General features: G+C 62.9%; 53 protein-coding genes (2 of these 53 only partly in view). 26 read left to right on the forward strand and 27 right to left on the reverse strand.

All coding sequences use genetic code 11. The features are described from left to right. From AC3RCG_RS12825 to AC3RCG_RS12855, 7 genes are all read left to right on the forward strand, one after another. Positions 1 to 266, forward strand: the 3' end of a protein-coding gene (locus AC3RCG_RS12825; protein WP_180279164.1) for a FliM/FliN family flagellar motor switch protein. The gene continues 613 nt to the left of window position 1, outside the view; only the last 266 of its 879 coding nucleotides appear in the window; the start codon falls outside the window, past its left edge; the stop codon is at positions 264 to 266. A gap of 1 nt (position 267) precedes the next feature. Next, the gene (locus AC3RCG_RS12830; protein ID WP_070220030.1) at positions 268 to 633 is read left to right on the forward strand and encodes a FliM/FliN family flagellar motor switch protein; all 366 of its coding nucleotides are present in this window, start codon (positions 268 to 270) and stop codon (positions 631 to 633) included. Then, positions 630 to 1400, forward strand: coding sequence for a flagellar type III secretion system pore protein FliP (gene fliP, locus AC3RCG_RS12835; RefSeq protein WP_070289077.1), 771 nt, complete (start codon positions 630 to 632; stop codon positions 1398 to 1400). Before AC3RCG_RS12830 ends, fliP begins: the two co-directional genes overlap by 4 nt. 3 nt (positions 1401 to 1403) lie before the next feature. Then, positions 1404 to 1676 carry a flagellar biosynthetic protein FliQ gene (locus tag AC3RCG_RS12840; protein ID WP_034757874.1) on the forward strand — a complete coding sequence of 91 codons (273 nt, stop codon included), beginning with the start codon at positions 1404 to 1406 and terminating at the stop codon, positions 1674 to 1676. An 11-nt stretch (positions 1677 to 1687) separates the two neighbouring features. Further along, positions 1688 to 2485, forward strand: a complete 798-nt coding sequence (locus AC3RCG_RS12845; protein WP_086137689.1) for a flagellar biosynthetic protein FliR — start codon at positions 1688 to 1690, stop codon at positions 2483 to 2485. A 137-nt stretch (positions 2486 to 2622) separates the two neighbouring features. Continuing rightward, positions 2623 to 3762, forward strand: coding sequence for an EscU/YscU/HrcU family type III secretion system export apparatus switch protein (locus tag AC3RCG_RS12850; protein ID WP_070289078.1), 1140 nt, complete (start codon positions 2623 to 2625; stop codon positions 3760 to 3762). Next, the gene (locus AC3RCG_RS12855; RefSeq protein ID WP_070220038.1) at positions 3759 to 5846 is read left to right on the forward strand and encodes a flagellar biosynthesis protein FlhA; all 2088 of its coding nucleotides are present in this window, start codon (positions 3759 to 3761) and stop codon (positions 5844 to 5846) included. The genes AC3RCG_RS12850 and AC3RCG_RS12855 overlap by 4 nt, the downstream gene beginning before the upstream one ends. Positions 5847 to 5913: 67 nt before the next feature. Here the strand turns inward: AC3RCG_RS12855 and AC3RCG_RS12860 are convergent, their stop codons facing one another. The 12 genes from AC3RCG_RS12860 to AC3RCG_RS12915 form a co-directional block, all read right to left on the reverse strand. Next, positions 5914 to 7020 carry a hypothetical protein gene (locus tag AC3RCG_RS12860; protein ID WP_070310089.1) on the reverse strand — a complete coding sequence of 369 codons (1107 nt, stop codon included), beginning with the start codon at positions 7018 to 7020 and terminating at the stop codon, positions 5914 to 5916. 40 nt (positions 7021 to 7060) lie between these two features. Continuing rightward, positions 7061 to 7915: a flagellin N-terminal helical domain-containing protein gene (locus AC3RCG_RS12865; RefSeq protein ID WP_070310087.1), complete on the reverse strand. Its 855-nt coding sequence runs from the start codon at positions 7913 to 7915 to the stop codon at positions 7061 to 7063. A 191-nt stretch (positions 7916 to 8106) separates the two neighbouring features. Beyond that, on the reverse strand, positions 8107 to 8958 hold the full coding sequence (locus AC3RCG_RS12870) for a flagellin N-terminal helical domain-containing protein (RefSeq protein ID WP_070220045.1): 852 nt from the start codon (positions 8956 to 8958) through the stop codon (positions 8107 to 8109). A gap of 164 nt (positions 8959 to 9122) precedes the next feature. Beyond that, positions 9123 to 10142: an aromatic ring-hydroxylating oxygenase subunit alpha gene (locus AC3RCG_RS12875; RefSeq protein WP_070289081.1), complete on the reverse strand. Its 1020-nt coding sequence runs from the start codon at positions 10140 to 10142 to the stop codon at positions 9123 to 9125. Further along, the gene (locus tag AC3RCG_RS12880; protein WP_492404791.1) at positions 10139 to 10771 is read right to left on the reverse strand and encodes a NeuD/PglB/VioB family sugar acetyltransferase; all 633 of its coding nucleotides are present in this window, start codon (positions 10769 to 10771) and stop codon (positions 10139 to 10141) included. Before AC3RCG_RS12880 ends, AC3RCG_RS12875 begins: the two co-directional genes overlap by 4 nt. Before the next feature lie 8 nt (positions 10772 to 10779). After that, positions 10780 to 11535, reverse strand: a complete 756-nt coding sequence (locus AC3RCG_RS12885) for an SDR family NAD(P)-dependent oxidoreductase (protein ID WP_492404841.1) — start codon at positions 11533 to 11535, stop codon at positions 10780 to 10782. Positions 11536 to 11541: 6 nt separating this feature from the next. Beyond that, on the reverse strand, positions 11542 to 12597 hold the full coding sequence (locus tag AC3RCG_RS12890; RefSeq protein ID WP_492404793.1) for a ketoacyl-ACP synthase III: 1056 nt from the start codon (positions 12595 to 12597) through the stop codon (positions 11542 to 11544). 2 nt (positions 12598 to 12599) lie between these two features. Beyond that, positions 12600 to 12818, reverse strand: coding sequence for a phosphopantetheine-binding protein (locus AC3RCG_RS12895; RefSeq protein WP_070221569.1), 219 nt, complete (start codon positions 12816 to 12818; stop codon positions 12600 to 12602). A 44-nt stretch (positions 12819 to 12862) separates the two neighbouring features. Then, positions 12863 to 13879, reverse strand: coding sequence for a ketoacyl-ACP synthase III (locus AC3RCG_RS12900; protein ID WP_121669197.1), 1017 nt, complete (start codon positions 13877 to 13879; stop codon positions 12863 to 12865). A 43-nt stretch (positions 13880 to 13922) separates the two neighbouring features. After that, a complete protein-coding gene (locus tag AC3RCG_RS12905) occupies positions 13923 to 15038 on the reverse strand; it encodes a DegT/DnrJ/EryC1/StrS family aminotransferase (protein ID WP_070289085.1) in 1116 nt (371 codons plus the stop codon). Continuing rightward, on the reverse strand, positions 15035 to 18247 hold the full coding sequence (locus AC3RCG_RS12910) for a tetratricopeptide repeat protein (RefSeq protein ID WP_409026551.1): 3213 nt from the start codon (positions 18245 to 18247) through the stop codon (positions 15035 to 15037). Before AC3RCG_RS12910 ends, AC3RCG_RS12905 begins: the two co-directional genes overlap by 4 nt. A 306-nt stretch (positions 18248 to 18553) precedes the next feature. Continuing rightward, positions 18554 to 20230 (reverse strand): electron transfer flavoprotein-ubiquinone oxidoreductase, encoded by a 1677-nt coding sequence (locus AC3RCG_RS12915; protein ID WP_409026550.1) that lies wholly within the window; start codon positions 20228 to 20230, stop codon positions 18554 to 18556. Positions 20231 to 20494: 264 nt separating this feature from the next. On the opposite strand from AC3RCG_RS12915, the gene AC3RCG_RS12920 reads away from it, so the two are divergent. The 3 genes from AC3RCG_RS12920 (at position 20495) to AC3RCG_RS12930 (ending at position 22777) form a co-directional block, all read left to right on the forward strand. Beyond that, positions 20495 to 21271, forward strand: coding sequence for an SDR family oxidoreductase (locus AC3RCG_RS12920; RefSeq protein WP_070221564.1), 777 nt, complete (start codon positions 20495 to 20497; stop codon positions 21269 to 21271). A 157-nt stretch (positions 21272 to 21428) separates the two neighbouring features. Beyond that, positions 21429 to 21953 carry a class I SAM-dependent methyltransferase gene (locus tag AC3RCG_RS12925; protein WP_240453602.1) on the forward strand — a complete coding sequence of 175 codons (525 nt, stop codon included), beginning with the start codon at positions 21429 to 21431 and terminating at the stop codon, positions 21951 to 21953. Between the two features lie 8 nt (positions 21954 to 21961). Then, on the forward strand, positions 21962 to 22777 hold the full coding sequence (locus AC3RCG_RS12930; protein ID WP_070221562.1) for a phytanoyl-CoA dioxygenase family protein: 816 nt from the start codon (positions 21962 to 21964) through the stop codon (positions 22775 to 22777). A 9-nt stretch (positions 22778 to 22786) separates the two neighbouring features. Here AC3RCG_RS12930 and AC3RCG_RS12935 read toward each other — a convergent pair whose 3' ends face one another. After that, positions 22787 to 23353 (reverse strand): LuxR C-terminal-related transcriptional regulator, encoded by a 567-nt coding sequence (locus tag AC3RCG_RS12935; protein WP_070221561.1) that lies wholly within the window; start codon positions 23351 to 23353, stop codon positions 22787 to 22789. Positions 23354 to 23500: 147 nt separating this feature from the next. Here AC3RCG_RS12935 and AC3RCG_RS12940 point away from each other — a divergent pair, with 147 nt between their 5' ends. The 3 genes from AC3RCG_RS12940 to AC3RCG_RS12950 all read left to right on the forward strand — a co-directional run bounded on the left by AC3RCG_RS12940 (position 23501) and on the right by AC3RCG_RS12950 (position 26236). Continuing rightward, complete coding sequence (locus AC3RCG_RS12940) at positions 23501 to 24199, forward strand: CoA transferase subunit A (RefSeq protein WP_034752348.1); 699 nt, start codon at positions 23501 to 23503, stop codon at positions 24197 to 24199. A gap of 21 nt (positions 24200 to 24220) precedes the next feature. After that, positions 24221 to 24871, forward strand: coding sequence for a CoA transferase subunit B (locus AC3RCG_RS12945; RefSeq protein WP_070221586.1), 651 nt, complete (start codon positions 24221 to 24223; stop codon positions 24869 to 24871). A 153-nt stretch (positions 24872 to 25024) separates the two neighbouring features. Beyond that, the gene (locus AC3RCG_RS12950) at positions 25025 to 26236 is read left to right on the forward strand and encodes a phospholipase effector Tle1 domain-containing protein (RefSeq protein ID WP_162995627.1); all 1212 of its coding nucleotides are present in this window, start codon (positions 25025 to 25027) and stop codon (positions 26234 to 26236) included. A 9-nt stretch (positions 26237 to 26245) separates the two neighbouring features. On the opposite strand, the gene AC3RCG_RS12955 is transcribed toward AC3RCG_RS12950, so the two are convergent. Next, complete coding sequence (locus AC3RCG_RS12955) at positions 26246 to 26659, reverse strand: DoxX family protein (protein WP_070221585.1); 414 nt, start codon at positions 26657 to 26659, stop codon at positions 26246 to 26248. A gap of 249 nt (positions 26660 to 26908) precedes the next feature. Beyond that, positions 26909 to 28210 (reverse strand): dicarboxylate/amino acid:cation symporter, encoded by a 1302-nt coding sequence (locus tag AC3RCG_RS12960; protein WP_070221559.1) that lies wholly within the window; start codon positions 28208 to 28210, stop codon positions 26909 to 26911. A gap of 263 nt (positions 28211 to 28473) precedes the next feature. Here AC3RCG_RS12960 and AC3RCG_RS12965 point away from each other — a divergent pair, with 263 nt between their 5' ends. Genes AC3RCG_RS12965 through AC3RCG_RS12975 form a run of 3 tightly spaced genes read left to right on the forward strand, consistent with a single transcriptional unit; the run spans position 28474 to position 32045 of the window. Further along, positions 28474 to 29355 carry an alpha/beta fold hydrolase gene (locus AC3RCG_RS12965; protein WP_070221558.1) on the forward strand — a complete coding sequence of 294 codons (882 nt, stop codon included), beginning with the start codon at positions 28474 to 28476 and terminating at the stop codon, positions 29353 to 29355. A 54-nt stretch (positions 29356 to 29409) separates the two neighbouring features. Further along, entirely contained in the window at positions 29410 to 29760 is a 351-nt protein-coding gene (locus AC3RCG_RS12970) for a RidA family protein (RefSeq protein ID WP_070221557.1), read from the forward strand. A gap of 32 nt (positions 29761 to 29792) precedes the next feature. Further along, entirely contained in the window at positions 29793 to 32045 is a 2253-nt protein-coding gene (locus AC3RCG_RS12975; RefSeq protein WP_492404800.1) for a RelA/SpoT family protein, read from the forward strand. A 74-nt stretch (positions 32046 to 32119) separates the two neighbouring features. Here the strand turns inward: AC3RCG_RS12975 and AC3RCG_RS12980 are convergent, their stop codons facing one another. The 3 genes from AC3RCG_RS12980 to AC3RCG_RS12990 form a co-directional block, all read right to left on the reverse strand. Then, positions 32120 to 33070, reverse strand: coding sequence for a cation diffusion facilitator family transporter (locus AC3RCG_RS12980; RefSeq protein ID WP_070221555.1), 951 nt, complete (start codon positions 33068 to 33070; stop codon positions 32120 to 32122). 116 nt (positions 33071 to 33186) lie between these two features. Next, complete coding sequence (locus tag AC3RCG_RS12985) at positions 33187 to 34062, reverse strand: pirin family protein (protein ID WP_409026547.1); 876 nt, start codon at positions 34060 to 34062, stop codon at positions 33187 to 33189. Between the two features lie 57 nt (positions 34063 to 34119). Beyond that, positions 34120 to 34719, reverse strand: coding sequence for an FMN-dependent NADH-azoreductase (locus AC3RCG_RS12990; protein WP_070287943.1), 600 nt, complete (start codon positions 34717 to 34719; stop codon positions 34120 to 34122). 112 nt (positions 34720 to 34831) lie between these two features. On the opposite strand from AC3RCG_RS12990, the gene AC3RCG_RS12995 reads away from it, so the two are divergent. Beyond that, on the forward strand, positions 34832 to 35737 hold the full coding sequence (locus AC3RCG_RS12995; RefSeq protein WP_070311834.1) for a LysR family transcriptional regulator: 906 nt from the start codon (positions 34832 to 34834) through the stop codon (positions 35735 to 35737). Positions 35738 to 35754: 17 nt separating this feature from the next. Here AC3RCG_RS12995 and asd read toward each other — a convergent pair whose 3' ends face one another. Then, positions 35755 to 36603 (reverse strand): archaetidylserine decarboxylase, encoded by an 849-nt coding sequence (asd, locus tag AC3RCG_RS13000; protein ID WP_492404803.1) that lies wholly within the window; start codon positions 36601 to 36603, stop codon positions 35755 to 35757. A gap of 381 nt (positions 36604 to 36984) precedes the next feature. On the opposite strand from asd, the gene AC3RCG_RS13005 reads away from it, so the two are divergent. From AC3RCG_RS13005 to AC3RCG_RS13030, 6 genes are all read left to right on the forward strand, one after another. Beyond that, positions 36985 to 39057: a TonB-dependent receptor plug domain-containing protein gene (locus AC3RCG_RS13005; RefSeq protein WP_492404805.1), complete on the forward strand. Its 2073-nt coding sequence runs from the start codon at positions 36985 to 36987 to the stop codon at positions 39055 to 39057. A gap of 119 nt (positions 39058 to 39176) precedes the next feature. After that, a complete protein-coding gene (locus AC3RCG_RS13010; RefSeq protein WP_492404807.1) occupies positions 39177 to 40415 on the forward strand; it encodes a DEAD/DEAH box helicase in 1239 nt (412 codons plus the stop codon). A 51-nt stretch (positions 40416 to 40466) separates the two neighbouring features. Then, positions 40467 to 41084 carry an LON peptidase substrate-binding domain-containing protein gene (locus tag AC3RCG_RS13015; RefSeq protein WP_070287945.1) on the forward strand — a complete coding sequence of 206 codons (618 nt, stop codon included), beginning with the start codon at positions 40467 to 40469 and terminating at the stop codon, positions 41082 to 41084. 142 nt (positions 41085 to 41226) lie between these two features. Further along, positions 41227 to 41970 (forward strand): DNA-binding protein, encoded by a 744-nt coding sequence (locus AC3RCG_RS13020; protein ID WP_046684938.1) that lies wholly within the window; start codon positions 41227 to 41229, stop codon positions 41968 to 41970. 221 nt (positions 41971 to 42191) lie between these two features. Next, entirely contained in the window at positions 42192 to 43139 is a 948-nt protein-coding gene (locus AC3RCG_RS13025; RefSeq protein ID WP_492404810.1) for a cupin-like domain-containing protein, read from the forward strand. Between the two features lie 100 nt (positions 43140 to 43239). Then, positions 43240 to 44166 carry an ADP-ribosylglycohydrolase family protein gene (locus AC3RCG_RS13030; protein WP_492404812.1) on the forward strand — a complete coding sequence of 309 codons (927 nt, stop codon included), beginning with the start codon at positions 43240 to 43242 and terminating at the stop codon, positions 44164 to 44166. Here the strand turns inward: AC3RCG_RS13030 and AC3RCG_RS13035 are convergent. The 4 genes from AC3RCG_RS13035 to trpS all read right to left on the reverse strand — a co-directional run bounded on the left by AC3RCG_RS13035 (position 44163) and on the right by trpS (position 48966). Next, positions 44163 to 44894, reverse strand: coding sequence for a class I SAM-dependent methyltransferase (locus AC3RCG_RS13035; RefSeq protein ID WP_492404814.1), 732 nt, complete (start codon positions 44892 to 44894; stop codon positions 44163 to 44165). The genes AC3RCG_RS13030 and AC3RCG_RS13035 overlap by 4 nt on opposite strands. Continuing rightward, positions 44891 to 46132 (reverse strand): voltage-gated chloride channel family protein, encoded by a 1242-nt coding sequence (locus AC3RCG_RS13040; protein ID WP_492404816.1) that lies wholly within the window; start codon positions 46130 to 46132, stop codon positions 44891 to 44893. The genes AC3RCG_RS13035 and AC3RCG_RS13040 overlap by 4 nt, the downstream gene beginning before the upstream one ends. A gap of 35 nt (positions 46133 to 46167) precedes the next feature. Then, positions 46168 to 47757: a pyridoxal-dependent decarboxylase gene (locus AC3RCG_RS13045; protein WP_492404818.1), complete on the reverse strand. Its 1590-nt coding sequence runs from the start codon at positions 47755 to 47757 to the stop codon at positions 46168 to 46170. A 132-nt stretch (positions 47758 to 47889) separates the two neighbouring features. After that, positions 47890 to 48966, reverse strand: a complete 1077-nt coding sequence (trpS, locus tag AC3RCG_RS13050) for a tryptophan--tRNA ligase (protein WP_230505584.1) — start codon at positions 48964 to 48966, stop codon at positions 47890 to 47892. A gap of 316 nt (positions 48967 to 49282) precedes the next feature. Between trpS and AC3RCG_RS13055 the strand changes: the two genes are divergently transcribed. Beyond that, positions 49283 to 51226 (forward strand): CocE/NonD family hydrolase, encoded by a 1944-nt coding sequence (locus AC3RCG_RS13055; protein ID WP_492404820.1) that lies wholly within the window; start codon positions 49283 to 49285, stop codon positions 51224 to 51226. On the opposite strand, the gene AC3RCG_RS13060 is transcribed toward AC3RCG_RS13055, so the two are convergent. The 4 genes from AC3RCG_RS13060 to AC3RCG_RS13075 all read right to left on the reverse strand — a co-directional run bounded on the left by AC3RCG_RS13060 (position 51223) and on the right by AC3RCG_RS13075 (position 55063). After that, positions 51223 to 52080 carry an EamA family transporter gene (locus AC3RCG_RS13060; RefSeq protein WP_492404822.1) on the reverse strand — a complete coding sequence of 286 codons (858 nt, stop codon included), beginning with the start codon at positions 52078 to 52080 and terminating at the stop codon, positions 51223 to 51225. The genes AC3RCG_RS13055 and AC3RCG_RS13060 overlap by 4 nt on opposite strands. 7 nt (positions 52081 to 52087) lie before the next feature. After that, positions 52088 to 52909: a substrate-binding periplasmic protein gene (locus AC3RCG_RS13065; protein ID WP_492404824.1), complete on the reverse strand. Its 822-nt coding sequence runs from the start codon at positions 52907 to 52909 to the stop codon at positions 52088 to 52090. Between the two features lie 100 nt (positions 52910 to 53009). Further along, positions 53010 to 54293 carry a TCR/Tet family MFS transporter gene (locus tag AC3RCG_RS13070; protein ID WP_070311825.1) on the reverse strand — a complete coding sequence of 428 codons (1284 nt, stop codon included), beginning with the start codon at positions 54291 to 54293 and terminating at the stop codon, positions 53010 to 53012. 119 nt (positions 54294 to 54412) lie between these two features. Then, positions 54413 to 55063 carry an HD domain-containing protein gene (locus AC3RCG_RS13075; RefSeq protein WP_230505588.1) on the reverse strand — a complete coding sequence of 217 codons (651 nt, stop codon included), beginning with the start codon at positions 55061 to 55063 and terminating at the stop codon, positions 54413 to 54415. 327 nt (positions 55064 to 55390) lie between these two features. Here AC3RCG_RS13075 and AC3RCG_RS13080 point away from each other — a divergent pair, with 327 nt between their 5' ends. Beyond that, positions 55391 to 55882, forward strand: coding sequence for a chemotaxis protein CheW (locus AC3RCG_RS13080; RefSeq protein WP_034752308.1), 492 nt, complete (start codon positions 55391 to 55393; stop codon positions 55880 to 55882). A gap of 281 nt (positions 55883 to 56163) precedes the next feature. Further along, a protein-coding gene (locus AC3RCG_RS13085) for a methyl-accepting chemotaxis protein (protein ID WP_492404827.1) crosses the window boundary here: on the forward strand, positions 56164 to 56532 show its start. It continues 1266 nt past the right edge of the window; the window shows 369 of its 1635 coding nt (coding positions 1-369); its start codon is at positions 56164 to 56166; the stop codon falls past the right edge of the window.

Below are 56532 nucleotides of genomic sequence, written 5' to 3' on the forward strand. Positions count from 1 at the left end.
GCCTGCTGCCCGAACGCGCGCAAGCGAAGAAAGCCTTGCGCGGCAGCGTGCGCCCGCTCGCGTCGCGCCTGCAAGTGACCCTGGAAGGCCGGCTCGTCAGCAAGCAGATGCAGCTGGGCGCCTTGTTCGACCTGCGCGTGGGCGACGTGATTCCCGTCAGTCTGAGCCGTACTGACGTCATGCTGGACGACTCCCGTTTATTTACAGCGGCTGTTTCCGAACACAAGGGCAAGCTCTGTTTAACCTCATTTGAAGATGTCGAATAATATGAATATGACCGATACCAACCAGAGCGAAACCCTGCTGGAAGACCTGGGCGATGACATGATCATCGACCAGGGCGACGTTGCCGACGTGGCCAGCACCCGCGCGCGCCGCGACATTCCGCAGATGATGCGCAAGATTCCCGTCACCCTGACCCTGGAAGTGGGCTCGGCCCGCATTTCACTGGAAGAGTTGATGGCCATCGGCCCGGAAAGCGTGATCGAACTCGACATGCTGGCCGGCGAACCGCTGGTGATCAAGGTCAATGGCACGCCGATCGGCCGTGCCGAAGTGGTGGTGGCCGGCGAGAACTATGGCCTGAAAGTCATCGACCTCGACGGCCTCAATCTCGACCTGATGACAGCATGAAGCTGGCGGTACCCGGCTTGAGCCGGCGCCGCGGCGCGCTGGCTGCCGCGCTGGCTGTCCCTGTTCTGATGCTGTGCTGCAGCGCCGCCGGCGCGCAGGACCTGCTCGCCGGCGTGGTGCCGGGCGCGAAGACCGACTTGTCGGTGAAGATGCAGATCCTCGTCGTCATGACCCTGCTCGGGCTGCTGCCCGTGATGGTCATGATGATGACCAGCTTTACCCGCTTCGTCATCGTGCTGTCCCTGCTGCGCCAGGCCCTGGGCCTGCAGCAGGGCTTGCCCAACCGTATCGTCACCGGCATCGCCCTGATTCTCACCTTGCTGGTCATGCGTCCCATCGGCGACCAGATATGGAAGGACGCGTTCGTGCCTTACGACCGCGACCAGATCGGCATGCAGGAAGCCCTGAAGATCGCCGAAGTGCCGATTTCGCGCTTCATGCTGGCGCAGACGAGCAAGGCCGCGCTGGCGCAGATTGCGCACCTGGCCGGCGAACCGTCGACCATGCGCCCGCAAGACCACAGTTTCACGGTCAAGCTGGCCGCGTTCGTGTTGTCCGAACTCAAGACAGCGTTCCAGATCGGCTGCATGCTGTTCATCCCCTTCCTCATCATCGACCTGGTGGTGGCGTCCGTGCTGATGGCCATGGGCATGATGATGCTCTCGCCGCTCGTCATCTCGCTGCCGTTCAAGCTGCTGCTGTTCGTGCTGGTCGACGGCTGGACGCTGACCGTCAACACCTTAGTTACCAGCATACAGGGCTATTGACCGATGTTTACCCCTGAAGTCGCCGTCGACCTGATCATCGAAGCGCTGCATGTCGTCATGCTGCTGGTGGTGATTCTGGTCGTGCCGGGTTTGCTCATGGGCTTGCTGGTCGCGCTGGTGCAGGCGGCCACCTCGATCAATGAACAGACCATGAGTTTCCTGCCGCGCCTGCTGGTCACCCTGCTGGCCCTGATCCTGGCCGGACGCTGGATGGCCGGTTACCTGATGGATTATTGCGTGTCCATTTTTCAGCGCGCCGCCACCCTGGTCGGATAGCGCCGCGCGCCATGGATCAGATTTTCAATCAGGTGCTGCCGTTTCTGCTGGCCGTGTGGTGGCCGTTCTGCCGCATCCTGGCCATGCTCAGCGCTTCGCCCGTCATCGGCGACGCCATGGTGCCCGTCCCCGTGCGGGTGCTGCTGTCGCTGGTGCTGGCGATCCTGATGCTGCCCGTGATGCAGGCCTCGGGCGTGTCGCAGGACTTGCTGAAGATCGATCCGTTTTCCCTGCACGCCCTCGTCGCCACCCTGGAGCAGGCCGTCATCGGCTTCGTCCTGGGCCTGGCCTTCCACTTCGCCATGTCCGTCATGTCGGTGCTCGGTTACCTCGTGTCGAGCCAGGTGGGTTTTTCCATGGCCGTCATGAACGATCCGCTCAACGGCACCTCGTCGGACGTGATCACGGGGATGCTCACCATCATGTGCATGATCGTGTTTTTCGCCATCGACGGCCACCTCGTGCTGACGGGCGTGATCGGCGCCAGTTTCAAGGCCTGGCCCGTGGGGCAGGGCTACGGGCCGCTGCTGCTGCAGACGGTGGCGTATAACGTGGCGTGGATTTTCGCCGCCGCCATGCTGCTGGCCTTGCCCATCGTCTTTTCCACCATGGTGGTGCAACTGGGCTTTGGCTTCCTGAACCGCGTGGCGCCGTCGCTGAACCTGTTTTCGCTGGGCTTTTCCATGATCACCATGTTCGGCCTGCTGATGCTGGGACAGATCGTGCGCTTTATCCCGGAGCACTACATCGCCATGACGAACCGCGTGCTCGACATGATCGCCGAACAGATGCGGGTGGCCCATGGATAGCGCACGTGCCAACAAGCTGCTGCGCAGTCCACTTCCGGGCATCCGTTGCTCGCTGTACCTCCGTACAGCTGCGCTACTCAACCCGGCATTGAACTTGCTCGCTACGCTTGTAGGGCACGTGCGGAAAGGTGTGACGCATGGCGGATAGCAGCACGGGCGACAAGACAGAAAAGGCGTCAGCACAGAAGCTGAAGAAATCGCGCCAGGAAGGGCAGGTGGTGCGTTCGCGCGACCTGTCGACGGCGCTGGGCATTCTGATCAGCATGAAGGTCTTCATTTACCTGCTGCCCGGCTATCTGGTGAGCTTTCGCGAGCTGTTCGCCATGGCCTTCATGCCGCTCGACAGCAAGGGCGCGCTGGACAATGCCATGTCGATGGCGTTTACCACGTCCGTGGGCTTGCTGATCAAGATGATCGTGCCGCTGTTCTGCGTGCCCTTGTTTGTTGTGCTCGGCTCATTGGTCCCTGGCGGCTGGGTCATCAGCACGAAGAACTGGATGCCGAAGATGGAGCGCCTGAGCCCGGCCAAGAACCTGGGCCGCCTGGTGTCGCCCAAGCATGGCTTTGAATTCGGCTTGTCGATCGCCAAGGCCGCCGTGCTGGGCATGGTGCTCGTGCACGTGAGCCGCTCCAGCCTGACGCAGTACGTGGACTTGCAACACCGGCCCCTGCAGCAAGCCATGCTCGACGGCTCAGCGCTGATGCTCGACGGCCTGATGGCGCTCATTTCCGTCTTCGTCCTGTTTGCCATCATCGACGTGCCGGCGCAGGCGTTTTTCTTTGCCCGCAACCAGCGCATGAGCAAGCAGGACGTCAAGGAAGAACATAAAAGCAGCGAAGGGCGGCCCGAAGTGCGCCAGCGCATCCGCCAGCTGCAGCAGCAGATCGGCCGGCGCAGCGTGCGCAAGACCGTGCCCGACGCCGACGTGGTGATCGTCAATCCCGAGCATTACGCCGTCGCGCTCAAGTATGACCAGGACCGCGCCGAGGCGCCGTTTGTCGTTGCCAAGGGCGTCGACGAGATGGCGCTGTATATCCGGCAAGTGGCGAAGGAACACAACATCGAAACGCTGGAGTTGCCGCCGCTGGCGCGCGCCATCTACAACACCAGCCAGGTGCAGCAGCAGATTCCCGTGCAGCTGTACCAGGCCGTGTCGCAGGTGCTCAACTACATCCTGCAGCTGAAAGCATTCCGTACTGGGCAGCGCGCCGCCCAGCCCCCATTTCCCACCGAGGTGGTCGTGCCATCTCATTTGAGCGAGGTAGTACCTTCATGAATTTCCTGAACCGGTTGGTTGCCGAAATGCGCCGCCACAAGTTCGCCACGCCGCTGTTCCTGCTGGTGATCCTGGCGATGATCATCCTGCCGCTGCCGCCCGTGCTGCTCGATATCCTGTTCACTTTCAATATCGTGCTGGCACTGATCGTCATCCTCGTCAGCGTATCGGCCAAGCGGCCGCTCGACTTCTCCGTCTTCCCGACGGTGATTCTGGCCACCACCATGCTCAGGCTCACCCTGAACGTGGCGTCCACGCGCGTGGTGCTGCTGCACGGCCATACGGGCGCGGATGCGGCCGGTAAGGTGATCGAGGCGTTTGGTAACGTGGTCATCGGCGGTAACTTCGTCGTCGGTATCGTGGTCTTCGTGATTTTGATGATCATCAACTTCGCCGTCGTTACCAAGGGCGCCGAGCGCATCTCGGAAGTGTCCGCGCGCTTCACCCTCGATGCCTTGCCGGGCAAGCAGATGGCGATCGACGCCGACCTGAACGCCGGCCTGATCAATCAGGAAAAAGCCCAGATCCGCCGCAAGGACGTGGCCGCCGAAGCCGACTTCTATGGCGCCATGGATGGCGCATCGAAGTTCGTGCGCGGCGACGCCGTCGCCAGTATCTTGATTTTGATCATCAATATGGTCGGCGGCGTGGCCATCGGCTCGCTGATGCACGACCTGTCGTTCGGCGACGCTTTCCGCCAGTACGCACTGCTGACCATCGGCGATGGCCTGGTGGCGCAGATTCCGGCGCTGCTGCTGTCGGCCGCGGCCGCCATCCTGGTGACCCGCATCAGCGATTCGGGCGATTTCGAGCAGCAAGTGGCGGGCCAGGTGCTGACCTCGCCAACGGTGATCTACAGCGCGGCCGGCATGATGGTGGCGCTGGCCCTGATCCCGGGCATGCCGTGGTTCATGTTCATGACCTTTGCCGCCGTGCTGGCTTTTGTGGCCTGGCGTTTGACCAAGCGCGTGAAGGGGCCCGACGCGGCCGGCATGGCGGCCATCGAGGCGGCCTTGCGCGACGACAAGCCCGCCGAACTGGAGTGGCAGCAACTGCCCGCCGTTCAGCCGCTGATGGTGATGCTCGGCTACAAGCTGGTCGGCATGGTGGATAAAACGCAAGGCGAACCGTTGACCAAGCGCGTCAAGGGCGTGCGCCAGAGCCTGTCCGAAGCGATGGGCTTGCTGCTGCCGAATATCGGCGTGCGCGACGATCTGGCCCTGAAGCCGTCGCAGTACGCGATCGTGCTGTCGGGCACCGTGGTGGCGCAGGCGGAAGTGCAGGCCGACCGGCTGATGGCGATTCCGTCGCCGAACGTGTATGGCCAGCTGGACGGCATTCCCGGCATCGAACCGGCCTACGGCATGCCCGTCACGTGGATCGAGCCGAGTGAAAAGGCGCATGCGCTGGGCCTCGGCTACCAGGTCATCGAGGCGCCCAGCGTGATTGCCACGCACTTGTCGAAAATGGTGCGCGAATACCTGCCGGAACTGTTCCGCCACGAAGACGTGTCGAACCTGATGGAGCGCCTGACGGCCCTGTCGCCGAAGCTGGCCGGCGCGCTGGACAAGGCGCTGACGCACACGCAGATGCTGCGCGTGTTCCGTGTCTTATTGGCGGAAAATGTGTCCCTGAAGGATATCGTGCCCATCGCCACCACCTTGCTCGACAGTTCGGAAACGACCAAGGACCCGATCCTGCTGGCGGCCGAGGTGCGTTGCGCGCTGCGGCGCCAGATCGTCAGCGGCCTGTTCGGCCAGAAGATGGAAATGCAGGCGTTTAATCTGGGCGGCGAACTGGAAAACATGCTGCTCGGTTCCTTGAACCAGGCGCGCCAGTCGGGCAAGGTGACGCTCGATAACTATCCGATCGACCCGCATCTGCTGTCGCAGCTGCAAGTGAACATGCCGGTGGCGCGCGAGCAGATGAAGCAGCAGGCCACGCCGCCGCTGCTGCTGGTGCTGCCGCAGATCCGTCCGCTGCTGGCCCGCTACGCGCGCCTGTTCGCGCCGGGCCTGCACGTGCTGTCATACAATGAAATTCCGGAAAACCGCGAAGTGAGCATCATCGGCACGGTGGGCTAGTACGGTGAATTGAAAGAAAAACGGCGCCGCGGGCGCCGTTTTTTTATGTTGCTTTAATCCTGTTGCATCAATCCTGCTCGTCGATGGGCGGCAGCAGGTCGTGCTCCTGGCCGTCGGCCAGCAGCAGCACGGTGCCGCCCTGCGCCGCGTCTTCCGCGTCGCCATAGTCGTAGCCGAGCGGCGCCGCCACTTCCTTCGAGACAAAGATGGCCTCCTCTTCGGCTTCGGCTTCGGCCGCAGCCGCCGCGGGCGCATCGGGATCGGCCGCCGCTTCCGCTTCCGGCTGCGTCAGCAGCAGGGCCACTTCGGCCATGGCGCGGAACAGGGGCAGCGACAGCGAGGCGGCGCCCGCCTGCATCGGGTAATTGCCGTGCATGCGCTGTGCATGCAGCTGGCGATTCAGGCGGCAGCGCACCAGGCGCAGGCCCGCGCGCCGCACGGCGTCGGCGATCTCGGGCAGGGCCAGGCGCAGATGGCGCAGCGCGGCTTCCTCGTCGGCGGCCAGTTCCAGCAGCACGCCGTCGCCGGACGGCTCCATCTGGATCACCACCCGGCCGATGCCGATGATGATCAGCTCGACGCGCAGCGCCACCTTGCCGCGCCGCCTCGGCGTTGCCTCGTCGTCTACGTCGCTGGCCAGCACGCGCAGCAGCAGGCGCTGGCCGCCCCAGCCATACACGGCAAAGCGCCACGCTTCGCTGTCGACCGTCAGTGGCGGACGGGCGCCTTCGCGCAGCAGGGCCGGTTGCTGCTCGGCCATGAAGAGGTTGCCCGGCACGTGCTGGCCGCGCGCCTGTTCCTGCAGGGCCGCATATTGTTCGCCATAGGTCCTGACCATCACGCGCCACGAGGCGGCCAGCTGCGCCGCGTCGGGCGGCTGCCAGACGAGCTGGCGCGTGAAGAACAGCTGATTGACCTGCATGGCGCTGCTGTCGCGCGGCAAGGCGCCGCCCGTGCCGTCGGCATTGGGCTTGATGAGGGACGCCAGGCTGTCCTGGCCCTGCTTCTGCAGCTGGGCGGGCAGGGTGCCGGCGTCGGGTGCGGGCGCCATGTAGGGGCCGATCGGCACCAGCGGCTGCACCACGCCCGGCACCATCGGCGTCGCGGGGCTGACGTCGAAGCGCTGGGTAATCAGGGGCACCGGATTGCCCGATGAAATGCGGTCTATCGCCATGCCACTATGTCCAGATCTGGTTCCATCAAAAAGCCTGCCGTCATGGCTGCAACAGGGAGAGTATCATTTTGTGCATGCTCTGGCTTTGCTTGAGCATTGCCGTGCTCGCTTGCAGCAACATTTGCGCCGACGTCATGTTCGCGCTTTCGGCCGCGTAGTCGACATCCATGATGCGGCCGATGGCAGCCTTGGTGTTGGTGACCATGTTCGACAGGTTGGTGTGCACGTGGTCCAGGCGGTTGCCGGCGGCGCCCAGGGCCGAGCGCACGCCGCCCACATCGTCGATGGCCGCTTCCAGCAGGGCGATGCTGGCATTCGCGCTGCCCGTCAATTCGTTGCCGGTGGCGGGCGCGCCGAAGTTGGCGCTGGCCGCGCCGAGCGAGGCCAGCACGCCGGCCATCTTGCCCGAGACGTCGAACACCATCGTTTCGCTCTGGCTGGCGCCGATCTGGAAGGTCATCGACGACGCCAGCGTGCCGCCGGCCAGCAGTTTGTTGCCGCCATAGCTGGTGTTTTTCATGACGTTGGCCAGTTCCAGGCCCAGGGCGTCGTATTCGGCCTGCATGGCGACCTTGTCCTTGGCGCCCGACGATGCATCGGCGGCCTGGGTGGCCAGGTCTTTCATGCGGATCAGCATGGTGTTCACTTCGTCGAACGCGCCTTCGGCCGTCTGCAGCATCGAGGTGCTGTTTTGCGTGTTGCGCATGGCGACGGCCATGCCGCTCGCCTGTGCCCGCAGCCGGGTCGCGATTTGCAGGCCGGCGGCGTCATCCATGGCCGAATTGATGCGAAAGCCGGTGGAGAGCCGCGTCATCGAGGTCGACAGCAGCGATTGCGCGCGTGCGGCGGCATTTTGTGCGGCCAGTGCTGCGATATTCGTATGGAGACTGAGCACTCGGCGATTCCTGTGGATGACGGCTGTTGGGCGGGCTTGCCCATCAAACAGGCGACCATGCGTGCCGCATCGTTAAAGATTGCCAGCAAATAGTTACTCTTGCGTGCAACGGCGAGATACCGGGGACGAAAAAAAACCAGGCCAAGGCCTGGTTTTCAGCGACTGGCCGCGAACGGCCAGGCAGGGACATATTATTGCAGCAGGGACATGACCATCGAGGACATGCTGTTGCTTTGTTTCAACATTGCGGTGCCAGCTTGCAGCAGCATTTGCGACGACGTCATGTTCGAGCTTTCGGTAGCGAAGTCGACGTCCATGATGCGGCCGGTAGCGGCTTTGGTGTTGGTGGCGATGTTGGACAAGTTGGTGTTGACGTGGTCCAGACGGTTTGCAGCAGCACCCAGTGCCGAGCGAACGGTGCCGACGTCGCCGATTGCCGTTTCCAGCAGGGCGATGGTGGCGTTGGCGGAGCTGGTCAGCTCGGTGCCGGTCGCAGCCGAAGCGTAGTTGGCGGTAGCCGAACCCAGCGATGCCGTCAGGCTGGTCATTTTGGCCGAAACGTCAAATGCCATCGTTTCGGTTTGGCTTGCGCCGATCTGGAACGTCATCGACGATGCCAGCGTGCCGCCTACCAGCAGCTTGTTGCCGCCGAAGGTGGTGTTTTTCATCACGTTCGACAGTTCCAGGCCCAGTGCATCGAATTCCGACTGCATGGCGGTCTTGTCTTTGGCGCCCGACGAAGCATCGGCTGCCTGGGTTGCCAGATCCTTCATGCGGATCAGCATGTTGGTGACTTCGTCAAACGCGCCTTCAGCCGTTTGCAGCATCGAGGTGCTGTTCTGGGTGTTCGACATTGCAACGGTCATGCCGCTGGTTTGTGCTTTCAGGCGGGTTGCGATTTGCAAGCCTGCTGCGTCATCCATTGCCGAGTTGATGCGGAAGCCGGTGCTCAGGCGCGTCATCGAGGTCGACAGTTGGTTTTGGGTGCGGGTGATCGAATTTTGTGCGGACAGTGCAGCGTTGTTAGTGTGAAGGCTCAGCATGGTGTAACTCCTGGTTTGGTGGGTTCAGTCCGGAGCAACGGTTCTTTGTGCTCTCCCAAGTACAAGACGACCATCCGCATAAGCTTATTAAATGCTTTGTGGAAATTTTTTAAAATTCTTTTTAAAAAAGTTTCACATCGGCCGGCGAGGCCGCCGCCAGCCCCCTAAGACTGGCTTGCCGCCGCGAGGCAGGCCCGGAAATGCGCGATCTTTGCCTCGTCGCTGGAAAGGATCTTGAAGCGCGCGCTGTCGGCCGCCTGGACGGCTATGCGCTTGCAGATGGCATGGTCTTCCTCGAATACCTGGCGATTCATCTGCGCGCTCGAGTCGAAAAAGCCCTGCAGCGTAGCGCTGGCGGCGGGCTTGGTTGCGGCCATGAGCAGACGGCTGGAGAAATGCGTGCGCTGCGCTTGCGTTGACGGAAAGAAATGCTGCAGCGAATACGAATATGAAAACGTCGACGAGAGCATGGTAAACGGGAACAGGTACAGGCTCTGGTAGCCCTCGAACTGGCTGTCGAGCTGGAACAGGCGTTTGACGGAGCGCAGTTTCCTGGCCATGCCGGCGTTGCCCAGGCCCGCTTCCCATGTCGACGTCCAGTCCGTGAAACGGTTTTCGCCGTCGTCCAGTTGCAGTTGCGCCAGCGATTCCGGGTGCACGAACGGCACGTGCAGCGGTTCGAGCGCATTTTCCAGCGCGATGCGCCAGTCGCACTCATAGTCATAGGCGTTGAAATCGCCCAGGCCGGCGACGTTGAAGGAAATGTTTTCCAAGGTAGCCTGGGTCTCGCCCAGCTGCGCTTCGAGCGGCATGCGCGGCTGTGGCGAGGCGAACAGGAAATCGGCGCACCAGTCCAGCTGCAGCACCTGCAGGCGGGCATTGTCCAGCTCGGCCGGCGCGTAGCGTTCGCGGCAGGGGATGTGCATGGCGCCGGCCCGGTAGGCCCAGCCATGGTAGGGGCAGGCCAGCGGCGCATTGCCGCGTTTTTCGGTGAAGAAGCGCGTGCCGCGGTGCGGACACAGATTGTCGAAGGCGATCAGCTCGCCCTGGTCGTTGTAGACGACCACTTCCTCGCCCAGCCAGTCGAGTTTCAGATAGTCGCCGCTGGCCGGCAATTCGCTGCGGTGGCACAGCAAGTGCCAGAACTGGTCGCGCAGCTGCCGCGTTTCGGAGATGGTGCTCATAATGTCTTTGCCGGTGGCGTGTAAACGGTGGCGCCGGCGGCCACGCGGCGCATGACGACGGCGCCGGCGCCGACCGTGGCGCCGGCGCCGACGCTCACGCGTGGCAGGATGGATGCGCCCGAGCCGACCATGACGGCCTGGCCCAGATGCACGCCGCCCGTGATGTCGACGTGCGAGCTGAGCGTGCAGCCCCGTTCCAGCACCGCGTCATGGCCGACGCTGGCGTAGCTGTTGATGGTGACATAGTCGCCCAGCTCGCTGCCCGCCGAGACGAGGGCGAACGGGCAGACGACGGCGCCCTGACCGATGCGGGCCGTGCGCGCGACCACGGCGCTGGGATGGATCAGCGTATGGAAACGGGCGCCGCGCTCGGCCAGCGCCAGCGCCACTTCCAGCCGGGCTTTCGGCGCGCCGATGGCCAGCAGCAGCGCCTCGCCGGCCGTCGGCCGGTAGTCGCTGATGCTGCCCAGCACGGGGTACGGGTAGTCGGCGTCGAGCATGGGCGCGGGCGGCAGCGTGTCGTCGAGCAAGCCGCCGATGCGGGCCGTGGCCGGGTCGAGGCTGTCTTCCAGCCAGCACAGTAATTCTCGGGCGAAGCGTCCGGCGCCGACGATGAGGATGGTTTGCATGAATACTCCTAACGGGCCAGGTAGCCGCCGTCGACGGCCCAGGTGGCGCCGCTGACCCAGCGCGCCGCCGGCGACAGCAAAAAGGCCGCCGTCTGCGCGATGTCGCTGCTGCGGCCGAAACCGAGCGGATGGCGCTCCGCGTAGGCGCGCATGGCCTCGTCAGGCAAGCCACGGCTCAGGCGCGCGTGCATTTCCGTTTCGACGGCGCCGGCGGCAATGCTGTTGACGCGCATGCCGCGCGGCGCCAGTTCCACGGCCAGGGCGCGCACCAGGCCGTCAATGGCGGCCTTGGCCGCCGAATACACGCTCATGCCGGACTGGCCGCTCTGGCCCGCCACGGATGACATGAAGAGCAGGGCCGCGCCATCGCTGAGCACGCCGCGCAGGGCGGCGCCGCGCGCCAGCGCCAGCGCCGTCTTGACGCTGGAGGCGAAGACGTCGTCAAACTGTTGCGCCTTGGACAATTTGACCGGGCGCAATAACTCGATGCCGGCCGCATGGAAGATGCCGTTCAGGGGCGCCTCAAGCGTGGCTTGCCTGAGGAAGTCGACGATGTGGTCGCCGCCGTCGAGTTCGAGCACTTCGGCCCGGTGGCCGCTGCCGTCGAGGGCCTGCAGGGTTTGCTCCAGGCGAGCCCGGTCGCGTCCGCTGATCAGCAGTTGCGCGCCGCAGCGTGCCAGCAGCAGGGCCGTGTCGCGGCCGATGCCGGACGAGGCACCGGTGACGAGGATGCGCTGGCCGGCCAGCATGTCGGGTTGAAAGATCATGGTTCAGACTTCGATAAGGCGGTTGACGGTCAGCGATTGCAGGCCCAGCACGGCCGCCGACCAGGAATAGCCGACGCCAAAGCCGAACATGGCGATGGTCTGGCCCTGTGCCGCCGCTCCCAGGCTGTCGGCGATCAGCAGGGGGATGGAGGCGCTGGAGGTGTTGCCATAGCGGTCCATATTGATCGGTGCGCGCCCGGCTGGCAATTTGGCTTTTTTGATAATGTGCTTGAGCATGAAGGTATTTGCCTGGTGAAACAGGAAGGCATCGATTTCGTCGCTCGTGCGGTTTGCCAGGCGCAGCAGGTCCGCCACCAGCGGCGGAATGCTCTTCAGCGTGAAATTGAAGATTTCGCCGCCGTCCATGTACAGCTTGGCGGGATCGCGCTGCGCCAGGCGCGCATCGTCGCCGGCGTAGGGGCGGCAGGCGCTGGCAGCCATCATCAGGTGCCGTTCGCCGCCGCCGTCGCTGCCAACGATGAAATGGGCGGGCGCCGCCGCCGCATCGAATTCCAGCGCCGTGGCCGTGCCGGCGTCGCCAAACAGCAGCGCGGTGGCGCGGTCGGTCTCATCGACGGTCTTGCTGATGGTGTCGCCCACCAGCAGCAGGATGCGGCACATGGCCTGGCCGTCGAGCATCTTCGCCGCCAGCCACAGGCCGTACGCGTAGGCCGAGCAGCCGAGGTTGATGTCGAAGGCGGCGCAAGCCTTGTGCAGGCCCAGCCGTCCATGCAGGGCGCAGGCGGTAGCCGGCAGCACGTAATCGGGGGTTTGCGAGATGAAGATCAGGGCGTCGATGCTGTCGCGCTCCCAGCCCAGATCGTCGAGCAGGGTTTGTGCCGCCACCTGGCACAGGTCGGCCGTCGTCTGGCCATCGGCGGCGCGGCGGCGCGACTGCACGCCGATCATCTTGCTCACGTCGGCCACCGCCTCGGCGCCGAAGCGCTCGGCCAGGTCGGCATTGTGGACTTGCGTGCGCGGCAGCGCGCACACCACGCCGCGCATGGCCAGATGGGCGGTGCTGAAGGGCAGTCCCGATTCCAGGCGCTGGCTGGACATGGTCAGACCTTGACGGCGATCAATGCCAGCACGTCGGCCAGGGTCTCGCAATTGGCCAGGGCCTGGCCTTCGAGCATCTGATCGAACAGCTCATCGGCCAGGGCGATGGTGGAAATGATGGCCAGCGAATCCCAGGCGTAATCGCCCAGTTTCAGGGACGGCACGACTTTGTCGGCGTCGATTTCCAGGATGTCGGCCATGCCGTTGAAAAATTCTTGCATTGTGTTTCCTTTCAGAGAAGTTCAGTACGCAGATGCGCGGGCGCCTACAGGCGCGCCAGCGTGCCGGCCCAGGAATAGCCGACGCCAAAGCCCAGCAGCAGGGCCGTGTCGCCCGGCACGATGCGTCCCGAGGCGCGCGCGCGGGCAATGGCGATGGGAATGGTCGAGGAGACGGTATTGCCGACAGTATCGATTTCAATCACAAATTTGTCTTCCGGAATGCGTATTTTGCGGCGCAAGGCGTCAAGCATGAATTTGTTTGCCTGATGGAAGATCACATGATCGATGTCATCGAGGGTCTTGCCGGCCGTGTCCAGCAGCTCCTGCATTGTACGCGGCACGGCGCCCAAGGTGAACTGGACGATCTGCGCGCCATCCATGAACAGGTCGTCCTGGCTGCGCCAGTTGCCGGACGCATCTTCGACGGGCATGGCGGTGGCCGCGCTGCGGGCCGTGCGCATGCCGCCGGCCGGCACGATCAGGTTGTTCGCGCCGCTGCCATCCGTGCCCAGGACGAAAGGCCCCAGCGCCAGTTCGGGCGCGCCGCCGGCGATCACGCTGGCGGCGGCGCCGTCGCCGAACAGCGTGCGTACGCTGCGGTCACGCGCGTTGATGTACTTGGAATAGGTGTCTGCCGTCAGCAGCAGCACTTTCTTGCGGATGCCGCTCTCGATCAGGCCCTTGGCCATGGCCAGCGCGTAGACGTAGCCGGAACAGCCGAGGTTGATGTCGAGCGCGCCGCAGGAGGTCGGCAAGCCAAGCCGTTGCTGCAGCACGCAGGCGCTGCTGGGCAGCAGGTAGTCGGGCGCCTGCGTGCACAGGATCAGGAAATCGATGTCGCCGCGCGCGACGTCATGCGTGGCGAACAGCTTTTCCGCAGCATGGAAGGCCAGGTCGCTGGCCGTTTCATGTTCCGCGGCGATATGCCGTTGCGCAATGCCCGTCTTGTCGAGGATTTTTTGCGCCGGCCAGTCGATGAACTCCTGTTCCAGCGCGGCATTCGTCAGGATCGCCTGCGGCAGGTGGTAGGCGATCGCGGTAAGGTGGGCGTAGTGGGGCATGCGGTGGCCGTTCGGTCTGGGTCAATAGGGAAGGGCGGGGCGCTCAGGCCGCCCCGGCGATCAGGGCGGTGATCGCGTCCACGCTCGACAGCTCGAGGGCCGGGTAGATCGGCAGGCAGATCACCTGGGATGCGGCCTGGCGCGCGACCGGCAGATTGGCATGCGCGGCGGACGGCATGCCGCGGTACATGGGGAAATCGCTGATGAGCGGGTAGAAATAGCGCCGCGCGTAGATTTCGTGATCGCGCAGCCGCTGGAACAGCGCGTCGCGCGCCAGCGGATAGTCGGGCCCGACGAGGATGGGAAAGTAGGCGTGATTGGCCGCTTCGGCGTCGGCCGCTTCCAGGCAGGTGATGCCCGCGACGCCGGCCAGACGTTCGCGGTAGTGGGCGTCGATGCTGCGCCGCTGTTGCCGCGCCTGGTCGATGCCCTTCAGCTGCAGCAGGCCGAAGGCGGCATTGATTTCGCTCATCTTGCCGTTGATGCCGGCGGCGACGACGGTGACTTCGTCGACAAAGCCGAAATTTTTCAGATGGTCGATGCGCTGCTTGGTCTTGGCGTCCGGGCAGACGATGGCGCCGCCTTCGAAGGTGTTGAAGATCTTCGTCGCATGAAAGCTGATCACGGACAGGTCGCCGTAATTGAGGACGCTGGTGCCCCCGTGGCGCACGCCGAATGCATGCGCGGCGTCATAGATGACCTTCAGATCGTAATTGTCGGCAATCTTCTGGATGGCGTCGACATCGCAGGGCTGGCCATAGCAGTGCACGGGCATGATGGCCGTGGTCTGCGCCGTGATGGCTGCCTCGATGCGCGCCGGATCGAGGTTCAGCGTGCGCGCATCGATGTCGGCGAAGACGGGCTTGATGTCATTCCACAGCAGCGAATGGGCCGTGGCAACGAAGGAATACGGCGTCGTGATGACTTCGCCCTTCACGCGCAAGGCTTGCAAGGCCGTCATCAATGCCAGCGTTCCATTGGTAAACAGGCAGATATGCCGCACGCCCAGGTAGTCGCACAGCGCTTTTTCCAGCTGCTGGTGGAAGGGGCCGCCATTGGTGAGGATCTTGTTTTCCCAGATGCTTTCCAGGTAGGGCAGGAAATCCTGCAGGTCCGGCAGCAGCGGCTGGGTGACGTAGATGGGTTTGGCGTCGCTCATGCCGCTATCTCCCCGGGCAACTGACTGTCGAGCGGCGCGTCGAAGCTGACTGGCGGCAAGTCTTCGCACCAGCGCTGCCAGGCCAGGCGCAGGCTGTTGGCCAGGCCTTCCGCAATCAACTTCGGCTGGCCCAGCGCCGTTTGCGCCAGGCGGTGCCGGGTGCTGAAGCGGTAGGCGCCCAGCAGCATGGGGTTGGCCGCCATGTACAGGGCCTTGCTGACAAATTCCTCGTCATCGCGGGCGATGAATTCCTCCAGCTGCACGTGTCGCAGAATCGAGGTGCCGGCGCGGCTCGGTACGGTCGGTCCGGCAACGGTGAGGGTGGGCACGCCCATCCACAAGCCGTGGAAGGTGGTGGTGCCGCCACCGTACGGCGCCGTATCGAGGCACATGTCGACGCGGTGATGCATGGCCAGGAAGTTGGCCATGTTGGCGCGCGGTTCGAAGATCAGGCGGTCGGCGCTGATGCCTTCTTCGGCGAACCACGCCGTCAGCCCGGGGTGGGGGCCGGGCGCCGGCATGGCGGCCAGCAGCATCCTGGCGTCCGGGATGGCGCGCAAGACCCTGGCCCAGCGCGCGATGGTTTGGCGGTTGAGCTTGTTAGGGCGGTTGAAGCTGCCGAAAGTCAGGTATTTGTTCTTCAGCACGGGCGCCGGCAGGATGCCGTCCGCATTTTCGGATGGCAGGAATGGGGCGATGGTCGGCAGGAAGATCAGTTTTTCCGTGAAATGGCTGGCGAATGTCTCCGGCGGCGAGAAATGACGGTCGCTCAGGTAGTAATCCATGGCCTGCAGGCCCGTGGTCAGCGGATAGCCGATCCAGCTCATCTGTATGGGCGCCGGCTTGCGGGCAAAGGCCAGCAGGCAATTCTTGGCCGTATGCCCGGACAGGTCGATCAGGATGTCGATGCCGTCGGCGCGGATGCGCTCGGCCAGCTTTTCCTGGCTCAGGTGGGTCACTGGCAGCCAGTTGGGCAGCAGTTGCGCGATACGCATGGTGACATTGTCGACGCGGCTATTGTTATAGTACGCATACAGCGAAAACTGCGGCATCGCCACCAGTTCCTCGAGCAGGGGCGTAATGAAATGCGCCACGGCATGGTTGCAGAAGTCGCCCGAGACCAGGCCGATCTTCAACTGGCGCTGCGGGTCGCGCTCGTTCGCGTGCGGCTGCCACGCGGCGCGCAACGGCGTTTCGTAGCGCTCGCCGAAGCCGAAATGCTCGGCCACCATGGCGGCAGGGTCGTCGGCATGCATGTGCGACAGGCCGAACAGCATGTTGCTGTAGACCTCATCGTACTGCGGATACCTGGCCAGAGCCGTGCGGCATGCCTGGACGGCGTCGTCGGTGCGGCCCATCTCGCTGTAGGTCGCGCAGGTATTCAAGTGGGAACCGATGAAGTCGTCCTGGATTTCCAGCGAGCGCGCATAGCTGGCCAGCGCTTCGTCGTAGCGCTTCAGCGAGCGCAGGCAATTGCCCATCGTAAAGTGAACGCGGCTGGAGTCGGGCGCGATGTCGCGTGCGCGCTGCAGATACTCGAGCGCCTGTTCCGACTGGCCGCTATCCTCGAACGCCACGCTCAGGTTGCAATGGATCAGCGATGAGCGCGGGTCCAGTTCCAGCGCGTGCTGGTAGATGCGGATCGCCTGGGGATAATCGCCGGCGTCCTGCACGGCGATGGCCAGGTCATTGTGCAGGTTGGCGACATCGGGCGCCAGGGCGAGCGCTTGCCGGTAAGCGACTTGCGCTTCCTCAAAGCGGCGCATTTGCTTGAGGCAATGTCCGAGGCAGGTGTGCGCCTGCAGCTTGTCTGGCGCCAGCTGTACCGCACGCTGGTGCAGGGCCAGCGCTTCGTCGAGTTCGCCGACCGATTGCAGGCCCAGGCCCAGCTGGGTGTGCGCGTCGGCGCTGTCCGGCTGGAGCTCCAGGGCGCGGCGATAGCTGGCGATCGCCGCATCGAATTCGCCCAGGCTCACCAGCACGCCGCCCAGGTTGGAGTGGGCCTGGGAATAGTCGGGCTGCACTGCCAGCGCCTGACGATAGGCATCGGCGGCGTCGTCGAGCCGCTGCTGCGACTGCAGGCTGTTGCCCAGGCCATTCCACAGGTCCGCATGGCGCGGCGCCAGCGACAAGGCCGTGCGGTAGCTCGCTTCCGACTGCGCGTACTGCTCCAGATTCTGTAGCGCGGCGCCGAGGTTGCTGTGCGCCATCACCAGCCGGGGCTCGAGAGCCAGCGCGCGGCGATAGCTGTCGGCCGCTTCCTCATTGCGCTCCAGCGCCTGCAGGGCATTGCCCAGGTTGCAGAGCACTTCGGCGTCGCCGGGCATGCTTGCCAGGGCGGCATTGTAGGCGCCGACAGCACCGTCGAGGTCGCCACGCGCCTTGCGCGTATTGCCCAGGTTAAAGTGCGCCATGCCATAGTCGGGCCGCAGGGCAATGGCCTGCAGATAGGCGTCTTCCGCTTCCGCCAGGGCGCCGAGCGCCAGCAGGGCGCCGCCCAGGTTGCTGTGCGCTTCGGCGAATGCCGGATTGAACTGCAACGCCTGCTGGTAGGACTGGACCGCTTGCGCATGTTCCCCGCGTGCCTGCCACGCATTGGCCAGATTGCAATGGGCTTCGGCGTCATACGGGGTGAGCTGGACAGTGGTTTGCAGCGCGTCGAGGGCATCCTTGCCCTGCGCCTGCAGGACGGTGCCGAGTACGCTCCAGGCAAAATCGGAGGTGGGGTAGCGCGCAATCAGCGCCCGCGTGGCCGTTTCCATTTCCACATACCGTGCCGCCTGGTACAGCTCCACCACGTGCTGGCATTCGTCGGCCGTGGGCGCGGCAGCAATCGCCGCGGCGATACGTGCGCGCAAGGTTTGCGCCTGGTCGTTATCGAGGCCGCGGCCGATGGCCGTATCGATGATGTCGAGCGCCTCGTCCCGTTCGCCCGCCTTGAGCAAGCCGTCGGCAAGCGATAGCCAGAACTGGCCTTCGTCGGGATTGACCGACAGCGCCTTGCGCAGATACGGCAGTCCTGCCCGGAACTGGCCTACCTGGCCGGCCAGCAAACCCATATTGTGGTTGGCGATGGCATGGTAGGGCTGGGCTTGCAGGATGGCGACATACAGGTCTTCCGCCTCTTCCAGGTGGCCCGCCTGATGCGCTTTCAGCGCCAGCGCCAGTTGGGTGTCGAGTTGCGTTTCCAGGGTGGCGTCAGCGTTCATGAGAGGGAAGAAAAGTGTACCAGCGGCAATTGTAACTGCTGGGAGTGGCGAATAGAAAATTTCCCCACGGAATTTTGCCCTAGTGCATCATTGAACAAATTTTGGTGTTCCTGGCAGGCCACAGCGGCAAGAAAGATTGCAAAAAAAGTAAAAGATTCCGGCGTCGGCAAGTGGGGGATGCCGGAATCTTGCCTGGGCTGTGCCGTCTGACGCTGCAGTGACATCGCCAGATAAAAAAAGCGCGGCCACCCGAGGGTGCCGCGCTGTTGTCCAGCTACGCGTGATGACGCGATGATGCGATGACAATTACATATTCGGATAGTTCGGGCCGCCGCCGCCTTCCGGTGTCACCCACACGATGTTCTGCGTCGGGTCCTTGATGTCGCAGGTCTTGCAGTGCACGCAGTTTTGCGCATTGATCTGCAGGCGTTCGGCGCCGTCGTCGTTCTTCACGAATTCGTACACGCCGGCGGGACAGTAACGCGCTTCCGGACCCGCATACGTGGCCAGGTTGACATCGACGGGCACGCTGGCGTTCTTCAACGTCAGGTGGATGGGCTGGTCTTCCGCGTGGTTCGTGTTCGAGATGAACACGGACGACATCTTGTCGAAGGTCAGCTTGCCATCGGGTTTCGGATACACGATCTTTTTCGACTGGGCCGCCGGTTTCAGGCATTCGTGGTCGCCATGCGAGTGGTGCAGGGTCCACGGCGCCTTGCCGCGGAAGATCAGCTGGTCGATGCCCGTCATCAGGCTGCCCAGGTACAAACCTTTCGACAGCCATGGCTTGACGTTGCGCGCCACGTGCAGTTCTTCATGCAGCCAGGATTTCTCGAACGCAACAGGGTAGCTCGTCAGTTCGTCGTGCTGGCGCTGTTCGCCCAGCGCGCCGAAGGCCGCGTCCGCCGCCAGCATGCCGCTCTTGATGGCCGCGTGGCTGCCCTTGATGCGGCTCATGTTCAAAAAGCCCGCATCGCAGCCGATCAGCGCGCCGCCGGCAAACACCAGCTTCGGCAGCGATTGCAGGCCGCCGGCCGCAATCGCCCGCGCGCCGTACGAGATGCGCTTGCCGCCTTCGAAGAACTTGCGGATTTCCGGATGCGTTTTATAGCGCTGGAATTCCTCGTACGGCGACAGGTAGGGGTTTTCGTAGTTCAGGCCCACCACGTAGCCGACCATCACCTGGTTGTTTTCCAGGTGGTACAGGAAGGAACCGCCATAGGTTTTCGTGTCCAGCGGCCAGCCGCTCGAGTGGATCACCAGGCCCGGCTTGTGCTGGGCCGGGTCGATTTCCCACAATTCCTTGATGCCGATACCGTACGATTGCGGGTCCTTGCCGGCGTTCAAGTCATACTTGGCCATCAATTGCTTGCCCAGGTGGCCGCGCGCGCCTTCGGCGAACAGGGTGTACTTGGCGTGCAGTTCCATGCCCAGCTGGAAATCGGGACCGGGCTGGCCGTCGCGCTTGACGCCCATGTTGCCGGTCGCCACGCCTTTCACGGAGCCGTCGTCGTTGTAGAGGATTTCCGCGGCAGGGAAGCCCGGGAAGATTTCCACGCCCAGGTTTTCCGCCTGCTGGCCCATCCAGCGCACCACATTGCCCAGCGAGACGATGTAGTTGCCATGGTTTTCAAAGCAGGCCGGCACGGCGAAGCCTGGCGTCTTGTACGCTTTCGTTTCGGTCAGGAACAGGATGCGGTCTTCCGTTACTTCGGTGTTCAGGGGCGCGCCCAGTTCTTTCCAGTTCGGAATCAATTCCGTCAGCGCTTTCGGGTCCATGATGGCGCCCGACAGGATATGCGCGCCCAGTTCGCCGCCTTTTTCCAGCACGCAGACGGACACTTCCTGGCTCTTTTCAGCGGCCAGCTGCTTCAGGCGGATCGCCGCGGCCAAGCCTGCGGGGCCACCGCCGACGATCACCACGTCATACTCCATGGTTTCGCGCGGTCCGTACTGTTCAACTAAGTTATTAGGCTGTGTCATGGTCTCGATTTATAGTCACTCAATTAGGTAGCAAGGATAGGGAATAAAGCATCATCGGGGAAATTTAAGCACGAGTGTGCTTGTTTTTGACGAGGATTGCAACTTTGGCGCCATTTTGCGTGACATTGCCCCTCGCCGCAATCTAAATCCGGCCATTTTGTGTAATGATGGCGTTTACTTTTGCTCGAGTGCGCGGCGGGGGAATTTGCCCGATTGCCATGGGCATGGCGTAAAGTGTTGTTTAAAATAAAACAGGAGTAGCTCGTGGGCATAGAAGTCAATTTCGAGGGCAAGATTGCCCTGATTACCGGCGCATCGAGTGGCCTCGGCGCGCGCTTTGCGAAAGTGCTGGCCCAGGCGGGCGCGCAGGTCGTGCTGGCGTCGCGCCGCACCGAACGCCTGAAGGAATTGCGCGCCGAGATCGAAGCGGACGGCGGTGCCGCGCACGTGGTGTCGCTCGACGTGACCGACTTTGCCAGCATCAAGTCGGCCATCGCCCATGCGGAAACGGAAGCGGGTCCCATCGATATCCTCGTCAACAATTCAGGTGTCTCCACCACGCAACGTCTGGTCGACGTCACGCCCGAAGATTACTCGTTCGTGATGGACACCAATCTGCGCGGTTCGTTCTTCGTGGCCCAGCAGACGGCCAAGCGCATGATCGCGCGCGCCAAGGGCGACCCGAAGAAACAGCACCGCATCATCAATATCGCCTCGATGGCCGGCTTGCAGGTGCTGCCGCAGATCGGCGTGTACTGCATGAGCAAGGCGGGCATGGTGCACATGACGCGCGCCATGGCTGTCGAATGGGGTAAATATGGCATCAACACCAACGCCATCTGCCCCGGCTACATTTCCACCGAGATCAATGAAGATTATTTCGCTACCGAGCAGGGCAAGAAACTGATCGAAATGCTGCCGAATAAACGGCCGGGCAAGCCGGAGGACCTCGACGGCCTGCTGCTGTTGCTGGCGGGTGAGGATTCGCACTTCATCAATGGCGCGATTATCTCCGCCGATGGCGGCATGGCCAGCATGTAAGCGGCAGAGGGAAGGTATTGTTGCCACAGGGAAAATTAGCGGCTATGATGTTTTTGCTTGCGGCATAGCGTCCGGGCATAACCACTATACGAGAATTTTTACGATGGCAACTCCTTCGAAGTTTGACAATGACACGTTTCAGCTGGCACGCGATCACTTGAACGCTTTTGTGGCAAGAACGGCCGCCAAGCTTGCCGGTGAGACGGGCAAGCTGCTGGAAGTGGGGCCGCAGGACCGCTCCACCGTGCGCGAAAACTTCAACAATTTCAGCGTCGACACCTTTGATATCGTCGACACTTACAGCCCCACGCTGGTGGGCGACATCACCAAGGTCAATTCGGCGATCGCCGACAGCGCGTATGATTGCGTCGTCTGCCTGGAAGTGATCGAACATACGCTCAACCCCTTCGACACCGTCAAGGAAATCCGCCGCATCCTCAAGCATGAAGGCTATCTGCTCATTTCCGCCCCCTTGAACTGGCGCATCCATGGTCCGATTCCGGACTGCTGGCGTATTACCGAGCATGGCTGGAGCGCCTTGCTGCGCGATTTCGACATCATTGAAATTGATATTCTGGAAACGCCTGACCGCGAGCTGTTTCCTATCAAATATAACGTGCTGGCGAAGTGCAATAAGTTCAAAAACACGCAAGACAATGAACTGACGTTCCGCTTTATCTAGGAGTGGCGATGACACTGGCTGTAGTCAATGAGCAGACCCAAGACGTCTTGCAGCGCATCAGCGGGGAGCAGTTCCTGCCGGAGGTTTTCCGGGAGACAGGCGTTTTTGTCGTGCGTAATGCGATTGCACCGGATCTGCTGGCGCAATGGCAGCATGAGTGGGATATTTTTTATGATGCCAAGCTACGTGCCGGCCGCAATGTCAGCCAGGCCAATCCCGTTTCGCTGACCGAGGAATTGCCGCAGAAACTGCTGGAAATGTACCGCGCGCCGGTGTATGCCGCAACGCTGTCGCGCATATTCGGTCCCGACGTGGCGCTATACAATCACCGCTTCGTCATCAAGGATGCATTCAGTCCGAACAAGGTATTCCTGCACCAGGATAGCTGTTACCACCTGGGTAACTTGAACAAATGCAGCATTTTTACCGCATTGAGCCGTGTGGACGAGGATAACGGTGCGATGAGTTTTTATGTCGGCTCGCATAAACTCGGTTATCTCGGCGATGCCGGCGAAATCAACCCTGACAGTTTCAACATCCAGTTCGTCAAAGTCACGCCTATCCTCAATCCCGGCGATTTCGTGGTCATGCACAGTTCGACGTGGCATGAGTCGGGACCGAATGTGTCGGGTGTCCATCGCATTCTGGCAGATACGATTTTCCAGCCTGCGGACGACCCGACAGGCAAGGAATTGATCGCGGGCGAATGGAAGACCGATATTTTCTATTCGCCGCTCAATTGCATCCAGTATTTCGCCAACTCCAGGGTACTGAAAATCATCAAGTATGAGCAGGCAATGCGGGAGCAGGCCAGTTCGCCGTAAATTCCGCCGCTAGCGCTGCAGCTGCAGTCCCACGAGCTTGTGCACCAGCTCCGACGACGTCGAGGCGGCAAATTTGCGCATCAGCTTGGCGCGGTGCATTTCCACCGTGCGGGGGCTGAGGTCGATCTGGCGGGCGATGACCTTGCTGGTCTTGCCTTCCACCAGCAGGGCGGCGATTTCGCGCTCGCGCGGGGTCAGTTCCGCCGTTACGGGGCGTTTCTCGCTGACATCTTCGAACGTCCAGATGCCCGCTCCCAGCGGTTGGTTCGGCAGCATGGCGTGGCCCGTCACGTGACACCAGAACAATTCTCCATTACTGCGGCGCATGATGCGCTCGTCCGAATAGCGGCCCCTGGCGTTCATGATGGGGATGATGCGGTCACCGGTGCGCAGGAATTCGTCGTGCGTGGGGTAAAGTACTTCGAAGGACTGGTCGTCGAGCTGGGCGCGCGCATAGCCGAACATGGCCGCCAGCGCTTCGTTGCAGCTGCGCATGATGCGGTTTTCCGACATGCACATGCCCACGGGCGCGTGCAGGAAGATGCTTTCATAATCGATGGCTGACGCGGCGTTCATCTGATGCGTATCACTCTCACAGGGGGATTGCCGGCACGGCGCCGGTAGTTCTACGGTATTGTACTTTCCACTCGCGTATTTTATGCTGAGACGCTGCCTGAGTCATGGACTCAAGACCAAAGCTTAACAAAAGATAGAGGGACACCCATGAATAAAGTTTATCCTGACGCCGCCTCGGCGCTGGCCGGTATCGTCCAAGATGGCCAGACCATCGCCGTCGGCGGCTTCGGCCTGTGCGGCATTCCCGAAGCCCTGATCGGCGCCTTGCGCGATTCGGGCGTGACGGGCCTGACCGCCATTTCCAACAACGCGGGCGTGGACGGCTTCGGCCTGGGCCAGCTGCTCACCACGCGCCAGATCAAGAAAATGATCGCCTCCTATGTGGGTGAAAACAAGGAATTCGCGCGCCAGTACCTGGCCGGCGAACTGGAGCTGGAATTCACGCCGCAAGGCACCTTGGCCGAGAAACTGCGCGCCGGCGGCGCCGGCATCCCCGCCTTCTTCACCAAGACGGGCGTGGGCACCATCGTTGCCGACGGCAAGGAACTGCGCGAATTCGACGGCGAACAATACGTGATGGAACGCAGCCTCGTGGCCGACGTGGCCCTGGTCAAAGCCTACATGGCCGACCGTGCCGGCAATTTGGTCTACCGCAAGACGGCGCGCAATTTCAACCCGAACGTGGCCATGGCGGGCAAGATCACCATCGTGGAAGTGGAAAAACTGGTCGAAGTGGGCGAGATCGACCCGGACCAGGTCCACACGCCGAGCATCTTCGTGCACCGCATCGTGGTCAACGCGAACCCGGAAAAACGCATCGAGCAGCGCACCGTGCGCGCCGACTAAATACAAGATTGGGAGATGATCATGGCTTGGACAAGAGATGAAATGGCCGCGCGCGCGGCAAAGGAATTGCAGGATGGCTTTTATGTGAATCTGGGTATCGGCTTGCCGACCCTGGTGGCCAACTATGTGCCGGACAATATCGAAGTGTTTTTGCAGTCGGAAAACGGCTTGCTGGGCATCGGCCCGTTTCCCACCGAAGATGAGGTTGATGCCGACCTGATCAACGCTGGCAAGCAGACGGTGACGGCCTTGCCCGGCGCCGCTTACTTCAGCTCGGCCGATTCGTTCGGCATGATTCGCGGCGGCAAGATCAACCTGGCTATCCTGGGCGCCATGCAAGTGTCGGAAAAGGGCGACCTGGCGAACTGGATGATTCCAGGCAAAATGGTCAAGGGCATGGGCGGCGCGATGGACCTCGTCGCCGGCGTCAAGCGCGTCGTTGTGCTGATGGAGCACGTGGCCACGGCCAAGGATGGCACGACGTCGCACAAGTTGCTGAAACAATGCGACTTGCCGCTGACGGGCGTGGGCGTGGTCGACGTCATCATCAGCGACCTGGGCGTCATCGACGTGACGGAAAACGGCTTGAAGCTGGTGGAACTGGCGCCGGGCGTGACCAAGGAGCAGGTGCAGGCGGCCACGGGCGCGGAGCTGGACGTTTCCGCCGTATAAACGGATCGTTGCATGCATAAAAAAAGCGGACAGCGATGTCCGCTTTTTTTTTCGCCGCGCACGCACTACGTCTGCGCCATGTCTAAGGCTGTCCCTGGAGTGTGCCTATGCTGGAACGGTGCAGGGCAGACGAAGTCACGACAAGGAGCAGTCATGAAGGCAAACTGGTACGCATCGCCACTACTGAGGCGCATGGCAGGGAGTGTGTTGGCAGCGGGCTTGGCGGCGTTGCTGTCCGCCTGTGCTGCCGCCGGCGGCGAGCACGTCAACCCAGTGGTGACGGAGAAAGTATTCACGGGCGATCCCGCCCTGGCAAAAAACATCTTTGTCTTTCTGGATGGGACGCGCAATGACAGCGCCTCCGGGACCAATGTGCGCCGGGTCTTTGATGCGGTGCTCCATGCCGACGAGGCGCAGACCAGCGCCATCTATATCGAAGGCGTGGGCAGCGTCGAAAGTCCCGTGCTGGGCGCCAGTCTCGGCCTTGGCATGGAGCCGCGTATCCTGCGCGGCTATGACTTCGTCGCGCAGGCGTTTCGCCCCGGTGACAAGCTCTACATTTTGGGCTTCAGCCGTGGCGCCCACCAGGCCCGCGCACTGGCTGGCCTGATCGCCTATGCGGGCGTGCCGGCCAGGTCGGAAGACGATATCGAACAACGGCTTCGGCGCGATAACGCCATCCTCGAAGTGGTCAAGCGCAAGAACGATGAAGCCTATGTGGATGCGTGGAAGGCGTGGCGGCCGGGACAGGAGCCGATCGCCGGTAAAGAACTGCGCGAACGTTTCAAGGTTGCCGTGGTGCCGGTGGAAATCCAATTTCTCGGCCTGTGGGATACCGTGCCCGGTTCCCTGTTCAAGGACTTCGGTGTGTGCAAGGAAATGAGCGACGGCAGGGACGGCGACCGCTACAAGTCCGATTCCTATCCGCCGATCCGCCGCATCCTGCACGCCGTGTCGCGCGATGAAAAGCGCAGCCGCTTCCATCCCATCTTGCTGTGTCCGCCCATTAATGCGGACTACACGAGCGTCAGCGAACTCTGGTTTCCCGGATCGCATGCCGATATCGGTGGTGGTTACGCCGATTCACGGTCGTTGTCCGACCTGTCGCTGGCGTGGATGATGACGGGCCTGGCGCAAGATTATGCGCTCCCGCCGTTGCAGCTGGCTGGCGATCCGCTGGGCCTGGCGCATTGGTCGATCGGCGACCGGCCGGCCAATTTGTTCAGCCATTGCGAGGACAGGGTATTGCCCGACGGCGCCATGCAGGCCCCGGCCCTGCAAGTGAGGACCGTTGCCGGCAGCGCGCCGTTGCGCATGCAGGGTGTGATCGAGCAACGGCCCTATCCGTTGGAGTGCTCGCGCTAGCCCGGTCGTTTATGCGGCGCCAGCCTTGCCGCGCAAGCCGTCCAGGCTGTAGGCGCCAGCGCCAGCAACTGCGAAGTACAGGAAGGTGAAGCAGTACATCACGGCCATTTCGCCGCCGTTCAGGATCGGTAAAAAGCCGGCAGGCGCATGCGCGATGAAATAGGCGGCTGCCATCTGGCCCGACAGGATGAAGGCGACGGGGCGCGTGAACAGGCCGACCAGCAGCAAGCTGCCGCCCACCAGCTCGATGACCCCGGCCGCGCCCATCAGGGAAAACAGTTGCAAGCCGTCGAACATGGCCACGTGCGGCGCACCGAACAGTTTTGCCGTGCCATGCTGCAGGAAAAGAAAGCCGAGGATGATGCGCAGCAAGCCCAGCAAGCGTGGGGACCAGGTGGCGTAGAGGGCGGGCGAGAGGGACATGGCGTACTCCATTCAAAGGTGGATGGTTCGGTGTCTGGCTTGCATTAACGCAATGTCATTATGCGGGAGCCTGGCGGCGAACAATAGACAGCACTGTAATGGTTTTTCATTCATTGATCATCCGATGAAATATTGATGCATGATTTACCATATGTTGATGATGCAATAAAAAACCCCTCGCGCATGCAAAAAGCCCCGCAGATCGCTCTGCGGGGCTTTTCAATGGAGAGTACAGCTTGCTTGGCGGGCTTACTTGACGATATTGACGGTCGGTGCAACGTAGGCGTCGTCGGTCGGGTGGGTGGGATGGGCCAGCTCGCTGTGCAGCTTGTCCATGTCCAGTTCCTTTTCCCATTTCGACACGACGATGGTGGCCACGCCGTTACCGACAAAGTTGGTCAGCGCGCGGCATTCGCTCATGAAGCGGTCGATGCCCAGGATCAGCGCCATGCCGGCCACGGGAATCGTCGGCACCACGGCCAGGGTGGCGGCCAGGGTGATGAAGCCGGCGCCCGTGATGCCGGACGCGCCTTTCGACGTCAGCATCGCCACGCCCAGGATGGTGAGCTCTTGCCAGATCGTCAGTTCCGTGTTGGTTGCCTGTGCCACGAACAGGGCGGCCATGGTCATGTAGATATTGGTGCCGTCCAGGTTGAACGAGTAACCGGTCGGCACGACCAGACCGACGACTGGCTTGGAGCAGCCCAGGCGCTCGAGTTTCTTCATCAGGGCCGGCAGGGCCGATTCCGACGAGCTGGTGCCGAGCACGATCAGCAGTTCTTCCTTGATGTACAGCAAGAAGCGGCCGATGGAGAAGCCCGTGTACTTGGCGATCAGGCCCAGCACGACGAAGACGAACAGGAAGCAGGTCAGGTAGAACGAGCCCATCAGTTTTGCCAGCGGAATCAGCGACGCCAGGCCGTATTTACCGATGGTAAAGGCCATCGCGCCGAACGCGCCGATCGGTGCGACTTTCATGATGATGTTGACCATGCCGAAGATGGCATGCGACAGCTCGTCGATCAGCTTGGTGACCGGACGGCCGCGCTCGCCCAGCAGGGACAGCGAGAAGCCGAACAGGATGGCGATCAACAGCACTTGCAGGATGTCGCCCTTGGCGAAGGCATCGACGAAGGTCTTCGGGATGATATTCATCAGGAAGTCGACGGTGCTCATGCCTTCGGCGTGCGTGTATTGCGCGATCGACTTGGCATCGAGGTGGGCCGGATCGGCGTTGAAGCCGGCGCCCGGTTTCAGGATGTTAGCAACCAGCAAGCCAATGGCCAGCGCGAAGGTGGAGACCACTTCGAAGTACAGCAGGGCCTTGCCGCCCACGCGGCCGATTTTCTTGACGTCCTGCATGCCGGCGATGCCGGAGACCACGGTACAGAAGATCACGGGGGCGATGATCATCTTGATCAGTTTGATAAAGCCGTCGCCCAGCGGTTTCATGTCGACGGCGTTCGAAGGGTAGAACACCCCCAGCAGCACGCCAGCCACGATGGCGAACAGCACCTGTACGTACAGGATTTTATAGAATGGTTTTTTCACGAGTGGTCTCCTCTTGCGGGTTGATGCTGCGAATCATCCGCCCATTGGCAGGCGTGCTCAATTGTGGATAACCGCAGATATGCAGTTTCGCTATATCGGGTATTGCGCCATGGCGAATGTGCCAGTGCTATGCTGCGACGCAGCAATTCAGCCGCGCGCTTGGAGCATTGCCCGCGCTGCGCTACACTGCCGTAGCGTCGCGCGCGGGACATCCCTTGGCAGGCAGAAAGCGGTGCTCTTTTTATATCGAATAAGGAAATCGAATGATCGAAGCGAGCATCAAATCCGTCCAGTGCATCTCCCCCGCAGGCCTGCATACCATGTCGTACAAGGAGTGGGGCGCACCCGACAATCCGAACGTGCTCGTCTGCGCCCATGGCGTGACGCGCGTGGCGGACGACTTCGACAACCTGGCGCGCGCCATGGCCAGCGATTACCGCGTGATCTGCCCCGACGTGGTGGGACGCGGGCGCTCGGGCTGGCTGGCCAATCCCCAGTTCTACCGCGTGCCCCAGTATGTGAGCGACATGGTGACCCTGCTGGCGCGCGTGCTGGCCAATGGCGAGCGCCAGACGGTGGACTGGTTCGGCACCTCGATGGGCGGCTTGATCGGCCTGGGCCTGGCCTCGTTGCCGCACAGCCCGATCAGCAAGCTGGTATTGAACGATATCGGCCCAACCCTGGCGCCGGAAGCCTTGCAGCGCATCGGCGACTACATCGGCCAGGACTTGCGTTTCGATACCTTCGAGCAGGGCGCCAAATTTGTGCGCGACGTGTCCGCCAGCTTCGGCCCGCACACGGATGCGGAATGGCATAAACTGGCAGTCGATGTGTTGCGGCAGGACAAGGATGGCCATTGGCGCCGTCACTATGATATGGGACTGGCCATGCCGTTCCGCTCGGCCACGCCGGAATCGGCGGCCAGCGACGAAGCCATGCTGTGGGCCGCGTACGATGCCGTGCGCTGCCCCACCTTGCTGGTGCGCGGCTCGGAATCCGATCTGCTGTCGCACGAGACGGCGCAGATCATGCTGGGCCGCGGCCCGAAAGCGGAACTGGTGGAAATCGCCGGCGTGGGCCATGCGCCCACTTTCGTCCACGACGACCAGATCGCCATCGCGCGCAAGTTTTTGCTGGGCAAGTAAGAAGGCAACAAGCAATACCGCTGTACAGATTTTGAAACAACCGAAAGAAGAAGCATGGAAATTACACGACTGCACGTAGGCAAACGCCTTTCTGAAGTAGCGATACATAACAACACCATCTACCTGGCGGGACAGATCGCGGAAGACACCACGCAAGGCATCGTCGGCCAGACGCGTGAAGTGCTCGGCCACGTCGACCGTTTGCTGATGGAAGCGGGCAGCGACAAGACGTGCATTCTGTCGTGCCAGATCTACATTGCCGACATGAAGGATTTCGACGGCATGAATGAAGTGTGGGACGACTGGGTCGCTTCCGGCCACACGCCGCCGCGCGCCACCGTGGAAGCGAAACTGGCCAATCCGGCTTGCTTGGTAGAAATCGTCATCATCGCTGCAGAGCGCTAAGTTATTGAGTTGTTAAGTTTATAAGGTATCACATGGTTTCCATCTCGGCCCCGAATAGCGCCACCTCGGAACAACTGGTAGAGGGCTTGAGTGCGCCGGACTGCGCGCGCGTGCTGGACGCGCTCGCGTATGCCACCGCAGCGTATGGCGACAAGCAGACCTTTGCCGGCCGCTCCGCGCTGGACTTCGCCATCGGCGTGGCCACCACCCTGGCGTTCCTGCGCAGCGATGCGGAAACACGCATCGCCGGCCTGATGTTCGAGCTGACCTTGCTGGAACCCGACACGGCGGCCGACATCGAGCCGCGCTTCGGCAAGCAGGTGTGCGACCTGGCGACAGGCGTGCGCCAGCTGATTCGTTTGCGTGCGCTGACCCAGGCGCAGCACGGCGGTGCTGGCGGGCGCGGCAAGAATGCTGCGCAGCAAGCCGTGGCCCAGGTGGAAACCTTGCGCAAGATGTTGCTGGCGATGGCGTCCGACATGCGTGTCGTGCTGGTGCGCCTGGCCGCCTGCGTGACGACCTTGCGTTACTTTGCCGACTTAAAGCTGTTCAATGAAATGACGCGCGAGTACGGCAAGGAAACGCTGGATTTGTACGCGCCGCTGGCCAACCGCCTCGGCATCTGGCAACTGAAGTGGGAACTGGAAGATTTGTCGTTCCGCTTCATCGAACCGGAAGCGTATAAACGCATCGCCAAGATGCTGGAAGAAAAGCGCATGATGCGCGAGGGCTTCGTGTCCTCGGCGATTCTGCGCCTGCAGACGGAACTGGCTTCGGCCGGTATCCAGGCGGAAGTATTTGGCCGCCCGAAACACATTTACAGCATCTGGAACAAGATGCGCGGCAAGGAACTGGATTTCACGGCCCTGTACGACGTGCGCGCCTTCCGCGTCATCGTTGCCGACGTGAAAACTTGCTACACGGTGCTGGGCGTGGTCCACAATATCTGGACTCCCATCCCGAAAGAATTCGACGATTACATTTCGCGCCCGAAACCGAATGGTTACCAGTCGCTGCACACGGTGGTGACGGCCGAGGATGGCCGCCCGCTGGAAGTGCAAATCCGCACGAATGAAATGCACAGCTTTGCCGAATACGGCGTGGCTGCGCACTGGCGCTACAAGGAGGAGGGCGGCTCGAACTTTGCCGGCCAGAAGTACGATGAAAAGATCGCCTGGCTGCGCCAGTTGCTGGCCTGGAAGACGGAAGTGGCCGACGCCGTCGTGGGCCAGGAAGAAATCCAGCGCGAATGGGTGGAAAAGCTCAAATCGGCCACCCTGGACGACCGCATCTTCGTCATGACGCCGCAGGCGCGGGTGCTGGAATTGCCTGTCGGCGCCACGCCCGTTGACTTTGCGTATCACCTGCACACGGACGTGGGCCACCGCTGCCGCGGCGCCAAGGTCGACGGCATCATGGTGCCCCTGAATACCCAGCTGAAGAATGGCCAGACCTGCGAAATCATCACGGCCAAGGGCGCGCCGGGCACGGCCGGGCCGTCGCGCGACTGGCTCAGCGCCGGCTACGCCGTCAGCACGCGCACGCGCTCGAAGATCCGCGCCTGGTTCCACGCCATCGACATGCAGGAAACCCTGGCCCATGGCCGCGCGCTGGTGGAAAAATCCCTGCAACGCGAAGGCAAGACGGCCGTCAACCTCGAGGCGCTGGCGCAAAAGCTGGGCTTTGCCAAGGTCGACGAGCTGTTCCTGTCGGTGGGCAAGGATGAATTCAGCCTGCGCCACGTGGAGCAGGCGCTGCACGACAATGGCGAAGTGGTGGTGCCGGAAGACGCCGTGCTGGTGGGTAAAAGCCGCGCTTCCAGCGTGGAGCAGGGCGCCAAGTCCGGCGTGCTGGTGGTCGGCACGGAAGGCTTGATGACGGTGCTGGCCAAGTGCTGCAAGCCGGCGCCGCCGGACAGCATCGTCGGTTTTGTGACGCGCGGCAAGGGCGTTTCCATCCACCGCGCCACCTGTAAAAACTTCGAGGAAATGCGCGCCAAATCGCCCGAGCGCGTGATTTTTACCGAATGGGGCAGCACGGGCGGCCACGACACCGTGTATCCGGTCGACATCTTCATTTTGGCCGGCGACCGCCAGGGCTTGCTGCGCGACATCTCCGAAATCTTTTCGCGCGAAAAGATCAACGTGATCGGCGTCAACACCCAAAGCGCCAAGGGCCAGGCCCGCATGACGTTTACGGCCGAGATCAGCTCGACGGCGCAGCTGTTGAAGGCGCTGAATGTGATCAAGGATGTCAGCGGGGTCCTGGAAGCGCGGCGCAGTTAGTTGGAGTTACCCCGAGAGCAGAGGCTGGGGTCAGACCCGGCGGGTCTGACCCCGGTCTTTGCCGTTGGGTTCAATTAATGCGTCTTGTCACCCTGATGCAGCCCCGCCATCGCCGCCGTCTCCGGCTGCAAAGTAATATGGTCGATGCCATGCTTGGCCAGCAACATCTTCTTGATCGCCCGCAAGACCTTCGGCCAATGGTCGAGGTGCTCGATTTCCACATGGCCGATCAGGGCCGGTTGGCCCGGCGACATGTCCCACACATGCAGATCGTGCACGGCGATTACGCCGTCCACTTGCTCGACGTCCGTGCCCACTTCGATGTAGTCGATGTGCAGGGGCACGCCTTCCATCAGGAAGTGGTAGGACTCTTTCAATACCCCGAACGTCGATTTCAGGATCAGCAGCGATACCAGCACGGACAGCAGCGGGTCGATCTGCATCCAGCCCGTAAAGTAAATTACGGCGCCCGCGACGATGGCGGCGACCGAGCCGAGCAAATCGCCCATCACGTGCACGAGGGCGGCGCGCGTGTTCACGCTTTGCTTGTCTTTCGACAGTACCCACGCCACCACCACGTTGATCGCCAGGCCGATGAAGGCGACGATGAAGACCATGCCGCCCTTGACGGGTTGCGGGGCGGAAAAACGCAGCACGGCTTCATAGCAGATCCAGCCCACCACGCACAGCATGGCCAGGCCGTTGACGAAGGCGGCCAGTGCTTCGGCGCGGCCGAAGCCGAACGAGTGGCGCGGCGAGGGCGGGCGGCGCGCGATGATCTGCGCCAGCAGGGCCAGGCCCAGCGCGGCCGCGTCCGTGACCATGTGGCCCGCATCGGAAATCAGGGCCAGCGAATTGGACAGGAAGCCGGCCGCCACCTCGATGCCGGCAAATGACAGGGTCAGGCCCAGCGCCCACGCGAGGATGCTCTGGCTGCGGCCCTCGAAAGAGTGGGTGTGCTTGGCGTCGCCTTTCAGGTGGGCGTGCAAATGGGTGGCGTCGTGTTCGGTGTGGGTCGGCTGCATGGAATGCTTTGTTGAATGAGGTTGCCGCCAGTGTAATTGAAAAGCAACAACATAGTCGGCACGTAAAAAAACCTGCAGGCCTAAAGGCACTGCAGGTTTTTGCTGAGATACATCATTTACTGCGCGGCCGTCTCGCCAAACTTGCCTTCGCGGAAATCCTGTACGGCCTGGAATACTTCCGCCTGGGTATTCATGACAAACGGGCCATACTGCGCGATCGGCTCGTTCAAGGGCTGGCCGGCGACGAGGATCACGCGGCCGCCTTCCGGTGCCTCGATGCGCACGCCGTCGCTGCCCGGTGTGTTGGCGAAGATGGCCATGCGCAGGGCGGGCACGGCCTTGCCATCGACTCGCACTTCGCCGCGGAACGTGTACAGGAAGGCGTTATGGCCTGGCGGCAAGGGCTGCTCGAAGCTGCTGCCAGCTGGCAAGTCGATATCGAGGTACAGCGGTTCCGTCAATTCGCGCTGCACGGCGCCCGTCACGCCATGGCTCTCGCCGGCGATCACTTGCACGGCCACGCCTGCGTCCGTCGTGTAGCGGGGGATTTCGCTGCTCGTGAAATCGCGGTACCACGGCGTGCGCATCTTGTCGCGCGCGGGCAGGTTCAGCCACAGCTGAAAACCTTCCATCACGCCTTCTTCCTGCTCCGGCATTTCCGAATGGATCACGCCGCTGCCAGCCGTCATCCATTGCACGCCACCCGACGTCAGCAAGCCTTCGTGGCCCGCGCTGTCCTTGTGGCGCATGCGCCCCGTGATCATGTACGACACCGTCTCGAAACCCCGGTGCGGATGCTCGGGGAAGCCGGCGATATAGTCGTTCGGCTTGTCGCTGGCAAAGTTGTCGAGCATCAAAAACGGGTCGAGACGGCGCTGCAGCTGCTGCGTCAGCACGCGGTTGATCTTCACACCGGCGCCATCCATGACGGCCTGGCCGGCGATCACGCGCTCGACGGCGCGTGGCTTGTTGACGGTGGTGATGTCGCTCATTGTTCTCTCCTCTAGGCCGGGACGGCGCCAGTGCGCCGTCCCTTTCACTGCTGGGGATTACACCAGGATCGCGTTGATCTCGGCGTCCGCTTGCGCCTGCGCCTTGGCCACGGCTTCCGGGCCCATGCCCATGCCTTCCGAATACACGTATTGCACGTCGGTCAGGCCCAGGAAGCCGAACATGGTGTTCAGGTAAGGCACCTGGCTATCGTTGGCGCTATCGCGGTGCAAGCCGCCGCGGGACAGACCCACGTAGACTTTCTTGCCGGTCAACAGGCCCACGGGACCGTTTTCCGTGTACTTGAAGGTGACGTTGGCGCGGGCAATCGCGTCGAACCAGCTTTTCAGTTGCACGGTGATGCCGAAGTTGTACATCGGCGCGCCGATGACGATGACGTCAGCTGCCTGCACTTGCGCAATCAGCGCGTCGTCCAGGGCGATGCGGGCCGCCTGTTCCGGCGTGCGCTTGTCGGCCGGCGTGAACAGCGCTTGCAGGGTCGGCTCGTCGAGCACAGGGTGCGGTTGGGCAGCCAGGTCGCGGCGGACCAGGGCGGCGCCAGGATTGGCGGCTTGTACGCGGGCAACGATGGCGTCAGCCAGGCGGGTCGAGGCGGAGCCGGTGCTGCGGGCGCTGGAATTGATTTGCAGGATGTTCATCTTGTTTCTCCGTGTGAGGTGTCTTGCGATGGATGAACTATAGCAATTCCAAAAACCATCCGGAAGCCGTTAAAATGGATAACATTAATCCACCAATGGAACAATCAAAGCTATGGATATCGATCCCGGAGATTTATTGCTGTTCGCCCGCGTCGTCGAGTGCGGCAGTTTTTCGCGCGCTGCCGTGCGCGTGGACTTGCCCAAGTCAACCCTGTCGCGCCGCATCTCGCAGCTGGAAGCGAAACTGGGCGAGCGGCTGCTGCTGCGCACCACGCGCAAGCTGGCGCTGACGGAATTTGGCGCCAGCCTGCTCGAACATGCGCGCAAGGTGGTCGAGGAAACGGAAGCGGCCGGCGCGCTGGCCCAGCACCGCCAGGCGGGACCCAGCGGCTTGCTGCGCATCTCCATGCCGGCGGACTTCGGCGACGCGCTGATGCGCCAGGTGCTGGCCGAATTCGTGCGCCGCTATCCGGCCATTTCGCTGGAACTCGACTTGTCGGCGCGCCGCGTGGATTTGCTGGAAGAGAACTTCGACCTGGCCATCCGCATGGGCAACTTGCCCGACGACGCCAGCCTGTCCGCGCGCCGCGTAGCCTTCAGTACGCTGGCCTTGTATGCCTCGCCGCAATACACGAGCGTGCACGGCTTGCCCGAGCATCCCGACGATTTATATGGCCATGATCTGCTGAGCTTACCGCGTGCCGTGCATGGCCTCGTGCACTGGACTTTGATCCGCGGCAAGACGACGTGGGAGCGCGACTTGCCCGTGCGCCTGCTGGCGAACTCGCCGGAATTGCTGGTGCGCATGGCCTGCACGGGCGTGGGCATCGCGGCCAGCACGGACCGCTTTGCCAAGGCCTATGTGGCGACGGGGGAGCTGGTGCGCGTGTTGCCGGAGTGGAGTTTTCCGCTGGTCACGGGCTGGGCCGTATTTCCCGGCCGGCGCCTGATGCCGGCCAAGACGCGCGCGTTTCTCGATCTGATGGAGGAGATGTACCAGACTGACGCGCCCGTATAGGCGCGCGTCCGGATGCCTTACTTGGGCAGGTTGCCCATGACTTCGCCCAGTTGCACGGGGCCGGCCGGTTGCCAGTTGGCGTTGAATTGCACGGTGTCTTTCGGGAACAGCATCACGACGGTGGAGCCGAGCAGGAAGCGGCCCAGCTCTTCGCCCTGTTTCAGCACCACATTGTCGTTCGCATAGCTCCAGTCGCGGATCTTGCCCGTGCGGGGCGGGTTGACGACGCCGTGCCAGACGGTGGCCATGCTGCCGACGATGGTGGCGCCCACCAGGGTCATGACGAAGGGGCCGTTGGCCGTGTCGAACACGCAGACGACGCGCTCGTTGCGGGCGAACAGGCCGGGAATGCCGCGCGCCGTCGTCGGGTTGACGGAGAACAATTCACCGGGCACATAAATCATGCGCGTCAAACGGCCGTCGCACGGCATGTGGATGCGGTGGTAGTCGCGCGGGCTCAGGTACAGGTTGGCGAAGCTGCCGTGTTCGAACTGGGCCGCCAGCGCCGCGTCGCCACCCACCAGGGCCGTGGTGCTGAAGTTGTGGCCCTTGGCCTGGAAGATCTGGTCCTTGTCGATCTTGCCGAACTGGCTGATGCGGCCATCGACGGGGCAGATGTAGTCGGCCTTGGCCAGCGGACGGGCATCGGGGCGCAGCGCGCGCGTGAAAAAGTCGTTGAAGCTCGTGTAGTGCGTGATGTCCGGGTCCAGCGCCTCATCCATGTTGACGTTGTAACGGCCGACGAACCAGCGGATCAAACGCGTGGTCATGGCGCCGCCTTTGGCGCCGGCGATCCGGCCGGCAAAGTTGGTCAACGCTCCTTTTGGAAGCAGATATTGAGGCAGGACGGCAAGACGGTCAGACACGATGGGAAGCCTTTGACGGGGTGATGGGAACAATGGTGAAAACGCATTATAGCGGCGATGTGGCGCGCAATGATATGCGCCGTATGCAAGGGGGCGTATCGCAGCCTGCCGCCGAATTTAATTTGCTATAGGAAATATTTTCAGGAAACTGTGCCAGTCAGAAAAAATTACAGCACAATACGGCGGCCTGTTTTTTAGCTTTCAGCCATTTTTATTCAGCCAACTTTTTTCAGTCAGGTCATGATGCCACGCCGTTGCCTCCGCCTCACCGTCCTTTGTTCCGCCGTTTTACTTGCATGGAATGCCCATGCCCAGCAATCCGAAACGCCGGCCGTTGATACCGCCGCCGTGCCGTTGAAGGCCGAAAAGGCTGAAAATCCCATGCAAACCGTCGAAGTCAAGGGCAGCGGCTACGATCCGCGCCGCGACGATACCGCCAGCAAGATGATCGTGGGCAGCGAGGAAATCCTCAAGTATGGCGACACGAACGTCACCGACGTGCTCAAACGCTTGCCCGGCATTACCGTGTCCGGCGCAGCCGGGCGCTCGGGCGGCGAAATCCGCATGCGCGGGCTGGGCAGCGGCTACACGCAGATATTGCTTAACGGCGAACGGGCGCCGGCCGGTTTTTCGCTCGACACCCTGTCGCCCGACGTGATCGAGCGCATCGAGATCCTGCACGCGGCCAGCGCCGAGTACAGCACGCAGTCGATCGCCGGCACCATCAATGTGGTGCTCAAGAGAGCCGTGAAGACGGCGCAGCGCGAACTCAAGCTGGGTGTGCAAGGCAGCGACGTGAGCTTTTCGCCCAGCGTGAATCTGCAACTGTCCGACCGCGACGGCAATTTTTCATACTCGCTGGCCGGTTCGCTGTACCGCTACGACTACCATTACGACAATCCCGGCCTGGAACTGGGCTACGCGCCCGACGGCCGGCAAAACCTGCTGCGTCGCACGAACGGCACGGGCGATGGCCGCCCGGAAGGCATCAATCTGTCGCCGCGCCTGAACTGGGTGCTGGCCAACGGCGACAACGTGACGGCGCAATTCTTTTTCAACGGCGGACGCTCGAATCACCGCAATTTCAGCCGCGCGGAAACAGAACTGGGCGTGCGCCCCGACTACGACACGAATACGGGCAGTTCCAGCAACCACAACGCGTTCGGCCGTAGCGACCTGACGTGGATGCACAAGCTGGCCGGCGGCGCCAAACTGGAACTGAAGATCGGCGCCTCGGCCGCCCGCAATACGTCTGACAGCCTGCAGCAAGGCTTTATCGACGGCGGCGGCCTGGCGCTCGAGCGCAAGGTGGGCGTGAAGGCGACGGAAAACGGCGTCAGTTCCACCGGCAAGTATTCCTCGCCCTTGCTGCCCGGCCATGCCCTGTCGATGGGCTGGGATGGCGCCTACACGGAGCGCGAGGAAACGCGCCGGCAGCGCGAAGCGGCCCTGGGCGTGCGTCCGCCCGTCAACAGCGACGAGGGTTTCGACGCCACCATCAAGCGCCTGGCGCTGTACGTGCAGGATGAATGGGAAATCACGCCGCGCTGGTCCATGTATGCGGGCGTGCGCTGGGAAGGCATCGATACGCGCAGCGCGGGCGATACCTACGACGAAGTGAACCAGCGTACCAGCGTGTGGAGCCCGCTGCTGCAAACCCTGTGGAAGTTGCCCGATACCAAGGGCGACCAGGTGCGCCTTGCCCTGACGCGCACCTACAAGGCGCAGCCGACGTCGAGCCTGATTCCGCGCCGCAATACCTCGACCAACAACAGCCAGACGGACCCTGACCGCGAAGGCAATCCCTACCTGAAGCCGGAGCTGGCGCTGGGCATCGACGCTTCCTACGAGCACTACTGGGCCGAAGGCGCCTTGCTCAGCGCGCGCGCCTCGGCCCGCCGTATCGATGGTTATACGCGCCAGGGTTTGCTGTTTATCAATGAGCGCTGGGTCTCCACGCCCGTCAACGATGGCCGCGCCAATACGCAGACACTAGAACTGGAAGCGAAGTTCCCGCTGCGCGCCGTGCTGGCCGCGCCCGTGCCGGCCATCGACCTGCGCGCCAGCGTCAGCCGCAACTGGTCGCAAGTGGAGCAGGTGCCGGGGCCAAACAACCGGCTCGACCAGCAAACGCCCGTCAGCGGCAACGTTGGCCTCGACTACAAGACGCCGGACGGCGTCTTGACCACGGGCGGCAGCTTCAACTTCCGCAATGGCGGCCCCGTGCGCATCACCGAGCGCCAGAGCGCCTATACGTCGCCGCGGCGCGACCTCGACATTTATGCGCTGTGGAAATTCGATGCGAAGAACCAGCTGCGCCTGGCCGTGTCTAACCTGCTGGCGCAAGACTTCGAAAGCGATACCATCTATGCGGACGCCAGCGGAACCATCGTGCGCAACAGCATCTCGCCGAGCTCGCCGCAGGCGCGCGCCACCCTGGAAATGAAGTTCTGATGGCGATGTTCTCGCGCTGAAAACCCCGGCCGGCATCCCCGCTGGCCTATAATCTCGGCAATTGCGCGCGCGGCCAGCCCGTGCGCGCCGCCTTTTCATTTGCCAAGATTGCTTTCCCCATGACGTTTTCCTCCCTCGGCCTGATCGATCCCCTGGCCCGCAAACTCGATGAGCTCGGCTATGCCAAGCCCACGCCCGTGCAGGCACAGGCAATCCCGGCCGTGCTGGCCGGGCGCGACCTGATGGCCGCCGCCCAGACGGGCACGGGCAAGACGGCGGGCTTTGCCGTGCCGCTGCTGCAGCGCCTGACCCTGGAAGGCGTGGTGGCGCCGCAATGCGTGCGCGTGCTGGTGCTGGTGCCCACGCGCGAGCTGGCCGAGCAAGTCTATGCCAGCTTCCGCAGCTATGGCGGCAACTTGCCGCTGCGCAGCTTTGTCGCCTATGGCGGCGTGCCCATCGAGCCGCAGATCAGCAAGCTGCGCAAGGGCCTCGACGTGCTGGTGGCCACGCCGGGCCGCTTGCTGGACTTGCAGACGCAGGGCGCCGTCAAGTTCGAGCAGGTGCAGACGCTGGTGCTGGACGAGGCGGACCGCATGCTGGACCTAGGTTTTGAGCGCGAACTCGATATCTTGCTGATGACGATGCCCAAGCAGCGCCAGACCCTGCTGTTCTCGGCCACGTTCTCGGACGCCATCCGCGCCATGGCGAAAACAATGCTGAAAGACCCGATTTCGGTGGAAGTGAGCGCGCGCAACAGCACGGTCAAGGCCGTCAAGCAGTCGGTGATCGTGTGCGACAAGAAACGCAAGCCGGAACTGTTCTTGCACTTGCTGAAGAAAAAGCGCTGGGGCCAGGTCCTCGTCTTCGTCAAGACGCGCAAGGGCGTCGAGCTGCTGGTGAATACCTTGCTGGAGCAGGGCGTGCGCGCCGATTCCATCCACGGCGACAAGACGCAGCCGAACCGCTTGCGCGCGCTGGCGCGTTTCAAATCGGCGGAAGTGCAGGTGCTGGTGGCCACCGACGTGGCCGCCCGTGGCTTGGACATCGATCAATTGCCCGTCGTCGTCAATTTCGACTTGCCGACGGTGGCGGAAGACTATATCCACCGCATCGGCCGCACGGGCCGCGCGGGCGCTTCGGGAGAGGCCATTTCCCTCGTCTGCGCCGATGAAGTGGAATTGCTGTCGGCCGTGGAAGCGCTGACGCGGCAAACCTTGAAACGCAACGAGGAGCCCGGTTTCGAGGTGGAACACCGCGTGCCGGGCACGTCCGCCGGCGGCACGATTCAGAAAAAGATCGTGAAAGTGCTGGCGCCGAAGGCGGCGGAGCGGGCGAAAAAGCGCCGTTTTTATAAGTAAAGGACGCATAAGGCGCGCAGCACGGATATCGCATTCGTGCCATCATGCGCCATGACCTCGATACCTTTGTTCCCGCTCAATACGGTGCTGTATCCCGATGGCTATCTGCCCCTGCAGATCTTCGAGGTGCGCTACCTGGACATGATACGTCAGTGCATCATGGGAGAGCAGCCGTTCGGCGTGGTGCAGCTGCTGGACGGCGCGGAAGTGCGCAAGCCGGGCCAGCTGGAAACCCTGGCGCCCGTGGGCACCCTGGCGCGCGTCATCGACTGGGCCGCGCCCTTGTCGGGCTTGCTGCAAATCAAATGCATGGGCATGCAGCGCTTTCACATCGTCTCCAGCGAACAGCTGAAAAACGGCTTGTGGATGGCGCAGGTCGAAACCTTGCCGCCCGATAAAACCATTCCCATCCCCCAGGAGCAGCAGAACGTGGCCGACGCACTGGGTGCCCTGATCCGCACCTTGCAGGAGCAAAAGATTCCGCCCGATCAAATGCCCCTGCAGCCGCCGTACCGCCTCGACGAGTGCGGCTGGGTGGCGAACCGCTGGTGCGAGCTGCTGTCCCTGAGTGCCATGCAAAAGCAATTGCTGCTGAGTCAGGACAATCCCGTGCTGCGCCTGGAACTGGTACAGGATATGCTCACGGAAAACGGCTTGCTGGAAGAGTAAAACACGCCAGGCCGCATGTTTTCTCGCGCTTCCGTTGTGCAATTGCAATTACTATTGAGAAATACTTTACGCTTTGCCGCCGCTGGCATAAGATAATGCCCCTGGGCAAGATTGCCCTGGGCAACATTCAAGAGCAGACGACATGGCAAAAGTAAGCGCGGAACAGATCAATGCGGCAATGGAAGCGATGGCGGGCGAAGGCCAGGCCATTACGGTGCGCGCCTTGCGCGAACGGCTGGGTAACGGCGCCTGCCTGGGCACCATCAGCAAGCTCTTGCAGCGCCGCAAGGCCGGTGCGCAGCGCCAGATCGCCGCCGCCGCCGAACTGTCGCCCGTGCTGCAGCAAGCCATCCTCGATTATGTAGGGCAGGAATTAAGCGCCAGCCACAGCGCGCATGAAGCCGAGATGAACGACAATCAACAGGAATTGATGGACCTGGCCAGCGAGAACGAGCGCCAGCAAGAGTTGCTCGACTTGCAGGCGGGCGAGCTGGAAACCTTGCGCGAGGAACTCGAACGTGAGCGGCAGGTGGCGAATCAGGCTAGAACGGACCTGGCCAAGGCGCAGCTGCGCCTGGAAGGCTTGCCGCGCCTGGAAGAGGCGGCCGAGCAGGCGCGCATGGACCTGGCCAAGGCACAGTTCAAGCTCGAAGGCATCCCGCGCCTGGAAGAGGCCGCCGAAGCGGCGCGCGCGGAACTGATCCAGGCCCAGCTGAAGCTGGAAAGCCTGACGCGCGTGGAAACGGAACTGGCGGCCGCGCGCCTGGAACTGGAAGCGGAACGCGAAGAGCTGGGCGAAACGCGCGCCGAGCTGGACGAAGAGCGCACCTTGCGCATCAAGGCGCAGCAGTTTATCGTCGATCCGATCTTCAAAACACCTGTCTGAGGACGCCTGGCCTAAGCTGCTGCGCGTCGGTATAGGTAGCCTGCGATGCTCACCGTGCTTCAGCACGGTTGCGCTTCTTAGCCACCTCTACCTTCCGCTCGCGACGGTTTTGTCAGGTGTCGATACGTCGGGGGAATATGTCATGCGGGCCTTGCTGGCTTAAAATGGCGCACTGTCGCGCCATGCCATGCCATGTGACGCCTTGATCGCAAAGAAGGTTTATGTCCGTAGAAAAAGAAGTGCCGCTCCCGCTTGCGGCTGCCCCCATCGCGCCGCGCGCGCTGCCGCCCCGGCCGCCAGCCGAATTCAGCTCGCCCGAAGCGGCCCTGGCACGCAAGCTGGCGCGCGAAGACAAGGATGCGCAGGTGCGCGGCGTCACGTCCATCGACGCCATGCGCGAGGCCATCAAGCGGGCGGCGCGGGACTTGCCCGCCATTACCGAAGTACCGCGCCTGGCCATGCTGGACGCCGCCGCCTTCCGCGCGCGCGCCGCGCTGGGCTTGCCCTTCCTGATGCGCGGGCTGGTGCGGCGCTGGCCTTTGTCGGCATTGGGGCCAGAGGTCTTGCGCGAACGGTTCAGCCACGTGCCCGTGCGCGCGCGGGTGGGCGACTATATCAATACGGCGTTCGCGGCCGACCGTGCCATGCAAGACATGTCGATGGGGCAATATCTGGACCTGGTGGAAGAAGGGGCGCACGCGTTGCCGCCGTACCTGGGCAACTTGGAATTGCGCGAGCTGAACCGCCTGTGCCACTGGCCCACGTATTTCGACAAGATGGGCCCGCCGCGCTTCTGGGTGGGGCCGGCCGGCACGGTGACGCCATTGCATTGCGATTACGACGATAATATTTTCGCGCAAGTGTGGGGCCGCAAGCGCATCTTCCTGTCGCCGCCGCACCACGACGCCTTCCTGTATCCCAGCGAAGCGAACGCCATCCTGTTCGGCTCGCCCTTCGACCCGGAAGCGCCCGATTTCCAGCGCTTCCCCTTAGCAAGCCAGGCCACCATGATCGAATGCCTCGTCGAGCCGGGCGACATGCTGTACGTGCCCGCCGGCTGGTATCACCAGGTGCGCGCACTGACGTTTTCGCTGTCGTCTAACCGCTGGGCCAGGGCCATGCCGCTGGCCCTGCATGGCGGAGCGGCGCTGCGGCGTACGGAGGCCTGATCTTATGGCGCGATGGCCAGTGCCTGCAGGCGCAGCGTGGCACCTCGTGCTCGTGGCGGAAACCGGATGAGTGTGGCCCGCCAGGAATCCACGGAGAATCATGATGACGTCAACTTTGCACAAACCAACCTTACACAAGCGCTATCTGGGCGCCTTGCTGGGACTTGCCTGCGGCGATGCCGTCGGTACCACAGTGGAATTTTCTCCGCGCGGCAGCTTTGCGCCGGTGACGGGCATGACTGGTGGCGGTCCGTTCGGCTTGCAGCCGGGACAATGGACCGACGATACGTCGATGGCGCTGTGCCTGGCCGAAAGCCTGGTCCAGAAAGGGGCGTTCGATGCGGCGGACCAGATGGTGCGGTACTTGAACTGGTGGCAATGGGGCTACCTGAGTTCCACCGGCACCTGCTTCGATATCGGTGGCACGGTAAGGAGCGCGCTGGCCAGTTTCCAGGAGACGGGCAATCCCTGGAGCGGCTCCGCCGCGCCTGACACGGCGGGCAATGGGTCGCTCATGCGCCTGGTCCCCGTCGTGCTGTTTGCCTATCCCGATGCCGAAGCGGCCATGGCCTGCGCTGCCGACAGTTCCCGCACCACCCACGCGGCGCCGGAAGCCGTCGAAAGCTGCCAGCTGCTCGCCGCCTTGCTGTGCAGCGCGCTGGCCGGCACGGCGAAAGACGCGCTGCTGGACAGTATCGCGTTCCGGCCTGCGGAACCGAAGCTGGTTGAGCTGGCCAGCGGCAGTTTCCTCGCCAAAACGGAGCAACAGATACGCGGCACCGGTTATTGCGTGGAATCGCTGGAAGCGGCGCTCTGGTGCTTCTTCCATACCGACTCACTGGAAGCGGCGGTATTGCGCGCTGTCAATCTGGGCGAAGATGCCGATACGACCGGCGCCATCGTCGGCCAGCTTGCCGGCGCCTATTATGGCGCCCAGGCGATTCCCCCGCTATGGCTGGATGCGCTGGCCATGCGCGACGATATCGAGGAGCTGGCGGGCAAATTGTTCGAGCGGGCCAGGGACTAGCGCAGGCTGCAGCCCACCAGCAGCAGCATCGGCCGCTCGCGCTCTTCCGCCAGGGCCGGCTGCTGCGCCACCTGCGCATCTGTCGGCCCCCATTCTTCCACGTGTTCCAGCTGGAAACCTGCCCGCAGCAGCGCATTGATGGTCGTGCCCAGAGTGCGGTGCTGCTTGATCACGCCGGGCGCCAGCCAGTCCGACACGCGCGGACCTTGCTGGTGGTAGCTGTCGACGGGCCAGCGCTTGCGGCCCTGTCCATCCGTCAGCCAGCCCGGCTGGCGCGGCGCCATGAAGATCGGGTGCTCGATGGAAAACACCAGCTTGCCGCCCGGCTTCAAGCCGTGGCGGATGGCGGCCAGCAAGGTGGCGAAATCCGCGATGTAGTGGAAGGCCAGCGAGCTATAGATCAGGTCGTAGCCGGCTGGCGGCAAGGCCAGTTGTTCCAGATCAAGCCGGGCATAGCTGACAGCCGCATGTTCTCCCATGCCGCCCGCCTGCGCCAGCATCTTTTCCGACACGTCCACGCCCAATACCCGCGCCGCGCCCTGTTCTGCCGCCCAGCGGCAGAACCAGCCATAGCCGCAACCCAGGTCAAGTACTTGCTTGCCTTGCACGTCTGGCAGCATGGCGCGCAGGGCCGGCCATTCGGGCGCGCTGTCGAGGCCGCCGATGGAGCGGGGCAGCTGGCTGTAGGCCGTGAAAAAGGCGTCGTTGTCGTAGATATTTTGTGTCATGGTTCAAGCTCCTTGCGGGCGCTGCGCTTGGCATGGCCGCCGCGCTGCGCCCGGTAAATGCCAGCGTGGCCGGAAAACAGGTAGGCCACGACGCAGGCGATGGCTGCGTACACGCCGATCTCGGCGCCGAACAGCTCCATCGCCATCAGGGTCGAGGCGATCGGCGTGTTGGCGGCGCCCGCGAACACGGCGACGAAGCCGATGGCGGCCAGCAGAGCGAAGGGCTGGTGCAGCAGCGGCCCCAGCGCATTGCCCAGGGTCGCGCCGATGAAGAACAATGGCGTGACTTCACCGCCCTTGAAACCGGTGCCCAGCGAGACGATGGTAAACGCCATCTTGCCGAGGAAATCCCAGGCGGGCAGCGGTTCCTTCAGGGCGTCGACGATGGTGGGGATGCCCAGGCCGATATATTTGTCGGTGCCCAGCAGCCACACGGCGACGGCGACGGCGAGGCCGCCTATCAGCGGGCGCAGCGGGGCGTAGGCAATTTTGCGCTTCATCAAGCCGCTCAAGCCGTGCGTGGCTTGCGCAAACAGTTTACCGGTCACGCCGAACAGCACGCCCGCGACCACCATGGCGGATAAAGTCCAGGCGGAGAGGGCGGGGATCAAGGGCACGGCGTAATGCGTATGCTGAACGCCCCACAGCAAGCCTACCTGGTCGGCGATGACGGCGGCGGCCAGGCAGGGCAGCATGGCTTCGTAGCGCAAGCGGCCGATGGCCAGCACTTCCAGACCGAAGATGGCGCCCGCCAGCGGCGTGCCGAAGACGGAGGCAAAGCCGGCGCTGATGCCGGCCATCAGGATGATGCGGCGGTCTTCATTGTTCAGGCGAAACATGCGCGTGAGCTGGTCGGCCAGCGCGCCGCCCATCTGCACGGCCGTGCCTTCGCGTCCGACGGAGGCGCCGAACAGATGCGAGATGACGGTGGCGCCCAGCACCAGCGGCGCCATGCGCAGCGGAATGATTTTTTTCGGATCGTGGATTTCATCGATGAGCAGGTTCGCGCCGCCCTCGACACTGCTGCCGTAGCGCAGATACAGCCAGCTGACGGCAAAGCCCGCCACGGGCAGCAGCCAGATCAGCCAGGCGCGCGCCAAGCGCGTCGCAGTTGCCCATTCAAGGGCGAACAGGAAACCGGCCGAGGCGGTGCCAGCCAGCACGGCCACGACAAAGGCCAGCAGCAGCCATTTCAACAGATGCTGCAGCAGATCGGTGAGGGCGCTCAGGCGGTGCATCGGTCATCCAGTCATGGGCGATGGGTGGGTGTTTCTTACAGGCCCAGTTCCGCCACCAGCGCCTGGCCGATGGCCCGCTGTTCGGCCAAAATGGCGCGCAGGTGGTGGGGGCGCGTCTTGACATTCGTCATGACCACGCGCAATACATTCGTCGGGCCAGGGTAGCGCGTCGATTCCAGGACCGTGCGCGACACAAAACTGTGGCCTTGCGCCTTTTGGCGGTTTTGCAGCTTGGCGTTCAAGGTGTTCAGTTGCTTGTTCAGCTCGGTCGCCGCCTCGACCTGTCCGCCGGCCAGCAGGCTGTCCATGCGCTGGCGCAAGGGCGCGGGCACGTAGCGGTAGGTGAGAATGAAGGTGTCGGAGCGCGTGACGAGTTCGAAATCCTGCTGGTCGGCCAACAAGTCCTGCAACTGGCCGGACAGGGTGGCCGCCTGCTGCAGCAAGGTCGTGTAGCCGGACACGCCCAGCACCTTGAACGAGGTCCACAGTTTCAAGGCGTCGAAGCGGCGCGAGCCTTCCAGCGAGGTCTGGCCCAGGTCGCCCGAATTGTCGCGCAAGATGTAGTTGGCGTTGTGCTTCAGCAGGTTCAGGCTGGCGCCATCCTTGAACAGCACCATGCTTTGTGCCATCGGCACCCACAGCAATTTATGCCCGTCGATGACGACGGAGTCGGCCAGGGCGATGCCGTCGTACAGCGGGCGGTACTGTTCCGCGATCAGCAGGGCCCCGCCCCAGGCCGCATCCACGTGGAACCAGATGCCTTCCCGCGCGGCAATCGCCGCCATGGCGGCCAGCGGGTCGATGGCGCCCGTTTCCGTCGTGCCGGCGATGCCGATCATGGCGACGACCTTGATATTGCGCAATTTCAAGTCGGCAATCGTCGCTTCCAGCGCGGTGACGTCGATGCGGTTGTCGCGGTCGACGGCCACCAGGTGCAGGGCGTTTTCGCCGAGGCCCAGGGTCGCCAGCGCCTTTTTCACGGAATAATGGCTGCGGGCCGAACCGATCACGGCCAGTCCCGCGTAGCCGGATTCTTGCATGGCGGCAAACAAACCGCGCTTGCGCGTGCCGGGCAATTGTTTTTCCAGCGCCACGGCCAGCGCCGTCAGGTTGCCCATGGTGCCGCCATTGACGACATTGCCCAGCGCGCCGCTGGTGGCGGCCATCGCCTGCGCATAGACGGCGTCCGGCTGCTGGTAGACCTGGCGGTGCAGCCAGCCCAGGATCTGCTTTTCGATCAGGGTCGATACGTACGCCGTCTCGATCTTGACCTGGTTCTGGTTAAGGGTGGCCGTAAACGCTTCGGCCAGCACGCTGATCCAGGGCAAGGCCTGCGTCATGTGGCCGATGTATTGCGGATGGTTCAGCTGGGCCGTATTGGCCAGCACGGTGGTGTCGAGCTCCTGCAGGAATTGCGCCACGGGCATGCCATGCGCGGGCAGGCAAGTGTCGGACAGCTGCGTCAGCAATTCCGCGTACGGCGTGTGCGGATACGGTTCGGCGCGTTCGGCGGCCAGCCAGCCGCCCAGCATGCGCAGCGCCTGCTGCAGGGGCGCAGGCTCCTGTTGCAGCGCATCGATGGAAAAATGCTGCTGCAGCAGCTGTTCGATAGGGGTCTCGGTCATGGCGCGTTGTCTTCTCTACGGATTGCTGGTGCCACGGTGACAAACGAATTGCGCCCAGGCGGAAGCGGGATTTTACCCGACTCCGCCTGAGCGCATCAGTTTGCTATATCAGTTTGCTATTGCTGCTGGCGATCAGAAGTAGTTGAGGCCCAGCGCCGACTTGACTTCGTCGGCCGTGCGGGCCGCCACTTCGCGCGCCTTGAAGGTGCCTTCCTTGAGCATCTGGATGACTTGTCCCTTGTCCTTGGCGAACTCTTCGCGGCGGGCGCGGATCGGCGCCAGCATTTCCTGCAAGACCACATCCAGGCGCTTCTTGACGATGCTGTCGCCCAGGCCGCCGCGCACGTAATGGGCTTTCATTTCGGCCAGCGCGGCTTTTTCCGGATCGAAGGCGTCCAGATAGGTAAACGCGATGTTGCCTTCCAGGTGGCCCGGGTCTTCCACGCGCAGGTGCAGCGGGTCGGTGTAGACTTTTTTCACGGCAGCCGTGATTTCGGCCGGGGTCGCGCCCAGGTTGATGGTGTTGCCCAGCGACTTGCTCATCTTCGCCTTGCCGTCGATGCCGGGCAGGCGGCCGATGTCCGGCACCAGCGCCTTGCATTCCATCAGCACTTCGCGGTTGTACATGCGGTTGAAACGGCGCACGATTTCATTCGTTTGCTCGATCATCGGGATCTGGTCTTCGCCCACGGGCACCACGCCCGCCTTGAATGCCGTGATGTCGGCCGCCTGGCTGGCCGGGTAGGTCAAGAAACCGGCTGGAATGTCGCGCTCGAAGCCGCGCAGGCGGATTTCTTCCTTGACGGTGGGATTGCGCTCGAGGCGCGCCACGGTGACGATGTTCAGGTAGTAAAAGGTCAGCTCGGCCAGTTCCGGGATCTGCGACTGGATGAAGACCGTGGTCTTGCTCGGGTCGATGCCGACGGCCAGGTAGTCGAGCGCCACTTCGACGACGTTGCGGTGCACCTTGTCGATGTCTTCCATATTGTCCGTCAGCGCTTGCGCGTCGGCCAGCATGATGAATTGCTTGTAGTTGTTCTGGTAGCGGACGCGGTCGCGCAGGCTGCCCACGTAGTGACCCAGGTGCAGGGGGCCGGTCGGGCGGTCGCCCGTCAGGATCACGGATTGCGAAGCGATGGCAGCGGGCGACAGCGGTGCTGCCGGTGCGTCGTTCTGGTCTTGGGTATCTGGGGTGTTAGGCAAGCTCATCAAGTTTCCTTTTGAGCCGCCTGCATCGGGGATGATCCAGGCTGAGCCTGTTACGCCACCGATCGAGGCGGCGTGGATCAAATTCACATCACTATAGAGTGGCCGCGCGAAAGTGAGCGGGACCACCAATTCAAGCAGGCGTGTTGTGACGGGATAAATTTCATGGCGTTATGGTTGCAGTTCGGGCGCGTTCTGTCAAGTTGCGTGCCCATATATCTGCTGCGCTGCGTCAGAGGCTAGCCTATTGTGGAACTTGCTTTCCGGGTACTATTGCCATTCGGCCACTTTTGCGTGGCATGAATCATTGGAGAACAGTATGCGCGTGTCGTCCCCCGTCCGGCTCACCGGCCTGGCTTTTGTTATCAGTTCCTTGTTTGCAGTACCGGCGATGGCGCAAACGCCGCCGATGACGCCCGATATCGGCGCCAAGCTGGTGCTGCCCGATATGAATGATTACGTCAAGCGCGTGGTGATGATCCCCATGCGCGACGGCGTCAAGCTGTACACGGTGATCGTCGTGCCGAAAGACGCCAAGCGGGCGCCCATCATGCTCACGCGCACGCCGTACAACGCGGCGCGCCGCGCCCAGCGCGCCACCAGCGCCAGCATGCTGGCCACCTTGCCGCAGGGCGACGATACCCTGGTGGAAAACGGCTACATCCGCGTGTTCCAGGACGTGCGCGGCAAGCATGGCTCGGAAGGCGATTACGTGATGACGCGCCCCGTGCGCGGCCCGCTGAACAATACCAAGGTCGACAACGTGACCGATGCGTGGGACACCATCGATTGGCTGGTGAAAAATGTACCGGAAAGCAATGGCAAGGTGGGCATGCTCGGTTCCTCGTACGAGGGCCATACGGTGCTGATGGCCCTGGTCGATCCGCATCCGGCGCTGAAGGTGGCCATTCCCATGAGCGCCATGGTCGACGGCTGGCGCGGCGACGACTGGTTCCATAACGGCGCCTTCCGCATGCCGAGCTTGTCTTACCTGGCGTGGCAAACGAGCGTGCGCGGCAGCGGTGAGGCGCCCGTGCTGGGCGTCTACGACGACTACGACGCGTATCTGCGCATCGGCTCGGCCGGTGATTTCGCGAAGAAATTTGGCATCGACAAGCTGACCTATACGAAAAAGCTGTTCGAGCATCCGGCTTACGACAGTTACTGGCAAGAACAGGCGCTCGATAAAATCCTGGCCAAGCGTCCGCTGATCGTGCCCACCATGCACGTGGTGGGGCAGTGGGACCAGGAAGACATCTATGGCCCCTACGCCACCTACGCGGCGATGGAAGGGCGCGACAAGCACAACAACCTCAATTACCTGGCCATCGGCCCGTGGCGTCACAGCGGCGTCAACTATGACGGTTCCAGCCTGGGCGCCCTGAAGTTTGACGGCGATACCGCGCGCCAGTTCCGCGAAAAAGTCATGCAGCCATTCCTCAATCAATACCTGAAGGATGGTGCGCCGGAAGCGAACACGGCGCCCGTCGTGTCCTACCAGAGCGGCACCAACCAGTGGCAGCGCCTGCAGCAGTGGCCGCTGGCCTGCGAGACCTGCGACACCAAGCTGACGCCGATCTACCTGCAGGACGGTTCCAGGCTGGGTTTTGCGGCGCCATCGGGCGCTGCGGATGCGGCGCAAGGCGCGTTCGACGAATACGTGGCCGATCCCGCCAAACCCGTACCTTTCGTGCCCCGTCCCGTGCGCCTCGCCGATGCCGACGTGTGGAAGCCATGGCTGGTCAGCGACCAGCGCGGCTATGCGGACCGCACGGACGTGCTCAGCTATGTTTCGGAACCGTTGAAAACGGCCGTGCGCATCGCCGGCGCGCCGATGGTCAACCTGTTCGCGGCCACCAGCGGCACGGATGCCGACTGGGTGGTGAAACTGATCGACGTGTATCCGGACGAAGTACCGTCGCAGCCGGCCATGGGCGGCTACCAGCTGGGCGTGGCCATGGATATCTTCCGCGGGCGCTACCGCGACAGCTTCGAGCACCCGACGCCGATACCGGCGGGCAAAGTGGAGCGCTACCGCTTCGCCTTGCCGAACGCGAATCACGTCTTCCTGCCCGGTCACCGTATTGCCGTGCAAGTACAGTCGAGCTGGTTCCCGCTGTACGACCGCAACCCGCAAAACTACGTGCCGAATATCTTCCTGGCCCAGCCAGGCGATTACAAGAAGGCGACGCAGCGCGTGTACCACGCGGCAGGGGCGGCCAGCGCGATCGAATTGCCGATTGCGCCGCTCGACGCCCGCTAGGCGATGCGCATCAAGACCGCTCCCGCCGCGATCAGGCCGATGGCCACATAGCGGCGGGGGCTGATTTTTTCGCGCAGGAACAGGGCCGCAATGGCGATGGCGAACAGGATCGACGTTTCGCGCAGGGCCGCGATGGCGGCTACGGGCGCCTGCGTCATGGCCCACAGGGCCAGGCCATACGAGGCCAGGGTGCCGAAACCGCCGAAGGCGGCCAAACGCCATTGCGTTTGCGCATAAGCAAGCAGGCCGGCGCGGCGGCGCAGCACCGTCCACAGCAGCAGCCCGGTTCCGTTCAAGACGAAAATCCACATGGTGTAGGCGGCCGGCGCGCCGGACAGGCGCACGCCGATGCCGTCGATCAGGGTATAGCTGGCGATGACGCAGGCGTTGCCCAGCGCAAAGGCGGTGGCGCGTCCCGTGTTTTTCCCGGCGATGGCCGTGACTGGCCGGCGCGCGGCAATATACAGGCCGAGGATGCCCGCGCAGATGCAGGCGATGGCGCCCACTTGCATGGAAGACAGGCGCTCGCCGATCAGCGGCCAGCTGGCCAGCGCCACGATCAGCGGGGCGCTGCCGCGCATCAGCGGGTAGGCGTGGCTCATGTCGCCCGCCTTGTAGGCGGCCGCCAGCAGAGAATAATAGGCGAGCTGCGCCACGGCCGAGGCGGCCAGGTAGGGCCAGCTGGCGGGCGCGGGAGCATCGACGAAGGGCAGGATTGCCAGTGAGATCAGGGCCGCGCCAGCGGAGACGAGCACGGTGGTGAGGAAAGTATCCTTGCCCGACTTGACGATGGCATTCCAGCTGGCATGCAGCAGGGCGGCAAACAGGACGACGGCGACGACGAAACCGGACATGCAGGCCTTAGCGCGGGCGTATGCTCTGCGACAACAGTTCCTGGCGGTGATGGCGCTGGAAGCCTTCCATCAGGGTGCCCGAGCGGCTGGCTTTTTCCAGCAGTTCGCGCAGGGCCGCCTGGTCATCCGCCGTCAGCGACTTGCGCGACAGGTAGACGCCGCTCATGCCCCACGGCAATTCCGGCAAGGCTTCCAGGCGCAGGCGGTCGGCCAGGCCGTACACGCGCGCATCGTTTTGCGCCACGCCGGCCAGGATGGTGGGGCTCATGATGGTGGCGTCGATGAAGCCGCTTTGCATCAGGCGCGCCACGGACAGCGCATCGACCTCGTAGAACAGGCGGCCCTGGCTGCTCAATTCCTTGGCCAGCGCCTGGTAAGAGGCGCCATAGTCGTAGCCGCGCACGAGCGCCACGCGCAAGTCGCGCCGCTCGATCAGTTCCTGCATGGTGTTGATGGGCGCGCGCGTGCCCTGCAGCGAGATCAGCAGGGGCCGGCTGCCCATCAAGGGGATGAACAGGCCGTGCTGGTCGCGCCGCGGCGTGCTGCTGGCGGGAATCAGCATATCGGCCTTGCCCGCCTCGAACATCGCCTCCAGGCGCGCACGGGGCACGGCCGTGAAGATGAAATTGCAGCCGAGCTTGGCGCCAATGCTGCGCAGCAAGTCGGGGTAGATGCCGCCGATGGCGGCGCCATTGACCACCACGCTGGCGCCGATGGCCGAGACGGGCACCTGAATGTCGCGCGAGCATTGCGCGCCCGCCAGGGTCGGCAGCGCCAGCGCCAGCATGGCCACGGTCCGGCGCCAGGCGCTGGAATAAAAGTCAGTCATACCCATCCTTGCTCACCATCGAATCGCGGGCGTCGGCAACGTCCGCTTGATTATCCCATTCTCGCCTATCTATTTCTCAAATGCAATATTATCCTGCCGACTACTTTGTGGTGGAAACCGCAAGTCTGGCCAGGCGCTGCGCCTGGAAGTAGCGCCAGGCCACCACGATGCCCAGGGTTTGCATGATGGCGCACAGATAGAAGGTGCTGCCGATGCGCCAGTCCTGTGCTGGCAAGTGGCTCACCTCGCCGAGGATCATGCTGCCGAGCAAAGGCATGATGATGATGCCCAGGCTGCTGATCGATTGCAGGGAGCCCATCAGTTCACCCTGTTCGCCGGCGTTCGATGATTTCGAGATGATGCCCTGCAGGGCCGGACCGGCGGCAAAGGCCAGCAGGTTGCACAGGATCAGCGCATACATCATCCAGCCCTGCGTCGCCAGCCCGTACAGCAGGTAGGTGAGGGCGCCGGAGGCCATGCCCAGCAGGGACAAACGCACTTCGCCGAAGCGCTTGATGAGGATGCCCAGCAAGCCCGCCTGCACGACGGCCGCGCACAGGCCCACGCAGAACATGGCGATGCCGTTCTGGCGCGGCGTCCAGTCGAAGCGGAAATGCGTGTACAGCACCCACGTGGTGTTGAGCATCATTTGCGCAAACGTCATCAGGCCGAAGGCCAGTACCAGACCGCGGATCTCCACGCGGCGCACCAGTTTCAGCAGGGCGGCAAACGGGTTGATGCGCGCCCAGGTAAAGGGCGCGCGGGGACCGGGCTGCAGCGATTCGGGCACGCAGAAATAGCCGTAGAGGAAATTGGCCGCCGACAGGCCGGCCGCCACGTAAAACGGCAGGCGCAGATTGACCTCGCCCAGCAGGCCGCCCAGCATGGGCCCGCAGATGAAGCCCAGGCCGAAGGCGGCGCCGATCTTGCCGAAACTCTTGGCACGGTTGTCGTGCGTGGAAATATCGGAGGCGTAGGCGGACGCGACCGACATGCTGGCCGACGAGACGCCGCCGATGATGCGGCCGATGAACAGGCAGGCCAGGTTCGGCGCCCAGCCCGTGGCGAGAAAGTTGATGCCCATGCCGGCCATCGAGTACAGCAGCACGGGACGGCGTCCCACGCGGTCGCTGATGGCGCCCAGCATGGGCATGAAGATGAACTGCAGCAAGCCGAAGACGGCCGCCATGATGCCGTACCAGAATGCCTGCGCATCCTTGCCGTCGACAAAGTCGCCGATCAGGATGGGCAGCACGGGCACCACCAGGCCGATGCCCAGCATGTCGATGAAGACGCAGACGAGGATGAAATTGAGATTGCCGGCGCGCGCGGGCGCGGCGGGCGAGGACGGGGAATGGCTGTCGGGGCTGGTTTTATCGGACATGCATGCTTTCGGCGCGTTGGCATCGCGCCGGCGCGTGACAGGATGCTGCTGACGCGCGGCGCGATAGCTGAGGCTTGCATTATAGACAGCATGCGCGTTGCTGGCTATCGCCGCCAAGCTTATGCGCCCATTCCCCATTCGTCGGCAAAGGCGGCGCGGAAATCCGTCAGCACGGCCAGGCGCTGTTCGGCCAGCGCGCGGCCCGCCGCCGTCTGCATCTTGCCGGGCAGCTTGTCGAGCTTGGTGACGATATGGTCGAGTGCGTAGGCCTTGTCGTCGAGCGGGCGATGCGCTGCCAGCGGATCCGTGCCATGCGCCAGCGCGCTATCCATGCGCGCAGCCGTGTAGAACAGGCGCGCCAGTCCGACGGCGCCCAGCGCGTCGATACGGTCGGCATCCTGCACGATCTGCGCTTCGATCGTGTGCGGCGTCAAGTTGGCGGAAAAACTGTGCGTCTCGATGGCGTGGCCCACGCCGGCCAGTTTTTCTGGTGGAAAATCCAGTTCCGTCAGCTGGCGGCAAGCCAGCGCGGCCGCCTGGCGCGAGGCCAGATGGCGCTCGGGGTGGTTTTTCGGCAGGTTGATCAGGTCGTGCAGATAGCAGGCAGCCATCACGGTGAGGGCGTCGGCCTGCGCATATTCCTGCAGCAGAACGCTGGCATTGCGCCAGACGCGGTGCAGGTGGTTGATGTCGTGGGCGCTGTCATCGCCCAGGCCGGCCGAGGCCAGCGCCAGCAGGCGTGGCTGCCATTGGGAAAGCAAAGAATGCATGGTTCACCATCATAAAAAGCGGGGGCCGCCAGTGTGGCATAAAACGCCGCCCCGTGCGGCGGGGAGCGTGACGCCGCGGCGTGCCGTATTCGCCACATAAATTGTATTTTTGAAAAGCCAAAATCAGACGACCGCTCTTTTTTAGTGCATGTAAAATTTACATGGGGTAACATTGCCGCACGGAAATTAGAAGCATAAGCTAATTGCGAGAAAGTATTTGCAAAAACATAGCAGTGGCGGCCATTCCATCGTGCATGGCGCGTCACATCCAAGGTTGCGCGCAGCGTGCCTTGACTGCGCCCCAGGCGAGTTAACGAAAGGATCATCATGAACACCAATTCCAGCGACACTGGCGCCACCGTTGCCAAGGCTGCCGAGTACCTAGCCTTTACCCTGGGCCAGGAAGAGTATGGCATCGACATCCAGAAAGTCAGCGAAATCCGCAGCTATGAAACGCCGACCCGCATCGCCAACGCCCCCGAGTTCGTCAAGGGCGTGGTCAACCTGCGCGGCATCATCGTGCCGATCGTCGACATGCGCATCAAGTTCAACCTGGGCACGCCCAGCTATGACCAGTTTACCGTCGTCATCATCCTCAATATCGGCAACCGCGTCGTCGGCATGGTCGTCGACCGCGTTTCCGACGTCACCACCCTGATGCCGGAACAGATCAAGCCGGCGCCGGACATGGGCCGTTCGATCAACACGGAATACGTGATCGGCCTGGGTACCATCGACGAGCGCATGCTGATCCTGGTCGATATCGACCAGCTGATGTCCAGCGCCGACATGGGCCTGATCGAAAAACTCGCAGCCTAGGCCGCCAGGAAAAGTCCGGGACGGCGTTGCATTGCCCCTGAACATTTCCCGACATCCTAATCCGAGAGGGTTTCTTAAAAACAATTGACTCTCGACATTGCTTGGTTTTTCTGCAAGGCGCACGCTAGCGCATTTCCTGGCGCACGGTTCCGCCGAACCGTGCGCCAGTTTCACTTCAGTTTCACTTTTACACCCGCCTTGACACCGCCGCCAGCCAGCGCGCCAAAGGGAAGCCATCAGCCGTGCGGCATGCTGGCATCAGGGCTTTTTAGGATAGTCACATGAATGTATTACGCAACGTCAGCATCGGTGTCCGCCTCGGACTCGGTTTTGCCGTGATTTTGCTGTTTTCCATGCTCATTACGGGCATCAGCGTCTGGCGCCTGCACGACGTGGCCAGCGCCACGCGCGTCATGATGGAGCAGCCGCTGGCGAAGGAGCGCTATATTTCCGACTGGTATGGCCGCATCGACAGCGCCGTGCGCCGCACCATCGCCATTGCCCGCAGCAGCGATACCTCGCTCAGCGGTTATTTCGCCGAAGAATCGAAAGTCTCGTCGTCCAGCTCGGCCGAACTGCAAAAGAAAATCGAGGCGCTGATCGACAAGCCAGAGGAAAAAGCTATGTTCGCGGGCTTGCTGGAACAGCGC

This window comes from Janthinobacterium sp. GW823-FHT01H08 (assembly GCF_058797855.1).

Bases quoted from the DNA above. Each gene is read 5' to 3' on its own strand.
- AC3RCG_RS12830 (WP_070220030.1), top strand. From the start codon at position 268: ATGAATATGACCGATACCAACCAGAGCGAAACCCTGCTGGAAGACCTG.
- fliP (WP_070289077.1), top strand. From the start codon at position 630: ATGAAGCTGGCGGTACCCGGCTTGAGCCGGCGCCGCGGCGCGCTGGCT.
- AC3RCG_RS12840 (WP_034757874.1), top strand. From the start codon at position 1,404: ATGTTTACCCCTGAAGTCGCCGTCGACCTGATCATCGAAGCGCTGCAT.
- AC3RCG_RS12845 (WP_086137689.1), top strand. From the start codon at position 1,688: ATGGATCAGATTTTCAATCAGGTGCTGCCGTTTCTGCTGGCCGTGTGG.
- AC3RCG_RS12850 (WP_070289078.1), top strand. From the start codon at position 2,623: ATGGCGGATAGCAGCACGGGCGACAAGACAGAAAAGGCGTCAGCACAG.
- AC3RCG_RS12855 (WP_070220038.1), top strand. From the start codon at position 3,759: ATGAATTTCCTGAACCGGTTGGTTGCCGAAATGCGCCGCCACAAGTTC.
- AC3RCG_RS12860 (WP_070310089.1), bottom strand. From the start codon at position 7,020: ATGGCGATAGACCGCATTTCATCGGGCAATCCGGTGCCCCTGATTACC.
- AC3RCG_RS12870 (WP_070220045.1), bottom strand. From the start codon at position 8,958: ATGCTGAGCCTTCACACTAACAACGCTGCACTGTCCGCACAAAATTCG.
- AC3RCG_RS12875 (WP_070289081.1), bottom strand. From the start codon at position 10,142: ATGAGCACCATCTCCGAAACGCGGCAGCTGCGCGACCAGTTCTGGCAC.
- AC3RCG_RS12880 (WP_492404791.1), bottom strand. From the start codon at position 10,771: ATGCAAACCATCCTCATCGTCGGCGCCGGACGCTTCGCCCGAGAATTA.
- AC3RCG_RS12890 (WP_492404793.1), bottom strand. From the start codon at position 12,597: ATGTCCAGCCAGCGCCTGGAATCGGGACTGCCCTTCAGCACCGCCCAT.
- AC3RCG_RS12895 (WP_070221569.1), bottom strand. From the start codon at position 12,818: ATGCAAGAATTTTTCAACGGCATGGCCGACATCCTGGAAATCGACGCC.
- AC3RCG_RS12900 (WP_121669197.1), bottom strand. From the start codon at position 13,879: ATGCCCCACTACGCCCACCTTACCGCGATCGCCTACCACCTGCCGCAG.
- AC3RCG_RS12905 (WP_070289085.1), bottom strand. From the start codon at position 15,038: ATGAGCGACGCCAAACCCATCTACGTCACCCAGCCGCTGCTGCCGGAC.
- AC3RCG_RS12910 (WP_409026551.1), bottom strand. From the start codon at position 18,247: ATGAACGCTGACGCCACCCTGGAAACGCAACTCGACACCCAACTGGCG.
- AC3RCG_RS12915 (WP_409026550.1), bottom strand. From the start codon at position 20,230: ATGACACAGCCTAATAACTTAGTTGAACAGTACGGACCGCGCGAAACC.
- AC3RCG_RS12930 (WP_070221562.1), top strand. From the start codon at position 21,962: ATGACACTGGCTGTAGTCAATGAGCAGACCCAAGACGTCTTGCAGCGC.
- AC3RCG_RS12935 (WP_070221561.1), bottom strand. From the start codon at position 23,353: ATGAACGCCGCGTCAGCCATCGATTATGAAAGCATCTTCCTGCACGCG.
- AC3RCG_RS12940 (WP_034752348.1), top strand. From the start codon at position 23,501: ATGAATAAAGTTTATCCTGACGCCGCCTCGGCGCTGGCCGGTATCGTC.
- AC3RCG_RS12945 (WP_070221586.1), top strand. From the start codon at position 24,221: ATGGCTTGGACAAGAGATGAAATGGCCGCGCGCGCGGCAAAGGAATTG.
- AC3RCG_RS12950 (WP_162995627.1), top strand. From the start codon at position 25,025: ATGAAGGCAAACTGGTACGCATCGCCACTACTGAGGCGCATGGCAGGG.
- AC3RCG_RS12955 (WP_070221585.1), bottom strand. From the start codon at position 26,659: ATGTCCCTCTCGCCCGCCCTCTACGCCACCTGGTCCCCACGCTTGCTG.
- AC3RCG_RS12965 (WP_070221558.1), top strand. From the start codon at position 28,474: ATGATCGAAGCGAGCATCAAATCCGTCCAGTGCATCTCCCCCGCAGGC.
- AC3RCG_RS12970 (WP_070221557.1), top strand. From the start codon at position 29,410: ATGGAAATTACACGACTGCACGTAGGCAAACGCCTTTCTGAAGTAGCG.
- AC3RCG_RS12975 (WP_492404800.1), top strand. From the start codon at position 29,793: ATGGTTTCCATCTCGGCCCCGAATAGCGCCACCTCGGAACAACTGGTA.
- AC3RCG_RS12980 (WP_070221555.1), bottom strand. From the start codon at position 33,070: ATGCAGCCGACCCACACCGAACACGACGCCACCCATTTGCACGCCCAC.
- AC3RCG_RS12985 (WP_409026547.1), bottom strand. From the start codon at position 34,062: ATGAGCGACATCACCACCGTCAACAAGCCACGCGCCGTCGAGCGCGTG.
- AC3RCG_RS12990 (WP_070287943.1), bottom strand. From the start codon at position 34,719: ATGAACATCCTGCAAATCAATTCCAGCGCCCGCAGCACCGGCTCCGCC.
- AC3RCG_RS12995 (WP_070311834.1), top strand. From the start codon at position 34,832: ATGGATATCGATCCCGGAGATTTATTGCTGTTCGCCCGCGTCGTCGAG.
- AC3RCG_RS13005 (WP_492404805.1), top strand. From the start codon at position 36,985: ATGCAAACCGTCGAAGTCAAGGGCAGCGGCTACGATCCGCGCCGCGAC.
- AC3RCG_RS13010 (WP_492404807.1), top strand. From the start codon at position 39,177: ATGACGTTTTCCTCCCTCGGCCTGATCGATCCCCTGGCCCGCAAACTC.
- AC3RCG_RS13015 (WP_070287945.1), top strand. From the start codon at position 40,467: ATGACCTCGATACCTTTGTTCCCGCTCAATACGGTGCTGTATCCCGAT.
- AC3RCG_RS13020 (WP_046684938.1), top strand. From the start codon at position 41,227: ATGGCAAAAGTAAGCGCGGAACAGATCAATGCGGCAATGGAAGCGATG.
- AC3RCG_RS13025 (WP_492404810.1), top strand. From the start codon at position 42,192: ATGTCCGTAGAAAAAGAAGTGCCGCTCCCGCTTGCGGCTGCCCCCATC.
- AC3RCG_RS13030 (WP_492404812.1), top strand. From the start codon at position 43,240: ATGATGACGTCAACTTTGCACAAACCAACCTTACACAAGCGCTATCTG.
- AC3RCG_RS13035 (WP_492404814.1), bottom strand. From the start codon at position 44,894: ATGACACAAAATATCTACGACAACGACGCCTTTTTCACGGCCTACAGC.
- AC3RCG_RS13040 (WP_492404816.1), bottom strand. From the start codon at position 46,132: ATGCACCGCCTGAGCGCCCTCACCGATCTGCTGCAGCATCTGTTGAAA.
- AC3RCG_RS13045 (WP_492404818.1), bottom strand. From the start codon at position 47,757: ATGACCGAGACCCCTATCGAACAGCTGCTGCAGCAGCATTTTTCCATC.
- trpS (WP_230505584.1), bottom strand. From the start codon at position 48,966: ATGAGCTTGCCTAACACCCCAGATACCCAAGACCAGAACGACGCACCG.
- AC3RCG_RS13055 (WP_492404820.1), top strand. From the start codon at position 49,283: ATGCGCGTGTCGTCCCCCGTCCGGCTCACCGGCCTGGCTTTTGTTATC.
- AC3RCG_RS13060 (WP_492404822.1), bottom strand. From the start codon at position 52,080: ATGTCCGGTTTCGTCGTCGCCGTCGTCCTGTTTGCCGCCCTGCTGCAT.
- AC3RCG_RS13065 (WP_492404824.1), bottom strand. From the start codon at position 52,909: ATGACTGACTTTTATTCCAGCGCCTGGCGCCGGACCGTGGCCATGCTG.
- AC3RCG_RS13070 (WP_070311825.1), bottom strand. From the start codon at position 54,293: ATGTCCGATAAAACCAGCCCCGACAGCCATTCCCCGTCCTCGCCCGCC.
- AC3RCG_RS13075 (WP_230505588.1), bottom strand. From the start codon at position 55,063: ATGCATTCTTTGCTTTCCCAATGGCAGCCACGCCTGCTGGCGCTGGCC.
- AC3RCG_RS13080 (WP_034752308.1), top strand. From the start codon at position 55,391: ATGAACACCAATTCCAGCGACACTGGCGCCACCGTTGCCAAGGCTGCC.